Raw genomic sequence first — 57,098 nt, forward strand, 5'->3', positions numbered from 1 at the left:
CAGCTGGCAACTCGCCCCGGCCACCGCATAGCGAACAGGGGCTGCCCGGCCTATGCCCGGACAGCCCCTCACCAAGATCTTCATGAGTCTTCTAGGCCCTGTCGTCAAATTCCCGTCGTCCGCCCGCCGAGCAGGCGGGAATTTGACGACAGGGCCTAGGCATGGGACGTGCGAAGACTGCCGTGTACGCCTACTTCGCCGACGACCGGTTGTTCTGCGTCGCGGCGAACGGTTCCTCTTGCAGGCTCACCGGTGTGAGGTGCTCGACGTGTCCTACGGTCCGCGGGGAACCCGGGAGCCAATGGGCTCGGCCTGGTGGTACGGGTGCAGGAGGTCGCCGGCCACGTGGTGACCGGGGCGGTCATGGTGGGCCGGACCCGGGCCGACCGGTGCACCGACGACTGGGCTTTGGGGCGACTGGCGACCGCCTTTCCACAGGGAAGTCCGGCCCGTGCCCTGCGTGCCCGATCGAGACGGCCCCGGTGCAGCCGGGGCCGTCCGTGGGCCGTCCGAGGGCGATGAACGTCTGTCAGGCGCCGGCGACCGAGGCCAAGTAGGCGGCCGTCTTCTCCGGCTCGTAGAAGAAGTTCTCGAAGTCGGAGGGGTCGTTGAACGCGTTGGCGAAGCGGTCGGCGACCGGCTGGAGCTGGCCGGCCGCTCCGATGAGGTTCAGGATGTGCTCCGGCGGCGGCATGAGCATCGCGTTCGTCCACTTGGTGACGTGCTGTGCGGTGTTCCAGTACCGGTCGAACGTGGCCTGCATCCACTCCTCGTCGAACGGCTTCTCACCCTGCTCCAGGATGGAGGCGAGGTACGACGCCGCGCACTTGGACGCCGAGTTGGAGCCCTGGCCGGTGATCGGGTCGTTGGCCACGACCACGTCCGCCACGCCCAGGACCAGGCCGCCGCCGGGGAGGCGGCCGATCGGGTTGCGGACCGTGGGAGCGTAGCGGCCGGCCAGCGTGCCGCCCGCGTCCGTCAGTTCGACCTTCGTCGCCCGCGCGTACTCCCAGGGCGTGAACTTCTCCATGAGTTCCAGGGTCAGGGAGAGGTGCTCCGCCGGGTCCTTGACGCCGTTGAAGACGTCGAGCGGGCCGCCGGGTATGCCCTCCCAGAACAGGATGTCGGCCGGTCCGGAGGTGGTGAGCGTCGGCATGACGAACAGCTCGCCGACACCGGGCACCAGGTTGCAGCGGACGGCCAGGAAGTCCGGGTGCTCCGGGCGGGGGCCGAGACCGTGGACGTACGACACCGCGAGCGCGCGCTGCGGCTCGCTGTACGGGGAGCGGGAGGCGTCGCGGCCGAACATCTGGACCAGCTCGCCCTTGCCCGCCGAGACCAGGACGAGGTCGTACGTACGGGAGAAGTAGTCGAGGTCGCCGACCGCCGCGCCGTGGATGACCAGCTGGCCGCCGCGCTGCGCGAAGGTCTCCATCCAGCCGGCCATCTTCACCCGCTGGTCGACCGACTGCGCGTACCCGTCCAGCTTGCCCACCCAGTCGATCGCCCGCTGCGTGGGGCCCGGGTCGTGCGAGCCCGGGGCCGCGACCGAGACGCCGAGTCCTTCGATCTTCGGGGCCTGGGACTCCCAGAAGTTCAGCTGGAGATCGCGCTCGTGCTGCAGTGCCGTGTGGAACATGCACTGCGTCGACATGACCCGGCCGGTGCGGATCTCGTCCGCGGTCCGGTTCGACATCAGGGTGACCTCGTAGCCGTGCGACTGCAGGCCGAGGGCGAGCTGGAGACCGGACTGGCCGGCTCCGACGACGAGTATCTTCCGCATGCGGGTGGGGACTCCTAACGGGTACTGCTCGGGGACTACTCGGGGGTTTCGTCCAGCGCGTGGCCGACCAGGGACAGCAGTGTCTCGATGACCGAGATCCGACGCCGCGCATCCATGATCATGACAGGGATGTGCTCGGGGATCGTCAGCGCCTCCCGTACGTCGTCCGGCTCGAACAACTCACTGCCGTCGAAGTGGTTGACGGCGACGACGTACGGCAGCCCGCAGCTCTCGAAGTAGTCCAGCGCGGGGAAGCAGTCCTTCAGGCGGCGGGTGTCGGCCAGCACGACGGCGCCGATCGCACCGCGCACGAGGTCGTCCCACATGAACCAGAACCGCTGCTGGCCCGGCGTGCCGAACAGGTAGAGCACCAGGTCGTCGTCGAGCGTGATGCGGCCGAAGTCCATGGCCACGGTGGTGGTGAGCTTGCCCGGCGTGGCGGTGAGGTCGTCGGTCTCCTCGCTCGCCTCGGTCATCAGCGCCTCGGTCTGCAGGGGCGTGATCTCCGAGACGGCGGTGACCAGGGTGGTCTTGCCGACACCGAAGCCTCCCGCCACGACTATCTTCGTGGCGATGGGGGCCCGGGTGCGGTCCGTCTGCCAGGACTTCAGGTCCTCGTCGGGCTCGGTGAATCCGGCGACGAGGGGAGCGCCTCCGGCGGCGGAGGCGGCGGCGTCAGAGACGACGGAGTCCACTCAGCACCCTTTCCAGCAGAGCGCGGTCCGGACGGCCGGTGCCGTGACCGGTCCCGGTGCCGTACACACGGATCTTTCCCTGGTCCGCGAGGTCGCTCAGGAGCACGCGGACCACGCCGAGCGGCATACTCAGCAGCGCGGCTATCTCGGCCACCGTGCGCATACGGCGGCACAGTTCGACGATGGCCTGCATCTCGGGCATCACCCGGGTGCTGAGGGAACCATTCGTCAGTTCCTTGCGCTCCTCGGGGGCTTCGAGGGCCGCCACGAACGTCTCCACGAGGAGTACGTGGCCGAAGCGGGTACGGCCGCCGGTGAGCGAGTAGGGGCGGACGCGGGCGGGTTTGCGGTCGCCGCCGCGCACGGGGAGTTTCCTCGCGGAGCCGCTCATCGGGCGCTCCCCGCCGACTCGGCCTCCAGGGACTTGCGCAGCTCGCTGCGGAGTTCCGGGGTGAGGACGTGGCCGGCGCGGCCGACGAACAGCGCCATGTGGTACGCCACCACGCTCATGTCGCACTCGGCGGAACCGTGCACGCCGAGCAGCGAGCCGTCGCTGATCGACATGACGAACAGGCTGCCTTCCTCCATCGCGATCATCGTGTGCTTGACGCCGCCGAGGTCCATCAGCTTCGCGGCGCCGACGGTGAGGCTGCCGATGCCGGAGACGATGGTGGCCAGGTCGGCGGAGGAGCCGCGGGGGCCCTTCGCCGGGCGGGTCCGGCGGGACTGCTCGGTGTGGCCGGGGTCGGACGAGAGCAGCAGCAGGCCGTCGGAGGAGACCACGGCGACCGACTCGATGCCGGGGACTTCCTCCACCAGGTTGGTCAGCAGCCAGTGCAGGTTGCGGGCTTCACTGCTCAGTCCGTAGGTACTGGGCGCGGTCAACTGCTTGCCTCCTCGGCTGTGCCCCCCGTGGCTGTTTCGGTACGTGATGTGATCTCTGCCTCTGCTTCGCGGTAGCCGGCCTGGGCGCCCTGGCGGAACCCGCCGAGTCTCCTGCGGAGGGCTTCGGCGTCCACAGAGCGGGTCCGCTGGCGCGGGGCCTGGGTCGGTACGGTGATCTTGGGTGTGCGCTTGGGGAGGCCCTTGGCGGTGACCGCCTCGGCTTCGCCTTCGGCGGATTCGTGCCCACCCGCACCACCCGTGCGGCTTTCGTCGTCGGGTGCGAGTGGCCCCTGGGGGGCGCGTCCGCCGTCGTCGGCCTGTGGGGCCGTGGGCAGTGCCTGCGGCGCGTCCGGGCGCTCGGCCGTGGGCCCCTGCGTCAAGTCCGGGAGCAGCAGCTCCATCGTCGACTCCGCGAAGGTCTCCGGCGGCGCCTTCGGGCGGGTCTCGGCGTCCTGGCCGGCCGACGCGGCCTGCTCATGGACCGCGTGTTCCGCCTGGCCGAACGCCGCTTCCTGGGCCGCCTGCCCGCTCCGAGCACGGAAGGCGTCCCGGGCCGAGTGCCCGACCGAGCCACCGAAGGCGTCCCGAGCCGCGCCACCGGCCGGCCCACCGAAGGTCTCCTGCGCCCCGTCACCGGCTGGCCTTCCGAAGGCGTCCCGCACCGAGTCACCGGCCGAGCCACCGAAAGCATCCCGCACCGCATCCCCGGCCGGCACGCCGAAGGCGTCCTGCGTCGCGTGCTCCGCCGAGCCGGTGGGGGCGAGGGCGTTCTCCGTGTCGGTCAGGTCGCCGTAGGCGGTCCTGGTCTCGGCCGTGGGTGCCGTTGGCTCTGCTGGAGGGGCGGGCTCGGCGGGGTCGGACTTCGTCTTGGCGTCGGAGGCGTGTGCCACCGCTCGTTCCGCCAGGGCGACCAGGGGGTCGGTGTCCTTGGTGCGGCCGTGGAGGACATTGGAGTTGACCTCGGCGTCGGCGCCGGGGAGGGAGAAGGTGCCCGTGGTGCTCGCGGACGAGGTCTGCGGGGGCAGGGCGGTGGGCGGGGCCTCACTGAGCAGGGTGGCCGGGAGGACGACCACCGCGGCGATGCCGCCCTGCTTCTGCTCACGCAGTCGCACCCGGACACCGTGGCGGTGGGCGAGGCGGGCGACGACGTACAGGCCGAGGCCGAGGCCGGCGTCGCCCTCGTTGTCGTAGTGGGTCTCGGCGTCGAAGTCGCTCAGGCGGGCGTTGAGCAGGTCCAGGCGGTCGGCCGCCATGCCGATGCCCTCGTCCTGGACGGAGAGCATCACCTCGCCGCTCTCCAGCAGCCAGCCGGAGAGCTCGACGGGCACGTCCGGCGGGGAGAACGACGTGGCGTTCTCCATCAGCTCGGCCAGCAGGTGGGACAGGTCGTCCGCCGCGAAGCCCGCCACATGCGCGTGCGGGGGAAGCGCCGCGATCCGGACCCGCTCGTAGCGCTCGATCTCGCTGACGCCCGCGCGGACCACGTCGACCAGCGGCACCGGGCCGTGGTGCTGCTGGACGTGCTCGGCGCCGGCCAGGACCAGGAGGTTCTCGCTGTGGCGGCGCATGACCGTGGCGAAGTGGTCCAGCTTGAAGAGCGTGGCGAGGCGGTCGGGGTCCTGTTCGCGTTCCTCCAGTCCCTCGATGACCGCGAGCTGGCGTTCGACCAGGCCGAGGGTGCGCAGGGCCAGGTTGACGAACGTGCCGCCGATGCTGGTGCGCAGCCGCTCCAGCTGTGCGGCGGACTCGGCGAGTTCGGCGCGGAGTTCCTCGCGGGCGTCGGCCATCTTCTGGCGCTGGCCGACCAGGTGCTTGCGGTCCGTCTCCAGCGTGGCCACGCGCTCGTGCAGGGCCGCCGCGTGCCCGTGCAGGGCGTTGACCGAGCGGACGACCTGGGCGAACTCGTCGTTGCGGCCGGTGAAGGCGATCGGCTCCTGGGACGCCGGGTCGCCGGACTCCGCCAGGCGGGCAGAGCCGCGGCGCAGCACCGACAGGGGACGGGTCAGGGTGCGGGCCATGGCCGTGGCGAGGCCGACCGCGACCAGCATGAGCGCACCGAGCACGGCGATGCGGATCTCCAGCGCCGTGACGTCGTCGTCGCGGAGTTTCGCCAGGTCCTTGGTGCGGTGGTCGTAGAGGGCCGACTCCGCGCCGCGCATCTCGTCGACGCGGGCGGACAGGGCCGCGTCCAGCTTCTTGGTGCTGGTGGTCAGCTCGCTGTCGGCCAGCGTCGGCTGGTCGGTGAGCGTGGCGAGGTACTTCTCGGCCGAGTTGACCTCGGGGCCGGTGACCGTGGAGTCGTAGGAGTCGACGGCCGCCTTGGGCGCGGTCGCGCGGAAGTCGGCGAGGGCGGCGTCGGCGCGCAGCCGGGCCTGCTGGGCGGCGGCGGTCAGTCGGTCGCGCTGTTTCCGGTCGGCCTCGGAGGTGGTGGAGGTCGTGGTGGGCAGCCCGGTGACGGGGCTGATCACCGTCCGGGTGGTGGACGGCACGTTCAGCGCGGCGAGCAGCAGGCCGCGGGCGGCGGCGGACTGCTGGACGGCGGTGTCCAGCTCGGCGAGCGCATGGGCGCCGGAGCCGGCCCGCGGGGGTGTCCGATCGGCCAGCTGCTCGGCGAGGCGGTGCAGCTCGGTGATGGCGGCCGAGTACGCCTGGTGGGCCTGGAGGGCCGTGGTCTTGCCGGTGAGGGCGGCCCGGCGGACGGCGGCGATGCCGTCGAGGTCGCCGCGCAGGCTCGCCGGGGTGTCGTCCTCGGCGCGCAGGTCCTCGACCTGGCGGTCGACACGGGCGCTGCGGTCCTCGGAGGGGGCCTTGGACTCGGGGCGGCCGGCCGCGATGTAGGAGGTGACCTCGTCGCGCTCGTCGGCGAGGGAGTTCGCGAGGGCGAGGGCGTCCTGGGTGCGGCCGGCCAGCGTCACCAGGTCCTGGGAGTCGCTGACGTCCTGGGAGGCGGTGAGCAGGGAGGGCACGCCGGCTCCCGCGACGGCGGCGGCCACCACGGCGACGGCGACGATCAGTCGGGTGCGCACATGGGTGGGGCGGCCGGTGCCCACGGGGGTCTGCGGTTCGGTCCCCGTGGGGGCCGTCTGCCTGCCTGTGCGCCGAGGCCGCTTCATCTGCACCGGTGCTCGCATTCCTGAACTCGACTAGCCAAGGACCCGGGTGGCACTCCGTCATCTCGGTGCCAAGTGGTGCGTACACCCGGTTCGTACGGTTCCCGACCCTCCCAGCGCCGGTGGGCAGTGGTCGCGCATCACCTGACCCGCCACCCGAAGGAGTGAACATCGGAGGGGAGTTGGCGGGCAAGTTCCTCTGGCCCGTGCGGTGCCCTTGCGCGGCATGCCGGTTGGACGAGCGGGGCAGGCTTTGGCAGTATTCGCCACCACGCCTTCCCGGAGTGGCCGATTCCACCCCAAAACAGGCGGCTGACCTGCGAGGTCGTGCCAATTCTGGGGCGGTTGCCAGCCTTTGGCGCATCCTGTGAAGGCCTCGTGCAGACTGGCTGAATGCGAACTGATCTCGTTTCGGAACCCGGTGACGCGAACCGACCCAATGAGGACTTCGCCGGTGTCGGACTACCCGCTTCCGGACAGGGCGGTTGTGTGATCGTCCTGGACGGAGTGACGCCGCCACGAGGTGAGACGGGGTGTCTGCATTCCGTCGCCTGGTTCACCGCCCGGCTCGGCGGCGCACTGACCGAACTGACCGTTTCGAGCGGAGATCTGACGCTGCCGGAGATTCTGTCGCGGGCGATCGGCCGCACCGCCGAGGCCCACGCGCGAACCTGTGAGCTTTCTCACCCGCGAACCCCGCAGGCAACCGTGGTCCTGGCCCGCTGGTCCGCCGAGACCGTCGAGTACCTGGTGCTGTCCGACTCCGCGCTGCTGCTGCAGGGCACCGACGGGACGGTCACCCCGGTCCTGGACGACCGGCTGGCCCGGCTCCCGCGCTCCGCGCTCACCACGGACGCCGTGGTGGACGCCACCCTGCGCAACCAGGAGGGCGGCTTCTTCACGGCCGCCGCCGATCCCTCGGTGGCCGCCCGCGCGGTCGCCGGCACGGTGCCCCGGGGCGAGGTCCGCGCCCTGGCCGCGCTGACGGACGGCGCGGCCCGCTGGACGGAGAAGTTCCATGAGGGCGACTGGCAGGCCCTGTTCGAGACGGTCGCGAAGCAGGGCGCCCGGTCACTGGTGGACCGGGTACGGGAACTGGAGACGGCGGACCGCGACCAGCGGGCGTTCCTGGGCCGGAGCAAGACACACGACGACGCGACGGTGGTGTACACAGAGCTGTGATCCCCCCGCCTCCGCCACGCTTCCACGCGGCCTCTCCTACCTCTCCATGACCCCGTTCAACTGATGCAGGAGCCGGGCCAGTTCCGCGACCTCGCGGCGGTCCCAGTGGGCGAGTTGGCGGACGTAGCGGGCGCGGCGGGCCTCGCGGACCTTGCCGACCCGGCCGCGGCCCTCCTCGGTCAGGGTGACTAGCCAGGCGCGGCCGTCGGCGGGGTCGGGTTCGCGGGCGATCAGGCCCAGCTCCTCCAGGGCGCGCAGCTGGCGGGACATGGTGGCCTTGCCGACGCCGATGTAGCCGGCGAGCTCCGTGGCCCGCTGGCCGCCGCACTCGTCCAGCCGGATGAGCAGGCCGTACGCGGAGGACTCCAGGTCGGGATGGACCTCGCGGGCCATCTCCCCCTGGTTGGCCCGGGCCCGCCTGAGCAGTACGGTCAACTCCCGTTCCAGTGCCAGGAATTCCTGGTCTGCACCACTGGGCGTCATCTGCTGGGCGCCGCCATGTGCGCCGCCGTTTCCGTCCTCGTGCACGTCAGCACCCCTGCTCGGTTTCGCGTCCTGAAAGTTTCTGCCAAAAGTCGTCATTGCCGCAGCTCTGTAAGTATTTCGCAGGGCTAGACCAACGGCGGCGTCCGGACCCCCTTCCCCGTCGTCATCTACGTGCGTAGCTTCTTTACCAGGCAATGAATGGCATGCCCACGCCAGTGCGGCATCCGGTACACGGTCACAGCCACGTTCCCCCCACCCCACTCTCCGGAGGCACGTCATGCCCGTGCACAGACCCGGCTCCGACCACTCCGCCCGCTCTCTCCGCCCGCGCCCCCTCGCCGTCCTGGTCACGGCCCTGCTCGCGGCGCTCTCCCTGACCCTCCCGCTCACCTCCGCCCACGCCGCGAGCACGCCCAGCCGCGGCTCCGCCTACATGGGCATGGGGGTCCTCGCGCACGACGGCCGGCACGGCACCCCGACCTCCGGTGACGTCACCCAGACCGAGGGCGTGGACGTCTCCGGGTACCAGGGCAACGTCGCCTGGTCGACCCTGTGGAACAGCGGGGTGCGCTGGGCGTACACGAAGGCGACGGAAGGCACGTACTACACGAACCCGTACTTCGCCCAGCAGTACAACGGCTCGTACAACATCGGCATGATCCGCGGCGCCTACCACTTCGCGACCCCGGACACCACCAGCGGCGCCACCCAGGCGAGCTACTTCGTCGGCCACGGCGGCGGCTGGTCCCGGGACGGCAAGACCCTGCCCGGCGCGCTCGACATCGAGTGGAACCCGTACGGCGCCGAGTGCTACGGCAAGACCGCGAGCCAGATGGTCAGCTGGATCGCCGACTTCCTGAACACCTACAAGTCCCTGACCGGCCGGGACGCCGTGATCTACACGGCCACCAGCTGGTGGAGCGACTGCACCGGCAACTACGGCGGCTTCGCGGTGAACAACCCGCTGTGGATCGCCCGCTACGCCTCGGACCCGGGGACGCTGCCGGCCGGCTGGTCGTACTACACGATGTGGCAGTACACCTCCTCCGGCCCGACCGTCGGCGACCACGACAAGTTCAACGGGGCGCTGGACCGGGTGCAGGCCCTGGCCAACGGCTGAGCCCTCACAGACCCCTGATCCCTCACAGCCCCAGGGAAATCGCGATCCGCGTCAGCTCGGCCATGCTCGTGTGGCCGAGCTTGGCGCGGATGCGTCGCATGTAGGTGTCCACGGTGTGCCGGGACACGCCCATGGCGCGGGCCGTCTGGAGATAGGTGCGGCCCGCCGCGATATGTCGGAGCGTCTCCCGTTCGCGATCGGTCAGCGGCCGGGCCGTAACGCCAGTCATCGAGTCCTCCTTGTTGTCACCCCCCAGCAGGATGGGTAATGCCGGAATAAGGGCATTTGTCTCCTTCACGCCGGGCAACCCCCGACCGGTTGCGGACGGCCGCGGATTTCTTGCCGCGGCCCTGCGTTGGTGCTCCGCGCCGCCCGGGATCATGCTGGTCAGGAGAGCCTGCCGAGCAAGGGCGAGATGAGCGGCGATGGAGCGACAGTCGACGTACACGGCCACGGCCACCATCGATGAGCAGGGCATTCTCACCGCGTGGAGCGAAGGCGCCCGGCGGCTCCTCGGCTATGACGCACCGGCCGTCGTCGGACGGCCCGCCACCGCGCTCCTCGCCACCGACGGCTCGGCGGCCCGGCGGATCGTCGCCGGCCGGGACCGCTGGAACGGCACCGTCCCGCTGCGGCACCGCGACGGCCGGCTGCTGGAACTGGGCGTGCTCGCGCACCGCCGGACCTCGGAAACCGGCGTCACCGACTGGCTCGTGGTGAGCGCCGTGACGGCCCGTGCGCAGCCGCCCCGGGGCGAACCGCTGGAGGAGTGGACGTTCCTGCAGTCCCCCTTCCCGCTGGCGATCTTCGACGCCCAGCTGCGGCTCGTGCGCGCCAACCGCCGTATGGAACACGCCCTCGCCCTGCCCGAGGCCGCGATGCGTGGACTCGGGCTGCCGCACATCGTGCCCGGCTCCGCGAGCGAGGAGGCCGAACTGTCGATGCGGCTCGCGCTGGAGACCGGCCGACCGCAGGAGGCCCGGGCCCGGCTCGGCGCGGAACTGGGCCGAAGTGCCGTGCTCACCCCGCTGAAGGACGCCGGCGGCCGGGTGCGCGCCGTCTGCCTGTCCACCCAGACGCCCGCCCAGGACTCCGCCGCCGGGCAACGCCCGTCGGCCGACAGCGGCTCGCGCGTCGGCATGGCCGCCGACCAGGCCCGCGCCGCACAGGAGCTCGGTGAGGTCACCGTCCCCCGGCTCGCCGACGTCATGGCGGTCGACCTGCTCGACTCCCCCCGCGAGGCGGGCGAGGAACCCGCCCCGCGGCCCGGCCCGGTAGTCCTGCGCCGCGCCGCGCTGCGCGCCATGCCCGACGGCGTGGGTCCGGCCTACGGCAGCGGCGTCGGCGAGGCGGTCGTCTGCCCGCCGGACTCACCCCCGGCCCGGTGTCTGACGGCCGGCCGGCCCCTGCTGTACGACACGGCGGACCCGCTCGTCGCCGAGTGGGCGGCGGTGGACCCGGGTGCGGCGTGGCTGCGCGCGTCCGGGGCGCGCTCACTGCTGGCGGTGCCGCTGCTCGCCCAGGGCAGCACGCTCGGGGTGGCGCTGTTCGGCCGGCGGCCCGGCCGCGAGCCGTTCGGCCCGGAGGATCTGCGGCTGGCCCAGGAGTTCACGGACAAGGCGGCCGCCGGCATCCGGCAGGCGCGCTCCTACACCAAGTCCCGCACCACCACCATGGCCCTCCAGCAGAGCCTGCTCCCGCACACGCTGCCCGAACAGGCGGCCCTGGAGATCGCCACCCGCTATCTGCCCGCCGCGACGCGGGCCGGGGTGGGCGGCGACTGGTTCGACGTCATCCCGCTGTCCGGGGCGCGGGTGGCGCTGGTCGTGGGGGACGTGGTGGGCCACGGGATCCGCGCCTCGGCCACCATGGGCCGGCTGCGCACCGCCGTGCGCACCCTGGCCGACGTCGATCTGCCGGCCGACGAACTCCTCACCCACCTCGACGACCTGGTGCTGCGGCTCGCCGCCGACGAGGGCAGCACGGACCCGACCGCCGAGACCGCCGGCGGCATCGGCACCACCTGTCTGTACGCGGTCTACGACCCGGTCTCCCGCCGGTGCACCCTGGCCCGGGCCGGCCATCCGCCGCCTGCAGTGGTCACGCCGGACGGCACCGTGCGCTTCCTGGACGTGCCCGCGGGCCCGCCGCTCGGGCTCGGCGGGCTGCCGTTCGAGGCCACCGAGACCGAACTGCCCGAGGGCAGCCTGCTCGCCCTGTACACCGACGGGCTGTTCGAGGCCCGCGAGCACGACATCGACGAGGCGCTGGACAAGATGTTCGCCGCGCTGGTGCGGCCCGCGCGGTCACTGGACGCGGTCTGCGACCACGTGCTCACCGAGCTGCTCACCCATCGCCCCGACGACGACATCGCCCTGCTCGTCGCCCGCACCCGGGTCCTGCACGAGGACCGGGTCGCCGCCTGGGAGCTGCCGAGCGACCCCGAGGACGTCGCCCAGGCCCGCCACCTGGCCTGCGCCCAGCTGTCCGCCTGGGGCCTGGACGAGGTCTCCTTCACCACCGAGCTGATGGTCAGCGAGCTGGTCACCAACGCCATCCGCTACGGCCGCCCGCCCATCCAGCTCCGGCTGATCCACCAGGACGCGACCCTGATCTGCGAGGTGTACGACTCCAGCGGCACCACCCCGCACATGCGGCGCGCCCGCATCTTCGACGAGGGCGGCCGGGGCCTGCTGCTGGTCGCCCAGCTCGCCGAACGCTGGGGCACCCGGCACGACCGGGTCGGCAAGACGGTGTGGGCGGAGCAGTCGGTCGCCGCGGCCCCCGGCTGAGTCAGCCGTCGCCGCCGTTGCCCCCGCGGCCGCCCTGACCGCTGGTCTCGCAGCCGACGCCGAGGCAGATCCCGCCGTTCCCGCCCCGCCCGCCGGCTCCGCCGTCGCCCCCGCCCACCGCGCCGCCGCCGTTCCCGCCGGCGCCGCCGTTGACGCTGCCCGAGCAGACGCCGACGCAGATCCCGCCGTCGCCGCCCCTGCCGCCGTTCCTGCCCGGTGCGCCGGCGGTGCCGTCGCCGCCGCCTGCGCTGCCGTTGCAGAGCCCGGCGCAGATGCCGCCGTCCGCGCCCTTGGTGCCGTTGACGGTGCCGTTGCAGTTACCCGCACAGATCGAGTCGCCGATACGGACGCTGCCGTTGCCCACATGGACGCTGCTCAGGCTGCCCGGGCTGCCGCCGGATCCACCGCCGACGGGGCCGGTGTCGGCCATCGCGGCCGGGGCCATCGCGCCCCCGGCGATCACCACGGTCGAGACCGCGAGACCGACACCGAATTTCCAGGAGTGGCTGCGCATGGGATTTCCCTTTCTCTGAACTTCTTCTCGGAACTTCAGTCCGTCTGCAGAAATGCGAGCCAGTCGCCGTTCAGGAGCTGCCGCTCCCATGTACTGATCTCTTTCTCCGAGATCTTGTACTTCTTGGCCGCGTCGGCCTGGGTCACCCGGCCGGTCAGCACGGCCAGCGCGATCCGCGCCTTGTCCAGCCGCGAGAGATCCGACTTCGGCTTGTCGGGCAGGTCGTGCAGGTCGAGCGGGGAGCAGCCCGGCTTGCCCGGCTTGCCCGGCTCACCCGGCTTGCCGGGCGCGCCGCCCTTGCCGCCTTCGCCGCCCTCTCCGCAGTGCGCGGACGGATGAGCCGGCGCGGCCGCGTAGCCGCCGGCTACCGGGGCCGTGTGAGTGGCCGCCTGGGCGGCGCACGCGGTGGCGGTGACGAGAGCCACGGAGGCCGCCGCGAGGGTGAGGGGACGCCGCCAGGAGTTCATGGGCATCGGGGGTCTCCTTTTCCGATCAGGGGTGTGGTGGGGCTTTTCATGTGCGGGCGCTGTGGCCCGGTCGGGGGTGGAGGCCGGGTGGCCCCCACCCCGTCGACGGTCACAGGAGACGGTCAGAAGAGGCTGGAGCCACCGGCCCCGCCGGACCCGCCGGCGCCGCCGAACAGGCCACCGAAGCCGCCCTTGCCGCCCTTGCCGCCGCTACCGCCCTGGAAGACGCTGTCGCCGCCCTTGCCGCCGCTGCCGCCCTTGCCGCCGATGAGGGTGCCGTCGCCACCGCCACCGCCGCTGCCGCCGCCACCACCGGCCAGGACGCCGAAGCCGCCGGCGCCGCCGTCGCCGCCCTTGCCGCCGACGACGCCGTCGCCGCCGCCACCGCCGCCACCGCCGCCACCACCGGCCAGGACGCCGTCGCCGCCCTTGCCGCCCTGCCCACCGTCACCACCGGTGCCGAGGACGCTGCCGCCACCGGATCCACCGGCACCACCGCCGCCACCGACCAGGCCGCCGCCGCCGTCACCACCGGCTCCACCGGCGCCGCCACCGTGGACGAAGGCCACGGTCGAGGTGGGCATCGGGGCCGCCATCGCACTGGAGACAGGCAGAAGGACACCCCCGGTGACCAGCGCGGCGGAGGCGGCGAGGGTCGCGAAACGCAGACCTCGGCGCTTCGGACGGGCGTCGGCGTGGGTGTGAACGATACGAGTCATGAGCTTTCTCCCAATTACTGTGAGGATTTCCCGAGAGGGATTACCGGAGGATTTCCGTTTCCCTCGGACCGCCTCATTTCCGTTCCGGTGAGGCCGTGCTTCAAGTAGGCCCGAACGGGAAATCGGGGTCACGTTCCGAGGACTCGGGACTTGACGCACTCACAGGCGTCGGGTAAAGCCCGCGTAAGCGGCACAGATCAGCTGCGGCACGGATCAGCCGAGGAACCGCCGGGCCCAGGCAGGTGGCTCCGGCGGCGGGACCCGGTCCACCAGGGTCGGCGTACGGCGGCGGGGCACACAGTCGGCGACGGCCGCCCGCAGGGCCGCGACGAACTCCAGACAGGTGCCGTGACGGTCGTCCGGGGCCTTGGCCAGGGCCTTGTGCAGCACCTCGTCGGCGGCCGGCGGAATGTCCGGCCGCTCCTTGCTGAGCACGGGCGGCGGGTCGTACTGGTGCGCCCACAGCAGTTCCAGGTGGTCCTCCCGCCGGAAGGGCGGGGCGCCCGTGAGCATCTCGTGGACCACACAGGCCAGGCTGTACTGGTCGGCCCGGCCGTCCACCGGGCGCCCGGCGATCCGCTCGGGCGCCACGTAGTCGAGGGTGCCGACGAACTCGCCCGCGGTGGTGAACCCGGTGAGCGACAGCGACTTCTTGGCCAGCCCGAAGTCGGTGAGATAGACGTGCTCGGGGTGGTCGCTGTCGACGACCTTGGCGATCAGGACGTTGCCGGGTTTGACGTCCCGGTGCACCAGGTCGCGCGCGTGGGCCGCGTCCAGGGCGGAGGCCAGCTGGGCCGCGATGCGCAGCGCGACCGGCACCGCCAGCGGGCCCTCCCGGTCGATCAGGGCGCGCAGGTCCTGCCCGGAGACGTAGCACATGGCGATGTAGAGGACCCCGTCGAACTCGCCGGCCTCGAAGACGGGGACGATGTTGGGGTGGTCGATGGCGGCGGCCACCCGGGATTCCTGGGCGAAGCGGCGGCGGAAGGCGTCGTTCCTGGTGTACTCGGGGGCGAGCAGCTTGAGGGCGACCGTCCGGCCGAGGCGCAGGTCCCTGGCGCGGTAGACGACGGCCATCCCACCGCGACCGAGTTCGCGCTCCACCTTGTAGCCCGCGATCTCGGCCCCGATCAGACCGGAGGGGGTCTTGGGGGGCCAACTCACGACTGAATTCTATCGAGCTATCCCGATATGAGCGCAATGCGAAGATCCTCGTACGATCCCCCTGGGCTCCCCCCTACGCCCGCCCCTGCGAGCGCATGGCGAAGGCCCGGGCCTCCCTCACGGGACCCGGGCCTCGCCTTTCCCGCGGCGTCCGTCACGCCGCCACGGGAACCTCCGGCGTCGCGCCGTTCGTCGCGGGCGCGAGTGCCAGTTCCAGGACCTGGCGGACGTCGGTGACGGTGTGGACGTCGAGCCTGTCCAGCACCTCGGCCGGGACGTCGTCCAGGTCGGGTTCGTTGCGCTTGGGGATGATCACGGTGGTCACCCCGGCGCGGTGGGCGGCGAGCAGCTTCTGCTTGACGCCGCCGATGGGCAGCACCCGGCCGGTCAGCGAGACCTCGCCGGTCATCGCCACGTCCGTACGGACCAGCCGCCCGGACAGCAGCGACGCGAGAGCCGTCGTCATCGTGATGCCGGCGCTCGGGCCGTCCTTCGGGACCGCGCCCGCCGGGAAGTGGATGTGCACGCCCCGGTCCTTCAAGTCGCCGACGGGCAGCTCCAGTTCGGCGCCGTGGCTGCGCAGGAAGCTCAGCGCGATCTGCGCCGACTCCTTCATCACGTCACCGAGCTGACCGGTCAGGGTCAGGCCCGCCGCGCCCGTCTCCGGGTCGGCCAGGGACGCCTCCACGAAGAGCACGTCACCGCCGGCGCCGGTGACCGCGAGGCCGGTCGCCACGCCGGGGACGGCCGTACGGCGCTCGGCCGGGTCCTGGGCGGACTCGGGCACGTGGTGCGGGCGCCCGATCAGGTCGCGCAGGTCGGCGTCCGTCACGGTGAACGGCAGCTCCCGCTCGCCCAGTTCGTGCTGGGCCGCGACCTTGCGGAGCAGGCGGGCGATGGACCGCTCCAGGGTGCGCACGCCCGCCTCGCGGGTGTACTCGCCGGCCAGCTTGCGCAGGGCGCTCTCGTCCAGAGCGACCTCGTCCGTGCCGAGCCCCGCCCGCTCCAGCTGGCGCGGGAGCAGGTGGTCACGGGCGATGACGACCTTCTCGTCCTCGGTGTAGCCGTCCAGGCGGACGATCTCCATACGGTCGGCGAGCGCCTCCGGGATGGCCTCCAGGACATTGGCGGTGGCCAGGAAGACCACGTCCGACAGGTCGAGTTCGACCTCCAGGTAGTGGTCCCGGAAGGTGTGGTTCTGCGCCGGGTCCAGGACTTCGAGCAGGGCCGCGGCCGGGTCGCCGCGGAAGTCGGAGCCCACCTTGTCGATCTCGTCCAGCAGGACCACAGGGTTCATCGAGCCGGCCTCCTTGACCGCCCGCACGATCCGGCCGGGCAGCGCGCCGACATAGGTGCGGCGGTGGCCGCGGATCTCGGCCTCGTCGCGGACGCCGCCGAGGGCGACGCGGACGAACTTGCGGCCCATGGCGTGCGCGACCGACTCACCGAGGCTGGTCTTACCGACGCCGGGCGGGCCGACCAGGGCCAGTACGGCACCGCCGCGCCGGCCGCCGATGACACCGAGCCCGCGGTCGCTGCGGCGCTTGCGCACCGCGAGGTACTCGGTGATGCGCTCCTTCACGTCCTCGAGGCCGGCGTGCTCGGCGTCCAGGATCGCCTTGGCGCCCTGGATGTCGTACGCGTCCTCGGTCCGCTCGTTCCAGGGCATCTCCAGGACGGTGTCCAGCCAGGTGCGGATCCAGGAGCCCTCCGGGGACTGGTCGCTGGACCGCTCCAGCTTGTCGACCTCCTTGAGCGCGGCCTCGCGGACCTTCTCCGGCAGGTCGGCGGCCTCGACGCGGGCGCGGTAGTCGTCGGACTCCTCGCCTTCCTGATCGCCGTTCAGCTCGCGCAGTTCCTTGCGGACGGCCTCCAGCTGACGACGCAGCAGGAACTCGCGCTGCTGCTTGTCGACGCCCTCCTGGACGTCCTTGGCGATGGTCTCGGCCACGTCCTGCTCGGCGAGGTGGTCGCGGAGCTGCTGCGTGGCGAGCTTGAGCCGGGCCACCGGGTCGGCGGTCTCCAGCAGTTCGACCTTCTGTTCGGTGGTCAGGAACGGCGAGTAGCCGGAGTTGTCGGCGAGCGCGGAGACGTCGTCGATGGCCTGGACGCGGTCCACGACCTGCCAGGCGCCGCGCTTCTTCAGCCAGGTGGTGGCGAGCGCCTTGTACTCCTTGACGAGGTCGGCGACCTGCCCCGGCAGCGGGTCCGGCACGCTCTCGTCGATGCGGGCGCCCTCGACCCACAGGGCCGCGCCGGGACCGGTGGTGCCGGCTCCGATGCGCACACGGCTCCGGCCGCGGATCAGAGCCCCCGGGTCACCGTCGGCCAGCCGGCCGACCTGCTCGACCGTGCCCAGCACACCGGTCTTCGCGTATGTGCCGTCGATGCGTGGCACCAGCAGCACCCTGGGCTTGCCCGGTTCCGACCGGGCGGCGGCCTGCGCAGCCTCCACCGCGGCCCGTACCTCGGCGTCGCTCAGGTCCAGCGGAACCACCATGCCGGGCAGCACGACCTCGTCGTCGAGCGGCAGCACGGGCAGGACGAGCGTGAACGCCGTGGACTCAGTAGCCATGATCTCCCCTTCGGCAGTCAAGTTGAGCTATGTCGACTCAACTGCTGGGGATGGGCTGGTGTTCCCCTTGCTTGTTCGCTCTCAGCGATCAAGTTCGCCCAAGGAGGTGCCGTGGAAGGTGCGTTCGCGGGTGCGGGTGCGTGGGCCCCTATCGGGGCGCTTCAGCCCACCGGCGTACGAAAGGCCAGCTCGCCACACCTATCGTCAGCGCGATCAGGTGACCCCAGTTCGTCATCGGATCCTCCAGGGCGATCAGGTCGCCGATGAGCTCGGCAGCCGTCACAGTGAGGAGGGGCCAGCGGAGCCAGGGGCGCAGGAGCCCCGCCAGCGAACCGATGCTGGCCGCGACGCCGAAGCTGATGCCGTAGTCGAGGCGGTGCAGTGAGGTGGGCGGGAGGTGGCCGACCAGGACGGCCAGGCCCACGGGGATCTCGGTGGCGAGTGTGGCCAGGACGTGCCCGGCGAGGAAGACGCAGGCCGCACGCGCGCCGCCTATCCGCCGCTCCAGCGCGGTGAGCACCAGCACGAACGCCAGCGCGTACGGGGAGAGGACCCCGCCCGCGATCCACAGTGCGCTCGCCGGCAGCACCACCCCCGGCGTGCGCACCAGATGGGCCACGTCCGTGCTGGAGTCCTGGTAGAGCGCGTGCACCAGGGCGGGGTCGGCCAGGGCCGCGACCACGGAGGTGACGGCCAGGACGGCCGTGTAGGCGAAGGTGAACGGCGTGCCGGTGGGGGTGGGCAGCAGGCGCCACAGTCGCGGGAGCGGAAACGGGAGCCGCAGCGGTGCGGTCGGGCGCGGGTCGGTGAAGGCGGGTCCGGGAGCGGGGAGCGTGGCATGCCGCTGACGTGGCATGCCGTCCAGCAGGTCCGCGATCGCGGGGACCGGGACGGCGGCGGTGCCGTCCGGCTGGGGCACGCCCGGCAGGGGCGGGGACGCGGCCGTCGCAGGGCCCGTCGCGGTCCGTTCCACGCTGTGGCACTCCTTCCGTCGCGCCCAACCCTTCGGGTTCCGGGGGCCGCTGTCTATGACCGACGCCACGCGAGACCCGATTCACAGCAACCTCCTACGTTCCGGCTGCGTCCGCGCCCCGCACCGCAAGGGTGCACATCAGTGCGACATCCCTAATTCCTGTGCAGGTCAAGGTGTGTTCAAGGAATATGGGTGCATGACTGCCGCGTACGACTCCCCCGTGGTCCTCGACCGGCGCGACGGCCCCTACGGCGAGGTGGTGCTGCGCCGGCACGGCGCACTGTTGCAGATCATCGCCAACGGCTGCTTCCTGATGGACACCTCCGACGGGCGCTCGGAGCGGCTGCTGGTCGACGCCGCACACCGGGCGCTGAATGGGCGGCCGGAGCCGAAGGTGCTGATCGGCGGGCTGGGAGTGGGATTCTCACTCGCACATGCCGCGGCGGACCCCGGGTGGGGCCGGATCACCGTCGTCGAGCGGGAGCCCGCCGTCATCGACTGGCACCGGGACGGCCCGCTGGCGGAGATTTCCGCCGCGGCGCTCGGCGACCCGCGCACCGAGATCGTGCAGGACGATTTCACGGCGTTCGTCAATGAGACATCCGACACGTTCGACGCGCTCTGCCTGGACATCGACAACGGCCCCGGCTGGACCGTCACGGACGACAACCACACGCTGTACTCACCGGCCGGACTGGCCGCCTGCGCAAGGGTGTTGAGCCCCGGAGGGGTGCTCGCGGTATGGTCCGCCGAACCCTCTCCGGAATTTGAAGGAAGCTTGCGGAATGCCGGGTTCCAGCAGGTGCGTACCGAAGAGGTCCCCGTTGCCCGGGGCGTTCCGGACGCCGTGCACCTCGCCCTCCGCCCTGGATAGCGACAGGATGGTGGATCCCCGTAATGTGCTGCCCTGACGCGGATCATTCAAGCGTCAATCGCAGACATGGGATCACCCCACGGGTTCCGGAAAGCAACAAGCAGGGGCGGGCGATGGAGCAGACACATACCTCCCAGAGCGGCGCGGCGACGACCACCCCGGGCGCACAGCGCCGGGTGCTGGTCGTCGAGGACGATCCCACGATCGTCGACGCCATCGCGGCCCGGCTGCGCGCCGAGGGATTTCTCGTACAGACCGCGACGGACGGCCCGGCCGCCGTCGACACGGCCGAGGCCTGGCAGCCCGATCTGCTGATCCTCGACATCATGCTGCCGGGTTTCGACGGCCTGGAGGTCTGCCGGCGGGTGCAGGCACAGCGCCCGGTGCCGGTACTGATGCTGACCGCGCGCGACGACGAGACGGACATGCTGGTCGGTCTCGGCGTCGGCGCGGACGACTACATGACCAAGCCGTTCTCGATGCGGGAGCTGGCCGCACGGGTGCATGTGCTGCTGCGCCGGGTGGAGCGGGCGGCACTGGCCGCGGCCACCCCGCGCTCCGGCATCCTGCGGCTCGGCGAACTGGAGATCGACCACGCACAGCGCCGGGTGCGGGTGAAGTCCGAGGACGTCCACCTCACGCCCACCGAGTTCGACCTGCTGGTGTGCCTGGCGAACACCCCGCGCGCGGTGCTCTCCCGGGAGCAGCTGCTGGCCGAGGTGTGGGACTGGGCCGACGCCTCCGGCACCCGTACGGTCGACAGCCACATCAAGGCGCTGCGCCGGAAGATCGGCGCCGAGCGGATCCGTACGGTGCACGGCGTCGGCTACGCGCTGGAGACGCCGACTCCATGAGCGGTGACGGGCGGCAGGCCGCACGGAGGAGCCCCGGGGAGGATCCCTGGGGCGGCGTACGCCCGTTCTCGATCAAGACCAAGCTGGGCGCGCTGGTCGTCATCGCGGTGCTGATCACCACCGGACTGTCGATCGTCGCGGTGCACACCAAGACCGAGCTGCGCTTCATCACGGTCTTCTCGATGATCGCCACCCTGCTGATCACGCAGTTCGTGGCGCACTCGCTGACCATGCCGCTGGACGAGATGAACGCGGTGGCGCGGTCGATCTCCGAGGGCGACTACACCCGCCGGGTGAGCGAGGGCCGCCGGGACGAGCTGGGCGACCTGGCCGGGACGATCAACGTCATGGCGGACGAGCTGGAGGCTCAGGACCGCCAGCGCAAAGAACTGGTCGCGAATGTCTCCCATGAGCTGCGCACCCCCATCGCGGGCCTGCGCGCGGTGCTGGAGAACATCGTCGACGGGGTCACCGAGGCCGACCCCGAGACCATGCGGACGGCCCTGAAGCAGACCGAGCGGCTCGGCCGGCTCGTGGAGACCCTGCTGGACCTGTCCCGGCTCGACAACGGCGTCGTACCGCTGAAGATGCGGCGCTTCGAGGTGTGGCCGTACCTCTCGGGCGTGCTGAAGGAGGCCAACATGGTGGCCTCGGCGCGCGCGGGCATCGCCTCCGGCTCCGGCAGCCACACGCGCAACGACGTCCATCTGCACCTGGACGTCTCCCCGCCGGAGCTGACCGCGCACGCGGATCCCGAGCGCATCCACCAGGTCGTCGCCAACCTGATCGACAACGCGGTCAAGCACAGCCCGCCGCACGGCCGGGTGACGGTGCGGGCGCGGCGCGGGCCGCAGCCGGAGTCGCTGGAGCTGGAGGTCCTGGACGAGGGCCCCGGCATACCGCGGTCGGAGTGGCACCGGGTCTTCGAGCGGTTCAACCGGGGCGCGGTGACCCGGCCGCACGGCCCGGGCAGCGACGGCGGCACGGGGCTCGGTCTGGCGATCGCCCGCTGGGCGGTGGATCTGCACGGCGGCCGGATCGGTGTGGCCGAATCCGAGCGGGGCTGCCGGATCATCGTCACTCTCCCGGGACCGTCCTCCGTCCCAAGTTGACGTAAAGTTCGAACCGGAGGCACAAGATCCACGAGCGTCGCGCCATTGCCGTGCAGCTGGACACGTGTGATCAGGAGCAGGCCCGCGCGACCGGTCGAACGAAGGCGCGCCGGGCCGGGGCCGGTGCACCTTCTCACATGCGGAACCACGCTTGTTTCCCGCCATATCAAGCCCTGAAACAAGATTTCCGATGTGACTTACGCGACGATGACCTTGCTCGACCTGACCTTCGCGGTCTTGGAGGCGTAGCCTTTATTTCCGCTGTCCATCACCTTGTGAAGCGGAAGAGGGCGGTTGCCGCCGTGTCGCCACAGTCCCCCAGTAACCAGAGCGTCTCCACCGACGACCAAGCCGGGAAGAACCCCGCTGCCGCGTTCGGTCCGAACGAGTGGCTCGTCGACGAGATCTATCAGCAGTACCTCCAGGACCCGAATTCGGTAGACCGCGCCTGGTGGGACTTCTTCGCCGATTACAAGCCGGGAGCGCCTGCCACCCCGGCTGCGGCGGGTACTGCGGCCGCGGGGGCCGCAGACACCACCACCACGGCCCCTGTGGCCCAGGCCGCGCCCGCGCCGGCTCCCGCAGCCCCGGCGGCCCCGAAGCCCGCCGCCGCTCCGGCGCCGGCTCCCGCAGCCCCCGCGGCGAAGGCCGCGGCCCCCGCCCCGGCCAAGCCGGCGCAGCCCGCACAGGCGCCCGCTCAGCCGAAGCCGAAGGCCGCTCCCGCCGCGAAGGCCCCCGAGGCCCCCGAGGGCCCGGAGCTGATCACGCTGCGCGGCCCGGCCGCCGCCGTCGCCAAGAACATGAACGCCTCGCTGGAGCTGCCGACCGCCACCTCGGTCCGCGCGGTCCCGGTGAAGCTGCTGTTCGACAACCGGATCGTCATCAACAACCACCTCAAGCGCGCCCGGGGCGGGAAGATCTCCTTCACGCACCTGATCGGGTACGCGATGGTGCAGGCCATCAAGGCCATGCCGTCGATGAACTGGTCCTTCGGCGAGAAGGACGGCAAGCCGACCCTCGTCAAGCCGCCGCACGTCAACCTCGGCCTGGCCATCGACCTGGTGAAGCCCAACGGCGACCGCCAGCTGGTCGTCGCGGCCATCAAGAAGGCCGAGACGCTGAACTTCTTCGAGTTCTGGCAGGCCTACGAGGACATCGTCCGCCGCGCCCGTGACGGCAAGCTGACGATGGACGACTTCACCGGTGTCACGGTCTCCCTGACCAACCCCGGCGGCCTCGGCACCGTCCACTCCGTCCCGCGCCTGATGCCCGGCCAGTCCGTGATCATGGGCGTAGGCTCCATGGACTACCCGGCGGAGTTCCAGGGCACCAGCCAGGACACCCTGAACAAGCTCGGCATCTCGAAGGTCATGACGCTCACGTCGACCTACGACCACCGGGTGATCCAGGGCGCCGCCTCCGGCGAGTTCCTGCGCCAGGTCGCGAACCTGCTGCTCGGCGAGAACGGCTTCTACGACGACATCTTCGAGTCGCTGCGCATCCCCTACGAGCCGGTCCGCTGGCTGCGGGACATCGACGCCAGCCACGACGACGACGTCACCAAGGCCGCCCGCGTCTTCGAGCTGATCCACTCCTACCGGGTCCGCGGCCACGTCATGGCCGACACCGACCCGCTGGAGTACCGCCAGCGCAAGCACCCCGACCTGGACATCGTCGAGCACGGCCTCACCCTGTGGGACCTGGAGCGCGAGTTCGCCGTCGGCGGCTTCGCCGGCAAGTCGATGATGAAGCTGCGCGACATCCTCGGCGTGCTGCGCGACTCGTACTGCCGCACCACCGGCATCGAGTTCATGCACATCCAGGACCCCAAGCAGCGCAAGTGGATCCAGGACCGGGTGGAGCGCGGTCACTCCAAGCCGGAGCGCGAGGAGCAGCTGCGCATCCTGCGCCGGCTGAACGCGGCGGAGGCCTTCGAGACCTTCCTGCAGACGAAGTACGTCGGCCAGAAGCGCTTCTCCCTGGAGGGCGGCGAGTCCGTCATCCCGCTGCTCGACGCGGTCATCGACTCCGCCGCCGAGTCGCGCCTGGACGAGGTCGTCATCGGCATGGCCCACCGCGGCCGCCTGAACGTGCTGGCGAACATCGTCGGCAAGTCGTACGCGCAGATCTTCCGTGAGTTCGAGGGCAACCTCGACCCGAAGTCGATGCACGGCTCCGGCGACGTGAAGTACCACCTGGGCGCCCAGGGCACCTTCACCGGCCTGGACGGCGAGCAGATCAAGGTCTCGCTGGCCGCCAACCCGTCCCACCTGGAGACGGTCGACCCGGTGATCGAGGGCATCGCCCGCGCCAAGCAGGACATCATCAACAAGGGCGGCACGGACTTCACGGTCCTGCCGGTGGCGATCCACGGCGACGCGGCCTTCGCGGGCCAGGGCGTGGTGGCCGAGACCCTGAACATGTCGCAGCTGCGCGGCTACCGCACCGGCGGCACGGTCCATATCGTCATCAACAACCAGGTCGGCTTCACGGCCGCTCCCGAGTCCTCGCGTTCGTCGATGTACGCGACGGACGTGGCGCGGATGATCGAGGCCCCGATCTTCCACGTCAACGGCGACGACCCCGAGGCGGTCGTCCGCGTCGCCCGCCTGGCCTTCGAGTTCCGCCAGGCGTTCAACAAAGACGTGGTGATCGACCTCATCTGCTACCGCCGCCGCGGTCACAACGAGTCGGACAACCCGGCCTTCACCCAGCCGCTGATGTACGACCTGATCGACAAGAAGCGCTCGGTGCGCAAGCTCTACACCGAGTCCCTGATCGGTCGCGGCGACATCACCCTGGAAGAGGCCGAGCAGGCCCTGCAGGACTACCAGGGCCAGCTGGAGAAGGTCTTCACGGAGGTCCGCGAGGCCACCTCCCAGCCGGCCGCCGCGGACACCCAGGCGCCGCAGGACGGCTTCCCGGTCGCGGTGCCGACCGCGATCTCCTCGGAGGTCGTGAAGCGCATCGCCGAGTCCCAGGTCAACATCCCCGACCACTTCACCGTGCACCCGCGTCTGCTGCCGCAGCTGCAGCGCCGGACGACGATGGTCGAGGAGGGCACGATCGACTGGGGCATGGGCGAGACCCTGGCCATCGGCTCCCTGCTGCTGGAGGGCACCCCGGTCCGCCTGTCCGGCCAGGACTCCCAGCGGGGCACCTTCGGTCAGCGCCACGCGGTTCTCATCGACCGCCAGACGGGCGAGGAGTACACCCCGCTCCAGTACCTCGCCGAGGACCAGGCGCGCTACAACGTCTACAACTCCCTGCTGTCCGAGTACGCGGTCATGGGCTTCGAGTACGGCTACTCGCTGGCCCGCCCCGACGCGCTCGTGATGTGGGAGGCGCAGTTCGGCGACTTCGTCAACGGCGCGCAGTCGGTCGTCGACGAGTACATCTCGGCGGCGGAGCAGAAGTGGGGCCAGATGTCCGGCGTCACGCTCCTGCTCCCGCACGGCTACGAGGGCCAGGGCCCGGACCACTCCTCGGCCCGTGTCGAGCGGTTCCTCCAGCTGTGCGCCCAGAACAACATGACGGTCGCGATGCCGACCCTGCCGTCGAACTACTTCCACCTCCTGCGGTGGCAGGTGCACAACCCGCACCACAAGCCGCTGGTGGTCTTCACCCCGAAGTCGATGCTGCGCCTCAAGGCCGCCGCGTCGAAGACGGAGGAGTTCACGTCGGGCCAGTTCCGCCCCGTCATCGGCGACTCGACGGTCGACCCGGCCGCGGTCCGCAAGGTCGTCTTCTGCGCCGGCAAGGTCTACTACGACCTGGACGCCGAGCGGCAGAAGCGCGGCGTCACGGACACGGCGATCATCCGCGTCGAGCGGCTGTACCCGCTGCCGGGTGCCGAGCTGCAGGCGGAGATCAAGAAGTACCCGAACGCCGAGAAGTACCTGTGGGCCCAGGAGGAGCCGGCGAACCAGGGTGCCTGGCCGTTCATCGCGCTCAACCTGATCGACCACCTGGACCTGGCGGTCGGCGCGGACGTCCCGCACGGCGAGCGCCTGCGGCGCATCTCGCGTCCGCACTCCTCGTCCCCGGCCGTCGGCTCCGCGAAGCGGCACCAGGCCGAGCAGGAGCAGCTGGTGCGTGAGGTCTTCGAGGCATAGGCCTCCGGCGGTTCAGCCGACGCTCAGGGCCCGGTGCCGAGTTCTTGCTCGGTGCCGGGCCCTTCGCCTGCCCCCTCAGCCGAGATACGGCTCGAAGTCCCAGTACGGCCTCGTGCGTTGCCGGGCGGAGAGAGTGTGCGGGTGCTGCGCGCCCAGCGTGCGGGTGAACCCCAGCAGCCCGTCCTCCTCCAGCTTTCCGGCCTCCTCGTGCTCGCGCGCGGCCCGCAGATCGGCGGCGAGCGCGATCACGCAGGACAGGGTCAGCGGATGCTCGTCGCCGAGGCTGTGCCGGGCCCGCCTCAGGGTGTCGCGGCTCAGCTCCACGGCGTCGCCGATACGGCCGTTGAAGTTGCGGGCGCTGGCCGCGTTGAGGGCGCAGCCGAGGACCCAGGGATGGTCGGGCCCGAGGGTGGCGCTGAGGCCCGCGAAGGACGCCTCGAACATGGACAGGGCCTCGGCCCGCTCACCGGACGCCTGCATCACCAGGCCCGTGTTGGCGAGCATGCCGGTGGCCACGGGATGGGCGGGTCCGAGGAGGGCCCGGTAGCCGGACTCGGCCTCTTCGACCAGTTCCCGGGCCCGGCTCAGTTCCCCGTGTTCCCTGAGGTAGTTGCCGTAGTTGGCGAGGAACGCCAGCGTCCGGTAGTGCTCCCGGCCGTGCAGCTGTACCAGCTGCTCCAGGAGGGCGGCCATCGACGGCCCGACGTCCGGGGCGAACCCGCCCTCGCGCTGCCGGCACATGGCGAGCTGGGCACGCGCCTCCAGGGTCTGCGGGTGCTGCGGGCCGAGCACCTGGACGTGCGACCGGACCACGGGCTCCTGGCGGGCCACGGCGTCCCGGTAGCGGCCCAGCAGGCGCAGGCAGTTGGTGACGGCGTTGCCCGAGTTGAGGGTGTTGATGTGCCGGGCGCGCAGGACGTTCTCCCGCCGGGCGAGCGTCTCCAGGTCGAGTTCGTACGACTCCGCGTACCGGCCCAGCAGTCTGAGGCCGACGCCGAGGTTGTGCCGGGCCGCCAGCGTCATGACCTCGTCGGGGCCGAGGAGCTGAGTGGTGCCTTCGAGCACCTCCTGCTGGAGGGTGTGCGCGTCGTCGTACCGCCCGAGGTGGCGCAGGCCGTTGGCCATGGCGCTCTTGGTGGTCAGTTCGGCGAGTTCGTTGCGCCGGGGAGCGGTCCGGAGGCGCTCCAGGACGCCCCGGTCCAGTTCGTAGGCGTCGCGGAACCTGCCGCTGGCCCGCAGGATGTAGCTCTCCTGGTTGGCGAGGTCGAGCATGGGCTGGGCCAGCGGGTCCATGGTGCGCGACCAGTGGTCCCGGATCTGCTGGGCGAGCTTGAGACCGCCGCTGTACTCGCCGCTGCGGAAGCAGTACCGCAGACAGTTCAGCACGGTCTCCTGCACCCGGGGCTGGTCACTGCCGAGCGCGCCGGAGAGTTCCAGGTGGGGCAGCAGCTCGGCGTACCGGGGCCAGTTCCTGGAGTCCACCGGGTTGCCCGGGTCGGCCTCCGCGAGCAGCGTGTGCACGGCCCTGCGGTGCACGGCGCGGCTGTCGTCGCTGGTCAGCTTGGAGACGATGTCATGGACGAGCCGGTGCATGTGGACCGACTCCTGGTGCGGGCCCATGTCGGCGCCGACGGGACCGCGGGTCTCGCGGGTCAGCACCGAGTAGTTGACCAAGGTGTCCAGGGCCCGGGTCCAGGCGGGCAGGTCGGTGGCCATCCAGCGCAGTTCCTCGGGCAGGTCGGCCTGCGGGTAGGCGCGGATCAGGCCGAGCGGGATGCGTCCCGGCGCGAAGGACGTGCACAGGCCGAGGATGTCGATGGCCTGCGGCTGGGCGCGGCGGAGCCGGTTGAGCAGTATCGACCAGGAGGTCATGGACGACTGCGGGAAGCCGTCCCCGGTGACCGGCTCGTCGACGGTGGAGAGCCTGCGCTCGCGCACCATCCGCAGGTACTCGGGCACCTCCATGCGGGACTCGCCGAGCCAGGAGGCGGCCTGGACGATGGGCAGCGGGACGTCACCGAACTCGGCGGCGACCTCGTCCGCCTCGGCCGCCGTGATGTGCGGGGCCCGGCGCATCAGATAGCCGGTGGACTCCGGCCGCAGGAAGGCGGTGACCTCGAGGATGTCGGTGTGCTCGCTCCAGCCGCGGTTGCGGGAGGTGATCAGCACGTGTCCGGGGCCCTGTGGAAGGAGCGTGTTGATGCCCTCGGTGTCGTCCCAGCCGTCGAAGATCAGCAGCCAGTTGGCGTGCGGCTCGCCCCGGCGCAGCGCGTCACGCACGGCACGGATGCGCTCGCCGGGCTCGCTGCCGATCCCGAGCCCCAGTTCCACGGCGAGTTCGCCGAACCGGTCGCGCTGGATGTTGCGGTCGTCGGAGTTGACCCACCACACCACGTCGTAGTCGGGGCTGAACCGGTGGGCGTACTCGGCGGCCAGCTGGGTCTTGCCGATGCCGGACATGCCGAGCAGGGTGCAGGCGGCGGCGCCGCGCTCGGCGTCGGCGAGCCGCTGGTGCAGATCGGCCAGCAGGTCGTCGCGGCCGGTGAAGCGCGGGTTGCGGCGCGGGACCTCGCCCCAGATCTCGCAGCGGGTGTCGGGGTAGCGGATTCGCGTGGTCGGGGCCCTGGGGGTGCGGCGGCGTTCCAGGCCCAGCCGGCCCAGCAGCCGTTCCTCGGCGCCTTCCTCGCCCATTCCCCACAGGCTGGCCGGTTCCAGGACCGCGGTGGCGGGCAGCAGGGGCCGGTTGGTGAGGTTGACCGCGGTGAAGCGGTCGGCGTGGGCGGCGACGAAGCCGCGCAGGGCGTCGTTCCACTCCCCGGCGGGGCGCGGGCCGAGTTCGAAGAACCAGTCGTCCAGGACGAGCAGTACCCGTCCGGAGGACAGCAGCAGGTCACCGAGCGAGTCCTCGAGCGGCACCTCGCGGGGCGGGTCCCAGCGCTGGAGGGTGACCCGGTGGCCGTGGCGCTCCAGGATCTGCGCGATCCAGGCCGCCCATGAGCGGTGATAGCCCGGGAAGACCACGAGGAAGTGCTCGGTCGCCCCCGTATCGCCCCCACCCGTCCTGCGCTGTTCCGCCATGCGCCAACTCCCTGTTCCACGTCCGCCGCCGCCGTACCTCGTCCGCGGCCCTTCCACCGGCCACTCACCAGGTGTGACCGATCACGCACACAGTGTCACTCATGCCCCCGGCTCGCCACGCCGAGCCGGGCGTGGGATCTGGCCATCGCCCGGACGAACTGCCCACCCGCAAAAGTCAGTTCATCGGATTCAAGGAGAATCGACAAGGCTTGGCCGACGTGTGCGCGGTGTTGGTCGAACTGCTCGGCGGCGCGCCGCCGCCAGGCCCGTCCGGCCGTCGCCCCGCTTCTCGCCCGCCACCACAGGTCGCTCAGCGCCAGATGGGCGTATGCCCCGTGCAGGACGCCTGCCACGGGCCGCGGATCGGCGCGCCAGCCCACCCGGTGCACGGCTGCTCCACCCGGGCGGCACAGCGGAACCAGTTCGTGCAGGGCCGCCAGCTTGGTGTGGTGCGCCTCGTGGACCAGGGACTCCGCCAGGTCCGCCCCGCTCGCCGGGAGCTGGGAGAGCACGGCGCCCGGCGCGGTCTGCAGGGTGGCGCTCATGGCGGGGCCGCCGCGCCGGGGCGAGGCCAGGGGCACCACGGCCCGCAGCACCGCACCGATCTCGGCGACACGCTCGGGATCCGTCGTCCGGAGCAGCGCGTGGGCCTCCCGCCACCGCCGGGCCCACGCCCGGTGGGCGGAGCGCGGCCGCTCCGCCGGGGGCAGCGCCCCGGGGCCGATGCCCCCGGGCGGCACCCGCTGGGGGTGCAGATCGTCGAATACGACGGCCCCGCCCGGGAGCGTGCCGAGGGCCGACCAGCCGCGCCGGGCCGGCCGCCGCGGCCCGGCCCACCGCACCGCGGGAGCGTACAGGGGTACGACGTGCTCGCGGCCGGGGCCGTCCGGGATCCGGACGCTGCCGCTGCGGCCGTCCAGGTGTGCGCGGCCCGCCGCCGGGTCGAGGACGCCGAGTCCGGGCAGCACGAGGAAGCCGGCGGCGGGCGGGACCGTCACCGCGATCCGGTGGCCCGCGCGGACGGCCGCGGCGGCGGCCAGGCCCCGGAACTGCGCGAGCTGTCCGTGGAAGGCGGGGCCGTCGGGCGCGCCGAGCGTCTCGGCCAGCCAGGCGCCGGTCATCGGGTAGTCGACGACCTCACGGACCGCTCGGGCGTCGGTGCGCTCGGCCTCTTCCAGCAGGGCCCAGTCCGCCTCGAAGTCCCGGCGGGCCGGACCGCCGCCGCGCTCCACCCGGACGGCGAGCGATTTGAGCAGGAGCAGGCGTCGGGCGTGCAGCCCTTCTGCGAGAGCGGCCAGGGCGGCCGGGCGGGGCCGGGTCCCGGCGAGTTCCGCGAACGCGTCGCGCGGCACGGACACCAGGGTCATCCCGGCCGTTCCTCACCCCGTACCAGCTCCGTACGGGTGGCTGGAAACGACCGGCCGGGGGGTCCAGGGTCGACGGGGCTGTAGTCCCCACCGGTGTACCAGACCTCGCCACACCGCTGGGCCGACGCCAGGACCTCGTCGACCAGCGCCGTGAGCCCTGGATCGTCCATGGCGCGCAGAGTGCGCAGGTCCACGCCGGTCAGGTCGGGCAGAAACACGGACCGACCGGCTTCCTCGCCCGGGCCGACCTCCTCCTTCGTCTGCTCCGCCACGCTCGGCTCCTCCCTGCCCACGTCCGCCCCGCACGGCCGTCATGGCTGCCCAGTTCTTCCCGACAGGCCGGAGGCAGAAACCCTGGACGGCTCAAGTCCGGTCAGCATCGGCCGGGTTGGCCCACTCCTGGGTCCAGGGCCACCAGGGCGGAGCCATCCGGTGCCACCGCTCCTCCGGCGTCCACCGCGCCTCGTCGAGTCCCGTCAGCTGCTCCTGCGCCGTGCGGGTCAGCTCGACGTCGGCCCAGTCGACCTCCCGCAGCGCGCCGACGAGCCGCTGCCACTGGTCCCGGGCCGCCCGGAACGCGCTGCGCGCCGCTCCCGGGCGTCCCATCAGGGCGAGCACCGCTCCGCTGCCGTGCCGGGCGCGGGCCGCCGTCGGCGAGCCCGGATCGCCACCGTGGGCCGCGTGCGCCTCCCGCTCGGCGTTCTCGTACGCCTGGAGCGCGTCCATCAGCACGGGCGCCCCGGCGTGATGCCAGCCCTCCAGCCGTACCCGCCCCAACTGGAGCCACACCTCGGCGCGTACGGCCGCGTCGGCTGCCGCGCGCACCGCCTGGCCGAGCAGATGCCGGCTCTCGAACAGGTCGGGCAGGAAGCCGAGGTGCCGGAACCGCTGGGCGAGCGCGCTGCCGACCAGGCCCTGGAGGCGGCCCCGTTGCGCGGAGCGCACCGGCAGGGCCTGCAGCGCCTCGCGCAGCACATACTCGGCCCGGTCGACGATGCCGGCGCCGTCCCGTGCCGAGGCCCGCCGGAGCAGCGACTCGCCCCAGGCGGTGAGAAGTTCGCAGCGCCGGGTGCTGTCGGCCGGGGCGAGCAGCGCGGCCCGCTCGTAGGCCGCGTCGGCCTCCCGGGCCTCCCCCGCCTCGTCGTGGAACGCGGCCAGGGCGGCGAGGCAGGGGAGCAGCAGCGCGGGATCCTCACCGGCCGCCCGCTCGGCCCGCTCCAGCACCCGGCGCGTCTCCGCGTCGTCGGCCCCGGTGGCCCGCAGCGCCCGAGCGAGGTCGAGCAGCGCCGGGGCCCGTACGGCGTCAGCGGCCTCTTCGAGGTCCAACAGCGCACAGCCTTCCCTGAGTTCGGGCACGGCGGCACCGGCGCGCCGCAACGTGAGCAGCAGCCGGCCGCGCAGCAGCAGCCGGGCCCGGTGCGCACCGACGGCCCAGGGGACGTCCTCGGTGTCGACGTCATCCTCACCCGTGCCGTCGGCCCCGTCCTGTCGCAGACGCACCCAGGCGCGCGCCGCCTCCGTCGGCCCCGGCCACGGCGCACGGTCCGGGTCGAGCACCTCCAGCGCGGCCACCAGCAGTTCGTCCTGCGCCGTCAGCTGCCACAACTCCCGGCGCGAGGAGGCCAGTTCGAGGGCCGTCTCGGCGCGCTCGCGGCTGTCGGCGGCGGCCGTCCCGTACGCGGTGGCGAGCTCGGCGACCGCCTCGCGGAGCAGTTCCTCGCGGCGGCCCGCGGCGCGTGCGGCCGCCGTGCCCGCCTCCGCGCGCAGCACGCGGCCGAGCAGCAGCCGGGCCCGTGCGGCGGTGCCCGGCAGGGGCGCCGCGCCGGTCACCGCCGTACGGGCGAGGTCGCGGGCCTGCCGCAGCGTCTCCGGATCGCCGCGGCGCCGCCACTCCTCGAACAGCCGGCCGCCCTCGGTGAGCGGATCGCGGGCGGGGTGCTCGGGCTGGTAGAAGCGCAGTACCCGGGCGGGCACCCGGGCGAACAGCTCGGCCTCGACGCTGCCGCCCTCGTCCCGCGCCCCGGTCTCCTCGGGCAGCGGCCCGGCGCCGCCGTCCGGGTCGTGGTCGGTGAGCCGCGCGGCCGCGAGCGCGGCGAAGTTACGCGTGCCCCGGCCGAAGTGCCGCTCCACATAGGCCGAGCAGTGTTTGAGGACGAGTCCGGCGGTGTCCTGGTCCAGGGAGGACAGCAGCAGGTCCTGGACCCGGGGCGGGTAGGCGAAGCAGGGCTGGTCGGCGGTGCCCGGGAGCTGGGTCAGCAGTCCACCGAGGAGCACCTCGGCCAGCTCCATGGGCCCGGTGTCGGGCAGCATGGCCCGCTGCACGAGCTGCATCACGGGCAGGGTGAGCGGGGCCGCGGCGAGGTAGACCGCGAGGCGCAGCGCACCGGGCGAGGCCCCCGCGCGGAAGGCCCGCAGCAGGTCGTCGTCGCTCGGCGGGCCGGCGCCGACGGGCGGGGGCGGCGGGACCGTACCGGGGCCGGTGAGCGCGGCCCAGGCGCGCTCGCGGGTGGGCCCGGTGCCCGCGAGCAGCCGGGCGAAGGCGCCGAAGGCGTCCGGGGTGGGCGTGAGAACCGGCACCGGCCGGGCGTCGGCGGCCGGTTCCTCCCAGGGTTCGTCGTCGGGGAGGAAGGCCAGGCGTCCGCCGGTCTCGCCGCCGCGCACCAGCAGTCCGGGTTCGGCGGGCAGCGCGGTACGGCCCCACAGGCGCGGCGGCAGCGGCTGGACGACGGCGAGCGGGGCGCTGCGCGGCCACTGGTGCAGCAGCCGCTGGGCGCTGCCGTTCTGCCAGAGCGGGCCCACGCAGTCGCTGATGACGAACGTGACCCGGCGGCCGGTGGGGTCGTGCAGCTCGTCGGCGGGGCGTAACCGGGTGCGCCGGCCGGGGCCGGCGGTCGTACCGACGAGGGGGACACCCGCATCCCCCAGGTACAGCTGATGGACCCGCACGGAGGCGAACGCTCCGGACTGCTGGCAGGCCTGGCGCAGCTCCTCGACCATCCGGCCCCACACGGCCATCGCGGGGCCGGTGTCCATGAGGAGCTGGACGTCGCAGCGCCGGCGGCGGCCGGGCCGGGTGACGGGCAGCAGGATGCCGCCGGCGGCGGCCCGGTCGGCGGTGGCCTCCTCGTCGATCCGCTCGTCCTCGGGGCGGGCGGAGGCGGTCCGGTAGCGGCCGAGGGCGCGCAGCGCCTGCTCCAGGCCGAGCAGTCCGGGCAGCGCGCCGGCGGCGGGGGCGCGGACGGGGAACGCGGCCGGGGCACCCTCGGACTGCGCCCGTGCGGGACCGGAGCCCGGCGTGCGCATATGCAGCGGCACGGGGGCGGTGGAGTGCTCCGGGCGGGACGGACGCGGGCCGGTGCCGGGCTCCGGTGGAGCGTCCGGGGTGTCCTGCGTGGCCGGTGCCGGCGTGCCCTCCCGGAGGGGTGGGCCGGGCTCGGCCGGGGACGGCCCGGGGCCGTGGCGCGCCGGGCCCGTGCCGAGCCGCCCGGCCAGCCAGAGCGCGTCCGCCACGTCCTCGGCGGTCGGGTCGAGCCCGCCCTGGCGCAGCTTGCCGATCAGCTCGTCCAGACCCATGCCGGGCATCCGGCCATCACCTCGTACGGTCGAGCGGCTGCATGAGCATCTCGGCGATGCGCTCCCGGGTGAGGCTCTGTGCGCGCGGGTCGTGCCGGGTGAGGAAGAGGGCGTTGAGCAACTGGTCCGCGGCGAGCACCTCGCCCGGCTCGCGCTCCAGGAACCGCCGGATCAGCTCGCCGCCCGCGGCGACGCCCTCCGGACCCAGATGTGCCTCGACCATGGCGGTCAGCTGCTCCTCGCCGGGCGCCTCCAGCTCCAGCTGGACGCAGCGGCGCAGCAACGGGGCGGGAAAGTCGCGTTCGCCGTTGGAGGTCAGGACGATCACCGGGAAGGCGGTGCAGGCGACGCGTCCGCCGTGCACGGCCACCCGGTCGCCGTCGTGGTCGAGCACCTCGACCACGGGCTCGCGGTCGGCCAGCCGCTCCAGCTCCGGGATCGCGAACTCCCCCTCCTCCAGGGTGTTCAAAAGGTCGTTGGGCAGGTCGAGGTCGCTCTTGTCGAGTTCGTCGATGAGCAGCACGCGCGGCTCGTCGGCGGGCAGCAGCGCGGTGCCGAGCGGCCCGAGCCGGATGTACGACCCGATCCCGGACGGGCTCGCCGCGTCCTGGCCGCCGCCCCGGGCCCGCTCCAGCTGGACGTCCTGCAGGCGGCCTATCGCGTCGTAGCGGTACAGGCCGTCCTGGAGGGACGTACGGCTGACGATCGGCCAGCGCAGCACTCTGCCGAGGCCCAGTTCGTGCGCGATCGCGTAGGCCAGGGTGGACTTGCCGGTGCCCGGGTTGCCGGTCACCAGCAGGGGCCGGCGCAGATACAGGGCCGCGTTGACGGCGTCGACCTCGGCGGGCCGGGGTGCGTAGCTCTCCACCAGCCGGCGGCGGACCCCGAGCCGGCGGGCGCTGCTCGGGTCCTCCGGGCCCGCCGCCCCGTTCTCCCGGGACGCCGCGAAGTCGCGCCAGGGCGGCGGCGCCGGCAACCGCCGTACGCCGTCGTGCGGCTGACCCACTCCGCGGTAGATCCGCCAGTCGTTCACCTTGGGCTCCTCCCGGCTCTGGTGATCATGAAGCGGGTCCCGGTCGTCCGGCCTATGAGGCTACCGCCAGCGGGCCGTGGCTGCCGAGGTTCGGGGCGCCCGGTGTTCACTTCCGGCCGGACGAACGCCCTTGCGGATCAAGTGGGTTGACGGCGTGTCCACGGGCCGGCGGCGGGTCCGCGCGCGACCGGGTCAGCCGTCGGGCGCGGCCTGCGGCGGCGGCCGCATCGCCTCGGCGCCGAACGGCGGCCGGTCCGGCGGGTCGAAGAGTACGGCGATCTTCCCGCACAGCCCGTGCCCGCGGGCGGTGTCCGCGTCGGCGAGCCGGATGCGCAGATCACGCATCGGACCGTGCAACCCGCCCGCGTGCCGGGCCGCCTTCAGCAGGTCGGCGGCCTGCCGGTGGAAGGCCCCGCACTCCTCGTGGTCGTGCCGGTCCCGGCGCCACAGCACCACCGGGTGCCCGGCCCGCAGCGCGTCGTTCATCGCGGCCAGCCCCTCTCCGCTGCCGACGGGCCCGCAGTACACCGGTACGCACCCGTCGGCCATCCCGGTCAGGGCGCCGTAGTACGCGAAGCGGCCGCCGGGGCGGGCACCGGGCGGATGCCCCTCGGCCGCCGGCCGTCCGTGCAGCGTCTCGCCCGTGAGCGGCCCCTTCCGCACGCCGTTCCAGCGCCGGCGCCACTCCGGGGAGGGCGCCAGGGCGGTGCGGCGCACGTCCCGGACGACGACGGTCCGCCGCATCCCGAGCGGCATGGCCCGCTCGTCCACGAACTCGTCCTCGGCGTCCTCGTCGCCCACGGGCCCCTCCCCGCCGGGCGGTTCGGGCAGCAGCTGCCACTCGTCCACCGGCAGGTCGAACAGCCTGCGGGGCAGGAACACCTCGATGGCGGCCAGATGCTCGCCGTGATCACCCTGGCTCAGCGCCCGGGCCAGCGGCTCGCGCAGCGCCCGCACCAGCTCGTCGGCGGGCACGCCCCGGTCGTCGGCGGCGACCGGGGTGACGTCCTGGCCGTCGTAGATCAGCTGCACGCTCCACGGATACCGGCCGTCGTACATGGGCGCGCCGACCTTGACCAGGACGTCGGTCCGGGCGTCGGGCGGTACGGCGGACCACTCGCCGGCCTCGCTGCCCGTGCTCTCTTCCTCGCCGACACAGGGCGCAGCCGATGGGCCCCGAGGGCTGTCGATGCCCTCCAGCAGGGCGCGGATGGCCTCGCCGACCGCCCAGTGCCGGTGCCCGGCGGCCTGACCGGCGATCCAGGAGGTGAAGGCGCCGAGGCGGGCGGGGTCCACCTCGTCGGCGCGCTCCCACGCCGTTCTGCGGGCGACCTTCGCCGCGTAGAGCAGCACGGCGTCCAGATCGACCAGGGTGCCGCCGCCGCCCGGCTGGAGGGTGCGCAGCCCGGACAGCAGCCCGGCGCCCTCGCGCCAGGTCCGCGCATTGCGCAGCACCAGCGAGAGCAGGCGCTCGCCGCGTACCTGCTCCTTCACGTCCTCCACGAGGTGGACCACCTCGCCCGCGCCGGCCGGCGGCGGCAGGTGCGCGAGGTGGCCGTACAGCCGGGTGCGCAGTTCGGCGCCGATCCCGGTGACGGAAGGCGCGTGCCCGGGCAGTTCGGCCTGGAAGGAGGTCCAGTCGGGGTACGCCGGGAAGGGTGAGGAGAGGGAAGTGTCTTCGAGGCGGCGCAGATGGTGCAGGTCGTGCGCGCGCAGCACCTCGCGCACCGTGCGGCCGCCGTCCCTCAGGTCGAGCAGTTCGGACAGCGCGGTGACCGGGACGGCGACGCCGTCCTCCGTCCGCCGTCCCTTGATCACGCCGATGACCGAGCCGTGCCGCAGGTCGAGCACCGGGCCGCCGGACAGCCCGCCGACCGGCAGGCTCCCGGTGAGCAGCAGGGCACGCGCGTCGGCGCCGGCGAGTTCTCCGTCGCCGTGCCGGATGCCCAGCTCGCCGGTCTGCACGGACCAGCCGTAGAGGCCGACGGGGGTGCGGGGGCCGGCCTCCCGGTCGGCCAGCCACAGACAGGGCACGTCGTCGGCCCCGCTCACCTGGACGAGCGCGAGGTCGGGGAACGACCAGCGGTCACGCACCGCCTGCGCGGCCTCGGGACGGGGGGCGAGGAGCCGGGCGGTGCCGGTGCCGGTGCGTTCCGTCCAGCCGTCGGCAAAGGTGCGCTCCAGCCAGGTCACGCTCATGGCGCTCTCCCCTCGGCACACCTCGGCTCCCCCCTTCCCCACGACATGGGCGCAGGTCAACAGCCAGCCCGGGGCTATGAAGAAGCCCGATCCCCAGTACGGGTCACGGTCCGTTGCATACCCGTCACCCGGTGCGCCGATGCGTGCGAGGGAGGGGCGCACCATCTCGGCGAAGGCGCTCATACGGCGCCGGAGGCCGGGGACCGCGGCGGTACGACCGTGCCGCCGGGCTGTGCGGGATCCGCGCCGTCGGCCGCGGTGGCCGGTTCGGTCCAGGTCAGGGACACGGTCAGGGACGACTTGCCGCCGCCCTCCGCGATGGCGCTCACGATCTTGCCCGCCTGCGCCGTCAGTTCGATGCCGAAGCTGACGGAGACCTCGACGGGGGCCGGTGCGTCCAGACCGGCGCGCAGGGAGCGCACGACTCCGCCGACCGTGCCGGCGAGACCTCCCGCCATGTCGATGACGCGATCTCCGAGCGAGGTGTCCCGGTACCCCTCGCCGTAACCGCCCTCGTCTCCGTCCCCGTCCCCGATCCTGGCCCAGACGACGGTCCCGTCGTCCAGCCGTATCCGCTCGACTCCGCCAGCCATGACGCCCCCGTTCGCCGATGGGAGAAGAAGGCTAACTCCCGGGAAAGGGGAGGGGGGAGGGGGAGGACCTGCTCGTACGCCACGGGCTCCAGGGGGCTACTCGTCGTCCTCGTCGTCGAGCCGGGCGAGCCAGGTGGCCAGCCGCTCTACGGGCACCTCGAAGTCGGGGTTGAGATCCACGAACGTGCGCAGCTGCTCGGCCAGCCACTCAAAGGTGACCTCTTCCTCGCCGCGCCGCTTCTCCAACTCCTCGATACCGCGGTCGGTGAAGTACATGGGGTGCGTCTCCTGCGTGAACATCAATGCCGGTGGTGGCTACAGAGACAGCGTATGCAACGTTTGGGGGTGGGCGGCGCGGGGTTCGGGGGCGGCGCCGCGGCAACCTGTCCCAGCCGCGGGCAGACGCGCCGCCGGGGCCGCGCCCTCCCGCCACCGTCACTCAAGACCGTACGCAGCTGCGGACCATCCCACTGACTGCCCGCACGGTCCCGCACACCCCCGCCACAGCCGCCGGCACGCGCGCCGCCAGGGCCGCGCCCACCCGCCACGCCACTCAAGACCATACGCGGCTGCGAACCACCCCATTGACTGCCCGCACACTCCCCTGCATCCCAGCCGTAGCTGCGGGCAGTCGTGCCGCTGGGGCGGCACGGGGGCGCAGCGGGACCCGGCGGTGCCGGCCAGCGACCCGACCCCCGGACCGCCGCGGCACCGGGTGTCCCACGAACCCCGCCCAGCCACAGCACACGGCGCCGTACGCCGACGCACGCAGTCATCCGCGCACGCCCTCGTCCGTCATCCCCAGCGCCTGTGCGCCGGCAGCAGCACCCTGCCACCCCCTAAAGGGTGCCTTGACTTCCAAGCGCCACGATATATCGTGTTTCCTAGAGAACGCGATATGGCGTGTCGCCCTGTGTCCGGCCTAGGAGGTCTCCCATGTCCGAGTGGTCCGTCAACGAGCCCCAGAAGCTGACCTTCGACACTCGCGTGAGCGACCTCCAGGTCCGCATCGTCAACGGAACGGTGAACGTGGTGGGCACGGACGAGGGTTCCGCCCGCCTCGAGATCTCGCAGATCGAAGGCCCACCCCTGGTGGTCACCCAGCAGGGCGACACCCTCACGGTGGCCTACGAGGACCTGCCCTGGAAGGGCTTCCTCAAGTGGCTCGACCGCAAGGGCTGGCGGCGCAGCGCGGTCGTCTCGCTGGCGGTCCCCGCCGACACCCGCGTGGAGGTGGGCGTGGTCGGCGCCGGCGCGGTCGTCTCCGGCATCCGCGGCCCGGCGGTGGTCAAGGGAGTGACCGGCGAGACGACCCTGGTCGGCGTCTCGGGCCCGGTCCGCGCGGACACCGTGTCGGGGAACCTGGAAGCCCAGGCGGTCACCGGCGACCTCCGGTTCAAATCGGTCTCGGGAGACCTGACGGTGGTCTCGGGCTCCGGCCGCTCCGTCCGTGCCGACTCGGTCAGCGGCTCCATGATCGTCGACCTGGACCCGGACGGCCCGACGGAGGTCAACCTCACCACCGTCTCCGGCGAGATCGCCATCCGCCTGCCCCACCCGGCGGACGCCGAGGTGGAGGCCAACACCGCGAGCGGCACGATCTCCAACGCCTTCGACGGACTGCGGGTGCACGGCCAGTGGGGCGCCCACAAGATCACCGGCCGCCTCGGCGCGGGCACGGGCAGGCTGCGGGCCACCACGGTCTCCGGCTCGATCGCCCTGCTGCGCCGCCCGCCGCACGAGGAGGACGAGACGGACACCGCGTGGGAGGCTGCCCGGCCCGCAGAACCCTCCGGCCCCTCCGGCTCCTACGCGGCCCCACGGGACTCCGGCACCGCCCCCGCCGCAGGCGGCCCGGCCACCGCGGGGGACAATTCCGTCTCCGGCCGGGGCGCCGACGCCTCCGATGGCACCGACACCCCGGCCGACGGCACGACCGACAAGAAGGTGCTCTGACATGCCCCCCGTCTTCGCCCACGGGCGCCTCCGCCTGTATCTGCTCAAGCTGCTCGACGAGGCCCCGCGCCACGGCTATGAGGTGATCAGACTCCTCGAGGAGCGCTTCCAGGGTCTGTACGCCCCTTCGGCGGGCACGGTCTACCCCCGGCTGGCCAAGCTGGAGGCCGAGGGCCTGGTCAGGCACACCACCGAGGGCGGCCGCAAGGTGTACGCCATCACGGACGCGGGCCGCGCCGAACTGGCTGACCGCAGCGGCGAGTTGGCCGATCTGGAGCTGGAGATCCGCGAGTCGGTCGCCGAACTGGCCGCCGAGATACAGGCCGACGTGCGCGGCGCGGCCGGCGATCTGCGCCGCGAGATGCGCGCCGCCGCCTCCGAGGCCCGCCGGGGCGCGAAGGCGGGCGCCGGCGCGGGCCCCTTCGGGGAGTACGGCGACCTGGGCGACAAGGAGGCGTGGAAGGCCGCCAAGGAGGAGATGCGCCGGGCCAAGCAGGAGTGGAAGGAGCAGGCGCGCCGGGCCAAGGACGAGAGCCGCCGGGCCCGTGAGGAGGCCCAGCGGGCCCGCCACCAGGCGCAGGAGGCGCAGGCGCGGGCGCGCGCCCAGGCGCAGGAGGAGGTGCAGCGCATCGCCCGCCGGGTCCAGGACCGCGTCCAGGACCACTTCGCCCAGGGCGACTGGCCGACGGGCGTCCGCGAGGGCCTGTCCGAACTGACCAGGGAGCTGGGCGACTTCGGCAAGTACTGGGGCTCCCCCCGCACCGCCGGGGAACCGGCGCCGAAGCCCACCCCCACACCGGCGGACGCGCACCACGTCTCTCCGGAGGAGGACTTCCCGGCCGAGTACGAACCCACCTGGGCCCACGAGGACTCCACCGGCGAACCGGCCCGCGACCTGGACCGACTCCTGGACCGCTTCCGCGACGACATCCGCGACGCGGCCCGCGACCACGGAGTCACCCCCACCCAGCTCCGGGAGGCCCGCCGCCATCTGTCCACGGCGGCGGCCCACATCGGCGCGCTCCTGCGGACACCGAAGGCCTGACGGGGCCGGGAGCGGGTCGGCACCCGGCCACTGTCTCTCAGCGGCCGGCACCTCTCCCGGCCGGCGCCTCAGCGCGGCGGCGCTGCAGCAGGCCGGCCCCTCAGCAGGCCGGTGCCTCAGCCGGCCTGCGCCTCGCCCGCGCCGTACAGCACACGAGTCACGGACGCGTGCGTCACCCCGTGGTCCGCCAGCACCTCGCCCACCACTCCGGGCAGGACGGTCAGGGCGAGCAGCAGGTGCTCGTCCCCGATGTGCCGGTCGCGGTGTCCTACGGCGACCCGCAGCGACCTCTCCAGGACGGTCCTGGCGCCCCGGCCGAAGCCCGGCCGCCGCCCGGGCCGGCGGCGGTCCTCCTGGTCACCGGACATCGCCCCGACACCGTGCACCTCCTCGACCCGGGCGACGATCTCCGACACATCGATCCCGAGCCCCGCCAGCGCGTCCGAGTCGGCCCGGGACAGCCCGCCGCGCCGCCGCGCCTCGTCCAGCGCCTGCCGTACGGACGCCTTGCGCTTTTCGAGCCCCAGTGCGGCCAGCGCGAAGGAGGCCCGGCTGCCGTCCCGGTCGAGAAGGGCGAGCAGCAGATGCTCGGCACCGACGGTCTCTTCACCCGAGCGTTCGCAGTGGACGAACGCTCCCTTCACGACCTCACGGGCGTCCTTGGTGAAGCGTTCGAACATCACTGCCTCCCGTACTTCTTGTGCACGGCCTGCCTGCTGACTCCGAGCTCCGCCGCGATCTCCTGCCACGACCAGCCCTGATTGCGCGCACTGCGCACCTGTACCGCCTCCAGCTGCTCCAGCAGCCTGCGCAGCGCGGCCACGGCCCGCAGTCCGACCCGCGGATCACGGTCGCCGGCACGCTCGGCGAGATCGGTTGCCTCGGTCATGATGTCAACCTACATTGACAAGCGCCCCACGTCAACCCAAGTTGACATGCGCGGCACGGGAAAGGGCGGGCCCGGACACCCGGACCCGCCCGACGACCACCCTCCCGAAGGACCTCAGGAGTTGGTGAGCACGATCTTCCCGAAGTGCTCCCCCGACGCGAGCCGCTCGAAGCCCTCGCGGGCGCGGTCCAACGGCAGTTCCTCGTCGATGACCGGCCGCACCCCGGTCGCGGCGCAGAAGGAGAGCAGGTCCTCCAGTTCCTCCTTGGTGCCCATGGTGGAGCCGACGACCTTCAGCTCCAGGAAGAAGATCCGGGTCAGCTCGGCGTGCGAGGGCCGGTCCCCGCTGGTGGCACCGGAGATGACGATCGTGCCGCCGGGCCGCAGCGACTTCACCGAGTGGGACCAGGTGGCGGCGCCCACGGTCTCGATCACGGCGTCCACCCGCTGCGGCAGCCGGGCCCCCGGCTCCACCGCCTCCACGGCCCCCAGCTCCACCGCCCGCTTCCGCTTGGCCTCGTCCCGGCTGGTCGCGAAGACGCGCAGCCCCGCCGCCCTGCCGAGCACGATCGCGGCCGTGGCGACACCGCCGCCCGCGCCCTGCACGAGGACCGAGTCGCCGGGCCGTACTCCGGCGTTGGTGAACAGCATCCGGTACGCCGTCAGCCAGGCCGTCGGCAGACAGGCCGCCTCGGCGAAGGACAGCTCCTTGGGCTTGGGCAGCACGTTCCAGGTCGGCACGGCGACCTGCTCGGCGAAGGTGCCCTGGTAGCGCTCGGTGAGGATGGAGCGCGGCTCGTCGGGGCCGACGCCGTAACCCGTCTGGCCGATGACGGAGTGCAGGACGACCTCGTTGCCGTCCTCGTCGACACCGGCGGCGTCACAGCCGAGGATCATCGGCAGCCGGTCCTCCGGGAGGCCGACGCCCCGCAGGGACCAGAGGTCGTGGTGGTTGAGGGAGGCGGCACGCACCGTGACGGTGCTCCAGCCGGGCCGGGCCTCGGGAGCCGGACGCTCCCCCAACTCCAGGCCGGTGAGCGGCTGGTCGCGGTCGATTCGGGCGGCGTAGACAGCGAACATGCAGCCGACGATAGGTGCGTTGATCAGCCGACGGAACAGTGCGGACCTGTGACACATGCCCTCTTGCGCAGGGCCACCCATGCGGCGCAGGCCGGCGCCACCGCGGGGCACCTCTTCAGCACCGAGTCCCCCTCGGCACCCTTGCACCACCCGAGTCGGGCGGGCGGGTGGAAAAAATGGCCCCGCCCGGACGGGCGGGGCCATTCAGCGCGACGTCAACGACGAGCAACGCCCTCGGCCCGCGCGGCAGCCGCAACCGCCGCCGTGACCGCAGGAGCGACCCGCTCGTCGAACGGCGAGGGGATCACATAGTCAGCGGCGAGATCGTCGCCGACCACCGCGGCGAGCGCCTCCGCCGCGGCGATCTTCATCCCCTCGGTGATCCGAGTGGCCCGCACCTGCAGCGCGCCCGCGAAGATGCCCGGGAACGCCAGCACGTTGTTGATCTGGTTCGGGAAGTCGGACCGCCCGGTCGCCACCACGGCCGCGTACTTGTGCGCGACCTCCGGGTGCACCTCGGGGTTCGGGTTGGCCATCGCGAACACGAAGGCGCCCTTGGCCATGGAGGCCACGGCCTCCTCCGGGACCGTACCGCCGGAGACGCCGATGAAGACGTCCGCGCCCGCGAGGGCGTCCTCCAGCGAGCCCGAGATGCCGGCCTTGTTGGTGAAGCCCGCGAGCTCCCGCTTGACCGGGGTCAGGTCCTCCCGGTCGGCCGACACGACGCCCTTGCGGTCCGCCACGGCCACGTCCCCGATGCCGGCCTCGACCAGCATCTTGGCGATGGCCACACCGGCCGCGCCGGCGCCCGAGATGACGGCCCGCAGCTGCCCGATCTCCCGCCCGCTGAGCCGCGCCGCGTTCCGCAGCGCCGCGAGCGTCACGACGGCCGTACCGTGCTGGTCGTCGTGGAAGACCGGGATGTCCAGGCGCTCCTGGAGCCGGCGCTCGATCTCGAAGCACCGGGGCGCCGAGATGTCCTCCAGGTTCACTCCGCCGAAGGACGGGGCGAGCCGGACGACGGTCTCGACGATGTCGTCCACGTCGGTGCAGTCGAGCGCGATCGGCACCGCGTCGACGCCGCCGAACTGCTTGAACAGGATCGCCTTGCCCTCCATCACGGGGAGGGAGGCCTCGGGACCGATGTCCCCGAGTCCGAGCACGGCCGTACCGTCGGTGACGACGGCGACCACGGAGGACTTCCATGTGTAGTCGTTGACCAGCTCCGGCTGTTCCGCGATCGCGGTGCACACGCGAGCGACGCCGGGCGTGTACGCGAGGGAAAGGTCGTCCTTGTCACGGACTGGCACGGTGGCCTGCACGGCCATCTTGCCGCCGCGGTGCAGCGCGAACACCGGATCGAAGGAATCGAGGGGCTCGGCCCCGCCGTCCTGGTCCGTATTGCTGTCGCTGCGAGGATTGACGATCTCCGCTGCCACTTCGTTTTACCCCTTAGGTATGCATGGTTTGAGGGTCGACCACTCCTGGTGAGGGGTGGGCGGGCACCGCGCACCGCCCGATTGCTGATACGTACGGGCCATACGCGACGGGCGCGCCGCACACGCGCCCTGAGCCCCGGATGAGGGGTGTAAAGAACCTTCTTACCGGACGGACGGTGCCCACGACGAGTCCATTAGGTGCAAGGTCACATCTCGGAACCAGAAAGCCACACCTGAATGACGCGCGGCTGACAACCGCGCGGGGCGTGCGAAGACGCTGGTGGACCGGCGCCCGCGGCGACCACATCGTGAGACGCGCCGAAGATTTTCCGGCCGGAATGCTGGATTCCCGCAGATGGTTCGGTGGTGAACTACCAAGGATGTACCGACCTGATGCGGTTCGGGGGTGACCCGTTATCCGATTTTGACATGGCCGCACCCCTGAACGGCGTAGTCCGAATGGCAAGATGCCGTAAACCCACGAGGTCGCGACACCCGAAGGTGTGTGTTCTCGCTGACCCATCGGCACCTTTCCCACCCGCCGGAGGTACCACGATGACCGCAAGCTCCACCCGTCGTACGACCGCCGCACGCTCCCGTCTGGCAGCGGCCGGTGCGATCGCGGTCGCGGGCGCCCTGCTGCTCACCGGCTGCGGTGACCAGACCAAGGACAAGAGCAAGGACTCCGGCGCTTCCGTCAGCAGCGCCCCGCTGGCCGACAAGCTCCCCAAGGAGATCCGGGACAAGGGCAAGATCGAGGTCGGTTCGGACATCGCGTACGCCCCGGTGGAGTTCAAGGACTCCTCCGGCAAGGCCGTCGGCCTGGACCCGGACCTCGCGGCGGCCATGGGCAAGCAGCTCGGCGTGACGCTGGACTTTCAGAACGGCACGTTCGACGCCCTGCTCACCGGTCTGCGCTCGGGCCGCTACGACATAGCCATGTCGGCCATGACCGACAACAAGAACCGCCAGGAGGGCGTCGACCCGGACACGGGCAAGAAGGTCGGCGAGGGCGTCGACTTCGTCGACTACCTGACCGCCGGCGTCTCCATCTACACCCGCAAGGGCGACACCCAGGGCATCAACGGCTGGTCGGACCTGTGCGGCAAGAAGATCGCCGTGGAGCGCGGCACCGTCTCGGAGGACCTGGCCAAGCAGGAGGCCAAGAAGTGTCCGAGCGGCAAGAAGCTCACCATCGAGCCGTTCGACGACGACCAGCAGTCCCAGACCCGGCTGCGCTCGGGCGGTGTGGACGCGGCCTCCTCCGACTTCCCGGTCGCCGCGTACGCGGTGAAGACCTCCGGCGGCGGCAAGGACTTCCAGATCGTCGGCCAGCAGGTCGAGGCGGCCCCGTACGGCATCGCCGTGGCCAAGAAGGACACCCAGCTGCGCGACGCGCTGCAGGCCGCGATGAACGCGATCATCAAGAACGGCGAGTACGCGAAGATCCTCCAGAAGTGGGGCGCCCAGGACGGCGCCGTCAAGGAGTCCGTGATCAACGGCGGCAAGTGACCCGCGGAAGCAGCAGAAGCAGAAGCGGCCACTGAGAGGCAACACCCGTGACTGACATCGAGAAGACGGCCGGAGAGGGCGCCGGGGAGGACGCGCCCGCTCTCCCGGCCGACGGCCCGGAGGCCATCAGGGCCATCCCGGTCCGGCACTACGGGCGGTACATATCCGCCCTCGTCGCCATCGGCATCCTCGTGGCGATCATCTACGCCTTCAGCCAGGGCAAGATCAACTGGCATGCGGTGCCGGAGTACTTCTTCGACCACCGGATCATGACCGGTGTCGGCAAGACCCTGCTGCTCACGGTCCTGTCGATGCTGATCGGCATCGTCCTCGGCATCGTCCTCGCGGTGATGCGGCTGTCGAAGAACCCGGTGACCTCGTCGATCGCCTGGTTCTACATCTGGTTCTTCCGCGGCACGCCGGTCCTGGTCCAGCTGTTCCTGTGGTTCAACCTGGGCCTGGTCTTCGAGTACATCAACCTGATGCCGTTCTACAAGGACTACTGGTCGAACTTCATGACGCCGCTGCTGACGGCGCTGCTCGGCCTGGGTCTGAACGAGGCGGCGTACATGGCCGAGATCTGCCGGGCGGGCCTGCTCGCGGTGGACGAGGGCCAGACCGAGGCGGCCCACGCGCTGGGCATGAGCCACAGCAAGACCCTGCGCCGGGTGATCATCCCGCAGGCGATGCGGGTGATCGTGCCGCCGACCGGCAACGAGGTCATCAACATGCTGAAGACGACCTCGCTCGTGGCGGCCGTCCAGTATCCCGAGCTGTTCCGCTACGCCCAGGACATCGGCCAGAACTCTGGCGCCCCGGTGGAGATGTACTTCCTCGCCGCGGCCTGGTACCTGATCATGACCTCGGTGCTGAGCGTCGGCCAGTACTACATCGAGCGCTACTACGCCCGCGGTTCCAGCCGCAGTCTCCCGCCGACCCCGTGGCAGAAGGTCAAGGGACATCTGACGACCTTCTCCAGCAGGAAGGTGACGGCATGACCGACAAGCTCAGCAAGACGCCGGACACCCCGGCCGAGGCCACGGTCCCGATGGTCAGGGCGCAGGGCGTGCACAAGTCCTTCGGCCATGTCGAGGTGCTCAAGGGCATCGACCTGGAGGTGAGGCCGGGTGAGGTGTTCTGCCTGATCGGCCCCTCCGGCTCCGGCAAGTCGACGTTCCTGCGCTGCATCAACCACCTGGAGAAGATCAACGCCGGCCGGCTGTACGTCGACGGCGAGCTGGTCGGCTACCGCCAGAAGGGCGACAAGCTGTACGAGCTGAAGGACAGCGAGGTCGCGCGCAAGCGCCGGGACATCGGCATGGTCTTCCAGCGCTTCAACCTGTTCCCGCACATGACGGCGCTGGAGAACGTCATCGAGGCGCCGGTGCAGGTCAAGGGCGTGAGCAAGGCGCAGGCCCGGGAGCGGGCCATGCAGCTGCTGGAGCGGGTCGGCCTGGCCGACCGGGCCGGGCACTACCCCTCGCAGCTCTCCGGCGGCCAGCAGCAGCGGGTGGCGATCGCCCGGGCCCTCGCGATGGACCCGAAGCTGATGCTGTTCGACGAGCCGACCTCGGCCCTGGACCCGGAGCTGGTCGGCGACGTCCTGGACGTCATGCGGGACCTCGCCCAGTCCGGTATGACCATGGTCGTCGTCACCCACGAGATGGGCTTCGCCCGCGAGGTGGGCGACAGTCTGGTGTTCATGGACGAGGGCGTGGTGGTCGAATCGGGCCATCCCCGCGAGGTCCTGACGAACCCTCAGCACGAGCGGACGCAGTCGTTCCTGTCCAAGGTGCTGTAACGGCACGCGCGGCAAGGGGCGGTACGACATCCTCGTACCGCCCCTTTCGCGTGCCCCGCTACAACAGCCGCCCGGCTACGGCAGCAGCCGCGGCTTCAGCGCCAGTTCGCGCAGCTGTGCCCGGGTCAGCGGGAAGGTCGACGGCCGGGTGAGCTTCTGCTCGGGCGTGAGCCAGATGGACAGCAGGCCGCCGGGCACCTTCGCTGCGTCGGCCCTCGACAAGGCGTGCGGAGTCGCCGGCCGCTACTTGAGGGCGAGCAGCAGCGTGTCCGACGGCGAGCACCACACCGGCCGGGCCTCGGCGAAGCCCTGCGCCAGCAGGGTGCGGGCGTGCCAGGCGGCCGAGGGCGTGTCCCCGTCCGCGTGCTCGCCGTAGATCTCGAAGCGGCGGGCGGTGGGCTCGGCGAGGACCGGGTCCTCGGCCGCGAGCTGCCACCATTCGGCCCAGTCCAGGACACCGTCCCGCTTGGCCTGATCCATACGGGCGTGGCGCCGGGCGCGCTCGGCGGCGTTGATCCGGGGCGTGCTGTCGTCGATCATGTGGTCCGCGTTCATGAAGACACCGCCGTCGCGGACCAGCTCCGCGACCTGACCGTAGAGGGCCGCGAGGGGTTCGCTGTGCAGCCAGTGCAGGGCCGTCGCGGTCAGGACGGCGTCGTAGGAGCCGTACGGCAGTTCCGCCCGCCAGTCGGGGTCCTTGAGGTCGGCGGTGACGAAGGTGACCCGCTCGTCCCCCTCGAAGGTGCCGCGGGCGATGGCCAGCAGCGCCGGGTCGAGGTCGACGCCGGTGCTGGTGGCGTCCGGGAAGCGCTGCAGCAGCCGGGCGGTGATGCTGCCGGTGCCACACGCGAGGTCAAGGACCCTCGGGGCCGTACCGACCAGCGCCTCGACCATGTCGAGCATGATCCGGAAGCGTTCCTCGCGGTCCGGCATGTACCACTCCTGCTGCCGGTCCCAGCTCGCCTGCCACGCGGCCCAGTCGGTGCCCGTGCTCGTCGTCATGAAGCCTGTCCCCCTCATCTGCGTAATACCCTGGAAGCACGACCGGCTGTTACCCGACCGCAGACACGACCATAGAGCGCCCCCGTAAGGACTACAAGTGGAACTGGCCTATTACTCGGATTACGCCGTCCGTCTCGTCAACAGCGAGGAACCGGCCCGGGGCAAGGACTCGCTGACCTCGGTCGAGGCCGTCCGCGACCTCTTCGGCGTCAACGCGTCGGCGGCCCGCCGCGCCACCGACGCCGATGTCACGCGCTTCCGCTCGGTGCGGGCGCGACTTCGCGCGGTCTTCGAGGCGGCTGACAAGGGCGACGAGACGCTGGCCGTGGACCTGCTGAACTCCCTGCTGCTGGAGTTCCCGGTGTCGCCGCAGATCTCCGGCCACGACCACCGCGACGAGGACGGCCGCCCGCTGTGGCACATGCACCTGGCCGACCACCCGTCGAACGCCACGGCGGGCTACGCGGCGATCGCAGCCATGGGCCTGGCCTTCCACCTGACGGAGTACGGCGTGGACCGCCTGGGCCTGTGCGAGGCGGCCCCCTGCCGCAACGCCTACCTGGACACCTCCACCAACCGCTCGCGGCGCTACTGCTCCGACCGCTGCGCGACCCGCGCGAACGTGGCCGCCTACCGGGCCCGCAAGCGCCTGGAGGCCGACCGGTCGGGCAGCAGCGGCCTCGCCGCCGAGAGCGCCCAGCGCACCAGCGTCAGCGGCGAGCGCTGACCGGCGGGCAGCGGCCGGTACCGGACGCGGGCGCGGCCGAGGATCAGCTCATCGGGTACAACCCCGTAGTCCGTGCTGTCCCCGCCCGCGTAGGGGTTGTCCCCGAGCACCCACCAGCCGCCGTCGCGCCGCTCCACGGCACGCTTGACGACGAGCAGGTCCTGCTGGAACGGATGCCGCAGGACGACGACGTCCCCCGCCCGGACCGACGCGCCGTACCGCACCAGCAGCCGGTCCCCGTGAAGGAGCGTGGGCACCATGGACGGCCCGGTCACTTCCGCCACTCCGAAGGGCGCCACGGCCCTCCCCCGCTCGGTCTCCTGCGACAGCTCCGGCATCCCCGGCACCTCCCCGGTCCGTTCCTCCACCAGTCTCAGTCTGACCCTGGACTTTTGTCCTAAGCCCTAGGGGGCACCCGAGAAATCGCCTTCCTCAGGGAGTAATGTCGCACCTGAGAAGACGATCACGAGGAAGGAATGCTCCATGCTTTCCCGCCTGTTTGCCCCCAAGGTCAAGGTCAGCGCCCACTGCGACCTGCCCTGCGGCGTGTACGACCCGGCCCAGGCCCGCATCGAGGCGGAGTCGGTGAAGGCCATCCAGGACAAGATGGCCGGCAACGACGACCCCCACTACCAGGCGCGTGCCACCGTCATCAAGGAGCAGCGCGCGGAGCTCGCGAAGCACCACGTCTCCGTGCTCTGGAGCGACTACTTCAAGGCCCCGCACTTCGAGAAGTACCCGGAGCTGCACCAGCTGGTCAACGACACCCTGAAGGCCCTCTCGGCCGCCAAGGCGTCCACCGACCCGGCGACGGGCCAGAAGGCGCTGGACTACATCGCCCAGATCGACAAGATCTTCTGGGAGACCAAGAAGGCCTGATCTTCACTCAGACCTTCTGACCTGCGGTTTCTTTCATCGCAGTATCTCCCTGCCCGCACCCGGTCCCCAGGCCGCCGAGCACGGCGCCCCTGACGGCCCGGGTGCGGTCTTTTTCACCCGGCCACAGGCGGGCCCGGCTCCGCGGCGTGACGACGGCGAACGCACGGCCGAGAACCGGCTCGACCTGCTTGACGCTGCACTTGGCCCGCGCCGCCGCCAAGTGGCACGAGCAGCGCGGCCACGCACAGCCGCAGCGGCCGAGGAGGCGTTCTGCCACTTGCAGGCGGGCACCGGCAGGCCGCCAGCCCGGTCTTGGCGGACCTTGCCCGCCGTGCTCCAGGCGCCACAACCGCCAGCCGTTCCGCGCAGGCCCCGCACCGAGAAAACCCATTGCGAGTGACCCGCATCGGATGTCTGATTGATCGCCCACCGATCAGGGGAGGGAACATGAGGACGTCGCTGCCCACCCCCTCGTTGCACACCGCTCGCCTTCGACTGCGTGCCTTCGATGACGCGGATGCGAACGACCTCTTCGCACTGCACAGCAGCGCCTACGTGCTGCGCTACTGGGACGCGCCACCGTGGAGCGAACGCGTGCGCGCCGAGAAGTTCATCACGGCTTGCCGGCAGATGGCACAGGAGGGCACGGGGGCGCGGCTGGCCGTAGATCGTGTCTCCGACGGGGCGTTCATCGGCTGGTGCAGCCTGAACAGCTGGAATCCGGACTACCGCAGCGCTTCGCTTGGCTACTGCTTCGACGATGCAGCGTGGGGCCACGGCTACGCGACCGAGGCCGCGCGCGCTCTGCTGCGGTGGGCATTCGACACGCTGGACCTGAATCGCGTCCAAGCTGAGACCGATACGCGCAACGTGGCTTCTGCCCGCGTGCTGGAGAAGCTCGGCTTCGTGCGTGAGGGGACGTTGCGGGAAGACTGCGTCGTCAACGGCGAGGTCTCCGACTCGTGGGTCTACGGGCTGATCAGGCGGGAGTGGCAGCCGTCGTCCGAGCCGGTTCCCGCCCACTGAGCTCCGTCGCTCGGCACCCGGTATCGGCTGCCCCCAAGCAGCTGGTCACTGCGCCGACCGCTCCACGCGGACCGGCGGGCGTCTAATGATCTGCGTGCTGGCCGTGCGAGGTCTCGGGCTGCCGTATCCACGCGGCCAGTAGCCGAAGCGCCTCTTCGGAGCTGGAGCCTGCCTCGGCGGTGTAGACACTCAGTCGCTGGTCCGGGTCGGCGGGCAGGGTGAGGGACTCGTAGTTGAGGGTGAGCGGGCCGACGATCGGGTGGTGGAAGTGTTTGCTGCCATGCGTGTGCCGAAACACGTTCTGGTCGGCCCACCAGCGGCGGAAGTCCTCATCCGTGATCGAGAGTTCGCCGACGAGTTCGGCCAGCAGCGGATCGTGGGGATGGCGTCCGGCGTCGCGCCGGAGTGAGGCGACGATGTCCTGGGCGTGGGTGTCCCAGTGGGTGTACAGCGAGCGGGCGGTCTCGTCGCAGAACATGAACCGCACCAGGTTCCGCTCGCGGTGCGGCAGCGTGTCGAAGTCGGTGAGCAGCGCACGTGCCATCCGGTTGGACGCAAGTACGTCCAGTCGCCGCCCCAGCACAAGGGCGGGGGTGTGCTCGAGGATCCGGAGCAGGTCGCGCAGCCCCGGGCGGACCGGCTGCGGACGCGTCGCCGTGCGGCGGGGCCTGCCTGCGGCGGGCTTGGCGAGCTGGAACAGATGGGCGCGTTCGACGGGATCGAGGCGTAGCGCGCGGGAGATGGCGTCCAGCACGGTCTCGGAGACGTTCAGTCGGCGTCCGCGTTCCAGGCGTACGTAGTAGTCGACGCTCACGCCCGCCAGTTGCGCGATCTCTTCGCGGCGCAGTCCTGGCACTCGCCGGGAGCCGCCGTCGTCGGACAAGCCCGCCTGGCGCGGGGTGATCCGTGCCCGCCGAGAGCGGAGGAACTCACCGAGAGCTGTGTTGCGGTCCATGCCGTTCACGATAGGGCCCAAGAGCGCCTGAACGGCCCGCGAAAGGGGGACTGGCAGTCCCTCGGTCCGGCTGTCCCCGGGGCGAAGCGGACCCCCCGGAAGTCGATCAGCAGCCGATTCCGGTGCTGAAGTGGAACGTGTCGAGACCGACCGGGGCCGGGCCGCCCCGGTCGGCCCCTGTTCGCATCGCACGAAGGGAACTCCAGTGTCGGACACCAAGACATTCCTGATCACCGGCGTCAGCACCGGCCTTGGCCGCGCACTCGCGCGCGCGGCGCTGGCCGCGGGCCACCGGGTGGTGGGCACGGTGCGCACGCCCACCGACGCACGGGCCTTTGAGGCGCTCGCCGGCGACGCTCACGCCCGCATCCTGGACGTGACCGACCATGTCGCGGTGGGGACGGTCGTGGACGAGACCGAGCGCGATCTGGGCCCGGTCGACGTACTCGTCGCCAACGCCGGGTACGGCCATGATGGCCTCTTCGAGGAGTCGTCGATGGATGACCTTCGCCGTCAGTTCGAGGTGAACGTCTACGGAACCGTGGCGGTGATCAAGGCCGTGCTGCCGCACATGCGAAAGCGCCGTTCGGGCCACATCATCGCCGTCACCTCGATGGGCGGGCTGATCACCATGCCGGGCCTCAGCTTCTACCACGGCAGCAAGTTCGCGGTGGAGGGCATCCTCGAAACGCTCGGCAAGGAGGTCGCCGATTTCGGCATCCATGTCACCGCCGTCGAGCCGGGCAGTTTCCGGACCGACTGGGCCGGCCGCTCGATGGTCCGCGCACCCCGTGTGATCGCCGACTACGACGAGCTGTTCGAGCCGCTGCGCGCCCGGCGCATCCACGGCAGTGGGCGCCAGCCGGGCGACCCGGACAAGGCCGCGGCCGCGGTGCTGCGCATCGTGGCGGCCGACCAGCCGCCGACGCGCCTGCTGCTCGGCACCGACGCGCTTCGCCTCGTCCGGGCCGGACGCGACGCCTTCGAGCGCGACATGCTGGCATGGGCCGAGCTGTCGGCCTCCACCGACTTCGACGACGTCAGCCGGTCCGCCTGACGTCACTCGCTGTCGGGCCCCCAGCGCGGGGCCTCGACCGGCGGCCGTCATCACCAAGCCGGCCCGCTCTTGGTCCACCACAGCCGGCCCTGCTCGTAGCCGTTCACGCCGCCCAGCACCCCTCGTAACCGGGGGAGGTCAAAACTCGAGCCAGGGCCTGTCTGACAGTGCCCAGGGCCGTATCGGCGGCGTCCATGAGGGCGGTGTGGGGCGCGGTCCAGGACACGCCGTCGCCGGCAGTCTCGCTGCGGCGCGGATCGAGGCGATCGACTGCTTGCTCGCTCCATGCCCGGATGACTGATGTCTGCTCGGGGGTCAGTGAGTCGAGGAAGTGGCGGCGAATGTTGCCGCCGTGCACGAGGACGGCACTCTGGGCGGCACGGCGCCCTCGGCGGTCAGCCTGATCCCCGACGCGAAGAGCACGGTGGAAGGTCCGGCACGCTCGGCGGCCGACCAGGCACTGGGCCGCTCCCGCGGCGGGCCGACCACCAAAGTCTCCCGGTCCCCAGGCCGCCGAGCACGGTGCCCATGGCGGACCGGGTGCGGTCTTCTTCACCCGGCCACAGGTGGGCGTGGATCCGCGCAAGGCCGACAGGGAAATCGCCTGCGCCGCCGAGCGGCGCGAGCAACGTGCGGGCGTTCAGCGACGAGCCGGTACCGAAGAGTTGCTCGAACGAGTGCCGGCAACCGCGACGCCCGGCCTCGCGCGCGGCGCGGCCGTCACTCGGTGTGCAGGACGCGGGCGATGGTCTGCCGGGCCGCCGCGCGGGCCGGCAGCATCGCGCCCAGTGCGGCGATCGCCACCCCGGCCAGCGCCAGGAGCGCCATGGAGCCGGGGTGCCACACGTCCAGCATCCGTGCCGGGAAGGCGAGATGAGCGCTGTGCTCGGTCAGGGGGATCACCACACGGTAGGCCTCGACTCCCAGCGGCAGCCCCAGGACCCCGCCGACCAGACCGAGCCCGGCCATGGACACCACCAGCATCACCGTGACCTGCCGTGGCGTCATGCCGATCGACTTCAGCATGCCGAGGTCGCGCTGGCGCTCCCGGGCGCTGAGTACGACGGTGTTGAACACGCCCATCGCGGCGACCAGTGTCAGCATCAGGGTCAGCGTGGCCGCGGAGCTGATCACCGTCACCGCCCCGGCGTTGACCGAGGGCTGCTCGGACGGGTAGAGCCCGGGATCGACGGCGCGAACCGCCTTCGTATAGGCGCCGTCCTCGGCTCCGGGGGTGAGCCGCACCCGGTACTGGTTGGCCCGCGCGTCCGGTGCCAGGGCGGTCACCGTCGCCCAGTCCGCGCGCACGAAGTCCGACGGCCCGGCCATGACCTCCCCGACCAGGGTCACGCGCTCCGTCCGGCCGCCCGCCGTGCCCAGCGTGAACGAGTCACCGACGCGCAGACCGTACTTGGCCAGGAACCTGCCGGAGGCCACCACCTCGCCGGGCCCGTGCGCCCACCGGCCCCTGGCCAGGTCGTCCTGGAGGGTGGACCGGCCCCCGCGCGCTCCCTCGATCGTCACGTCCTGGCTCTGCCCGAGCATCCGCACCTGGAAGTAGCCCACGGCGGACACGTCCGCCGCATGGGGCAGAGAGCGCAGCAGCGTCTGTGTCGCGGCGTCACCCTGGTGCGGAGCGGTCTCCCCGAACCTGGGCTGCCCGGCATAGACGACCACCTGCGTCCTGTCGGCGCCTTCGACGGCCTTGCCGTAGGAGACCATGGTGGCCGACAGGCCGGTGGCGAAGGTCACCGTCGCCACCCCGAGCAGTACGGCGGAGACCGTGAGCAGTGCCCGTCCAGGCCGGGCGAAGGGCAGGCCCAGGCCCAGCGTCACCGAGCGCGGCAGCCGCACCCCGCTCAGCCACCGCTGCACCGCCGGCCGCCGGCCGCCACCGGGGGCGCTGCCCGCGCTGATCGCCCGTGCCGCGGAGAGCCGGTGCGCGCGCAGCGCCGGGATCAGCGCGGCCAGCAGCACGACCGCGGGCATGCCCAGCGCCGTGGTCATGTACACCCAGGAGCCGACCGTCGGCCTGACGTTCACCGTGCCGAAGTCGGCGCCGTAGAAGACCTGGTGCAACAGCGGCCGGGCAACCACCGCGCCCAGGGCCGTGCCGATCGCCGCGCCCGCCGTCGCCGGGACACAGACCATCACCAGGTAGACCGCGACCACCTGGGCCGGTGTGAATCCCACGGACTTGAGCACCCCGATGTGCCGGAAGCCGGACACGACGGCACCGCTCACCACATTGGCCACGATCAGGACCGCCACCAGCAGGCCGAGGATGCCGAAGGCCATGAGGAACGGCACGAAGGCGTTGGGCTCGGCCGCGAGCTGCGCCTTCAGCGTCAGATACGACTGGTGGGCGACCAGCGATCCGGGCGGCAGGCCGGCGCTCACCGTCGCGGTGTCCGCCGTGATCTGCCGGGCCGTCGCGGCCCGGTCGAACCGGTACAGCATCTGGTACGTCGTCGGGTGCAGGGCCCGGATCTGCCGTGGGGAGACCCATGCCTGCGCGGTCCCGCTGACGCCGGAGGCGAGGCCGACGACGGTCAGCGGCGCCAGCCCGGGCAGCCGGATCCGCTTCCCGATCGGAGAGTGCGGCCCGTCGCCCAGCCCGGGCGCGTCCGGAAGCTCCAGGACGAGCTGGCCGGGGCCGGTGGCCCAGTGCCCGGCGAACAGGTCCAGCCGGTCGACCGGGCCGCCGGGGCCCGCCCGGCCCACCACGGTCAGCGGGCCGGGCCCCATCCCGGGCAGCTCGGCGACCGCGCTCCGCGGCAGGTCGACCACCGCTTCCGGGAACGGCCCGGCCGAGGCCCGTACGCCTGGACGGTGCGCGGTCCGCGCCAGCTCCGCGCCGGAGACCTTCGTCGCGTCGAACGTGGCGACGACGTGCGCGCCGTGCGCCTGGCCGAAGATCCGGTCGAACGGCCCGGACGCGGCGTCCAGCAGCCCGAGGGCGACCACGAGGGCCGTGCTGGAGACGAGGACGACCACCGCGATCACGGTGGTCTGCAGCCGGCGGCGGCGCACGGCCGCGCGGGATGCCCGCCACACCGCGCTCATGCCGACCGCTCCAGAGTCCGCTCGCCGGTGATCCGGCCGTCCGCCATCATCACCAGACGGCCGGCGCAGCGGGTGGCCAGCGTCTGGTCGTGCGTCACCAGCAGCAGGGTCTGGCCCAGTTCGTTGAGGTCGATGAGCAGGTCCATCACCTGCTCGCCCGCGTGGCTGTCCAGCGCGCCGGTGGGTTCGTCCGCCAGCAGCAGCGCGGGGCGGTTCATCAGCGCGCGGGCCACCGCCGCCCGCTGGCGCTCGCCGCCGCTGAGCGCGGCCGGGTAGACGTTCCTGCGGTCGGCGATGCCGAGTTCGTCCAGCAGCTCCAGTGCCCGGCGCCGGGCCTGACGGGTGGGCGTTCCGGTGAGCTGGGCGGCCAGGGCGACGTTGTCGATCGTGGGCAGGTCGTCGATGAGGTTGAAGAACTGGAAGATCATGCCGATCCGGCGGCGCCGGAAGAGCGCCAGCCCGGTCTCGTTCATCGCGCCCAGGTCCTCGCCGTGCACGCGCACCTGGCCGGCGCTCGGCCGGTCAAGGCCGGCGATCAGGTTGAGCAGGGTGGACTTGCCGCAGCCGGACGGCCCCATCACCGCGACCGCCTCACCGGCGCCGATCTCCAGCGACACTCCGTTCAGGGCGACGGTGTCGCCGTACTCCTTGCGCAGGCCGCTCACCCGGACGACTTCCTGCTCGCGGACGGCGGCCGGACCGGCCCCCGCAGTCGTGCCGCTGATGTCTTCGGTGGTCATGGCTGGGACGGTAGGCGGCGTGGGCAGCCCCGGGCGTCGGCCCCCGGAGGTATCCCGCGTCGGCGGTCATCCTGGCGATGTACGGGCTGGGTCGTAAGAGGGACGCCCGCTCGTCGGCTGCCTGGCACGATGGGCGGCGTGTGGAGATCGGAGACGGGGCCGCTGCTCATCGCCCTCGCGACGGTGAGCCTGGTGTCGGCCGGGGGCACCGCCCTGCTGCTGGCGCGCGCTCACCGCCGCCACCGCAAGCTCCTGGAGGACCGGCGCTGGCTGCTGGAGCGCGAGCGGGAGGCTGCCGCCCGCACGGCGGTGGCGGCCGAACGTGCGCGTATCGCCCGGGAGTTGCACGACATCGTCAGCCACAAGGTCAGCCTGATGGTCGTACAGGCGACCGCCGCCCGCGAGGTGCTCGCCGCCCTGCCGGACGCGGCGGAGACCGCGCTGCAGGCCGTGGAGGGCGCCGGACGCGACGCGATGACCGAACTGCGGCATCTGCTGGGCCTGTTGGCACCGTCGCCGGACGGCGACGACGACCGGACCGAACGCGACGGCGAAGGAGACCTCTCCGGACTCGCCCCGCAGCCCAGCCTGCGTCAACTGGGCACCCTCGTCGACCGGATCGCCTTCGCCGGCCTCCCGGTCGAGGTGCGCATCTCCGGGG

Annotated in this window: 48 protein-coding genes and 1 pseudogene (1 of these 49 running past the window's edge); 18 read left to right on the forward strand and 31 right to left on the reverse strand. The window is 72.0% G+C overall.

Translation table 11 applies throughout. From position 1 onward, the window contains the following. Positions 1 to 529: 529 nt before the first annotated feature. From ACWCQS_RS00005 to ACWCQS_RS00025, 5 genes are read right to left on the reverse strand one after another with little or no spacing between them, the layout of a single operon-like run. On the reverse strand, positions 530 to 1,783 hold the full coding sequence (locus ACWCQS_RS00005; RefSeq protein WP_451002363.1) for a styrene monooxygenase/indole monooxygenase family protein: 1,254 nt from the start codon (positions 1,781 to 1,783) through the stop codon (positions 530 to 532). Between the two features lie 35 nt (positions 1,784 to 1,818). Continuing rightward, positions 1,819 to 2,478, reverse strand: a complete 660-nt coding sequence (locus ACWCQS_RS00010; RefSeq protein ID WP_451002364.1) for a GTP-binding protein — start codon at positions 2,476 to 2,478, stop codon at positions 1,819 to 1,821. Further along, positions 2,459 to 2,869: a DUF742 domain-containing protein gene (locus ACWCQS_RS00015; RefSeq protein WP_451002365.1), complete on the reverse strand. Its 411-nt coding sequence runs from the start codon at positions 2,867 to 2,869 to the stop codon at positions 2,459 to 2,461. The genes ACWCQS_RS00010 and ACWCQS_RS00015 overlap by 20 nt, the downstream gene beginning before the upstream one ends. Then, a complete protein-coding gene (locus ACWCQS_RS00020; RefSeq protein ID WP_451002366.1) occupies positions 2,866 to 3,363 on the reverse strand; it encodes a roadblock/LC7 domain-containing protein in 498 nt (165 codons plus the stop codon). The genes ACWCQS_RS00015 and ACWCQS_RS00020 overlap by 4 nt, the downstream gene beginning before the upstream one ends. Further along, on the reverse strand, positions 3,360 to 6,482 hold the full coding sequence (locus ACWCQS_RS00025) for a nitrate- and nitrite sensing domain-containing protein (RefSeq protein WP_451002367.1): 3,123 nt from the start codon (positions 6,480 to 6,482) through the stop codon (positions 3,360 to 3,362). Before ACWCQS_RS00025 ends, ACWCQS_RS00020 begins: the two co-directional genes overlap by 4 nt. Before the next feature lie 384 nt (positions 6,483 to 6,866). On the opposite strand from ACWCQS_RS00025, the gene ACWCQS_RS00030 reads away from it, so the two are divergent. After that, the gene (locus tag ACWCQS_RS00030) at positions 6,867 to 7,655 is read left to right on the forward strand and encodes a protein phosphatase 2C domain-containing protein (protein ID WP_451002368.1); all 789 of its coding nucleotides are present in this window, start codon (positions 6,867 to 6,869) and stop codon (positions 7,653 to 7,655) included. Positions 7,656 to 7,691: 36 nt separating this feature from the next. Here the strand turns inward: ACWCQS_RS00030 and ACWCQS_RS00035 are convergent, their stop codons facing one another. Beyond that, complete coding sequence (locus tag ACWCQS_RS00035) at positions 7,692 to 8,183, reverse strand: MarR family winged helix-turn-helix transcriptional regulator (protein WP_451002369.1); 492 nt, start codon at positions 8,181 to 8,183, stop codon at positions 7,692 to 7,694. 235 nt (positions 8,184 to 8,418) lie between these two features. Between ACWCQS_RS00035 and ACWCQS_RS00040 the strand changes: the two genes are divergently transcribed. Further along, a complete protein-coding gene (locus ACWCQS_RS00040) occupies positions 8,419 to 9,261 on the forward strand; it encodes a lysozyme (RefSeq protein WP_451002370.1) in 843 nt (280 codons plus the stop codon). A gap of 22 nt (positions 9,262 to 9,283) precedes the next feature. Here ACWCQS_RS00040 and ACWCQS_RS00045 read toward each other — a convergent pair whose 3' ends face one another. Beyond that, complete coding sequence (locus ACWCQS_RS00045) at positions 9,284 to 9,490, reverse strand: response regulator transcription factor (RefSeq protein WP_450981211.1); 207 nt, start codon at positions 9,488 to 9,490, stop codon at positions 9,284 to 9,286. Positions 9,491 to 9,686: 196 nt separating this feature from the next. On the opposite strand from ACWCQS_RS00045, the gene ACWCQS_RS00050 reads away from it, so the two are divergent. After that, on the forward strand, positions 9,687 to 12,053 hold the full coding sequence (locus ACWCQS_RS00050) for a SpoIIE family protein phosphatase (protein WP_451002371.1): 2,367 nt from the start codon (positions 9,687 to 9,689) through the stop codon (positions 12,051 to 12,053). A 1-nt stretch (position 12,054) separates the two neighbouring features. Here ACWCQS_RS00050 and ACWCQS_RS00055 read toward each other — a convergent pair whose 3' ends face one another. The 6 genes from ACWCQS_RS00055 to ACWCQS_RS00080 form a co-directional block, all read right to left on the reverse strand. Beyond that, positions 12,055 to 12,567, reverse strand: coding sequence for a hypothetical protein (locus ACWCQS_RS00055; protein ID WP_451002372.1), 513 nt, complete (start codon positions 12,565 to 12,567; stop codon positions 12,055 to 12,057). A gap of 35 nt (positions 12,568 to 12,602) precedes the next feature. Continuing rightward, entirely contained in the window at positions 12,603 to 13,040 is a 438-nt protein-coding gene (locus ACWCQS_RS00060; RefSeq protein ID WP_451002373.1) for a DUF1153 domain-containing protein, read from the reverse strand. A 116-nt stretch (positions 13,041 to 13,156) separates the two neighbouring features. Continuing rightward, entirely contained in the window at positions 13,157 to 13,753 is a 597-nt protein-coding gene (locus ACWCQS_RS00065; protein WP_451002374.1) for a hypothetical protein, read from the reverse strand. Between the two features lie 213 nt (positions 13,754 to 13,966). Next, positions 13,967 to 14,917, reverse strand: a complete 951-nt coding sequence (locus ACWCQS_RS00070; RefSeq protein WP_451002375.1) for a serine/threonine-protein kinase — start codon at positions 14,915 to 14,917, stop codon at positions 13,967 to 13,969. A gap of 154 nt (positions 14,918 to 15,071) precedes the next feature. Continuing rightward, positions 15,072 to 17,492 (reverse strand): endopeptidase La, encoded by a 2,421-nt coding sequence (gene lon / locus ACWCQS_RS00075; RefSeq protein WP_451002376.1) that lies wholly within the window; start codon positions 17,490 to 17,492, stop codon positions 15,072 to 15,074. Positions 17,493 to 17,640: 148 nt separating this feature from the next. Further along, entirely contained in the window at positions 17,641 to 18,465 is an 825-nt protein-coding gene (locus ACWCQS_RS00080) for a rhomboid-like protein (protein WP_451002377.1), read from the reverse strand. Positions 18,466 to 18,661: 196 nt separating this feature from the next. Here ACWCQS_RS00080 and ACWCQS_RS00085 point away from each other — a divergent pair, with 196 nt between their 5' ends. The 4 genes from ACWCQS_RS00085 to ACWCQS_RS00100 all read left to right on the forward strand — a co-directional run bounded on the left by ACWCQS_RS00085 (position 18,662) and on the right by ACWCQS_RS00100 (position 25,420). After that, complete coding sequence (locus tag ACWCQS_RS00085) at positions 18,662 to 19,339, forward strand: spermine/spermidine synthase domain-containing protein (protein ID WP_451002378.1); 678 nt, start codon at positions 18,662 to 18,664, stop codon at positions 19,337 to 19,339. Between the two features lie 113 nt (positions 19,340 to 19,452). Beyond that, a complete protein-coding gene (locus tag ACWCQS_RS00090; protein WP_351623052.1) occupies positions 19,453 to 20,193 on the forward strand; it encodes a response regulator transcription factor in 741 nt (246 codons plus the stop codon). Next, the gene (locus ACWCQS_RS00095) at positions 20,190 to 21,305 is read left to right on the forward strand and encodes a HAMP domain-containing sensor histidine kinase (RefSeq protein ID WP_451002379.1); all 1,116 of its coding nucleotides are present in this window, start codon (positions 20,190 to 20,192) and stop codon (positions 21,303 to 21,305) included. The genes ACWCQS_RS00090 and ACWCQS_RS00095 overlap by 4 nt, the downstream gene beginning before the upstream one ends. A 302-nt stretch (positions 21,306 to 21,607) precedes the next feature. Further along, the gene (locus ACWCQS_RS00100) at positions 21,608 to 25,420 is read left to right on the forward strand and encodes a multifunctional oxoglutarate decarboxylase/oxoglutarate dehydrogenase thiamine pyrophosphate-binding subunit/dihydrolipoyllysine-residue succinyltransferase subunit (protein ID WP_451002380.1); all 3,813 of its coding nucleotides are present in this window, start codon (positions 21,608 to 21,610) and stop codon (positions 25,418 to 25,420) included. A 75-nt stretch (positions 25,421 to 25,495) separates the two neighbouring features. Here the strand turns inward: ACWCQS_RS00100 and fxsT are convergent, their stop codons facing one another. The 8 genes from fxsT to ACWCQS_RS00140 form a co-directional block, all read right to left on the reverse strand. Next, entirely contained in the window at positions 25,496 to 28,498 is a 3,003-nt protein-coding gene (gene fxsT, locus ACWCQS_RS00105; RefSeq protein ID WP_451002381.1) for an FxSxx-COOH system tetratricopeptide repeat protein, read from the reverse strand. Between the two features lie 95 nt (positions 28,499 to 28,593). After that, positions 28,594 to 29,865: an aKG-HExxH-type peptide beta-hydroxylase gene (locus ACWCQS_RS00110; RefSeq protein WP_451002382.1), complete on the reverse strand. Its 1,272-nt coding sequence runs from the start codon at positions 29,863 to 29,865 to the stop codon at positions 28,594 to 28,596. Then, positions 29,862 to 30,137 carry a hypothetical protein gene (locus ACWCQS_RS00115; RefSeq protein WP_451002383.1) on the reverse strand — a complete coding sequence of 92 codons (276 nt, stop codon included), beginning with the start codon at positions 30,135 to 30,137 and terminating at the stop codon, positions 29,862 to 29,864. Before ACWCQS_RS00115 ends, ACWCQS_RS00110 begins: the two co-directional genes overlap by 4 nt. A gap of 91 nt (positions 30,138 to 30,228) precedes the next feature. Further along, the gene (locus ACWCQS_RS00120) at positions 30,229 to 33,447 is read right to left on the reverse strand and encodes an SAV_2336 N-terminal domain-related protein (protein WP_451002384.1); all 3,219 of its coding nucleotides are present in this window, start codon (positions 33,445 to 33,447) and stop codon (positions 30,229 to 30,231) included. A 7-nt stretch (positions 33,448 to 33,454) separates the two neighbouring features. Beyond that, the gene (locus tag ACWCQS_RS00125; protein WP_451002385.1) at positions 33,455 to 34,471 is read right to left on the reverse strand and encodes an AAA family ATPase; all 1,017 of its coding nucleotides are present in this window, start codon (positions 34,469 to 34,471) and stop codon (positions 33,455 to 33,457) included. Positions 34,472 to 34,663: 192 nt separating this feature from the next. After that, complete coding sequence (locus ACWCQS_RS00130) at positions 34,664 to 36,853, reverse strand: VMAP-C domain-containing protein (protein WP_451002386.1); 2,190 nt, start codon at positions 36,851 to 36,853, stop codon at positions 34,664 to 34,666. After that, entirely contained in the window at positions 36,850 to 37,263 is a 414-nt protein-coding gene (locus ACWCQS_RS00135; protein WP_451002387.1) for a CU044_2847 family protein, read from the reverse strand. The genes ACWCQS_RS00130 and ACWCQS_RS00135 overlap by 4 nt, the downstream gene beginning before the upstream one ends. Before the next feature lie 96 nt (positions 37,264 to 37,359). After that, positions 37,360 to 37,539, reverse strand: a complete 180-nt coding sequence (locus ACWCQS_RS00140; RefSeq protein WP_003992906.1) for a DUF6104 family protein — start codon at positions 37,537 to 37,539, stop codon at positions 37,360 to 37,362. A gap of 660 nt (positions 37,540 to 38,199) precedes the next feature. Between ACWCQS_RS00140 and ACWCQS_RS00145 the strand changes: the two genes are divergently transcribed. Beyond that, complete coding sequence (locus ACWCQS_RS00145; protein ID WP_451002388.1) at positions 38,200 to 39,219, forward strand: DUF4097 family beta strand repeat-containing protein; 1,020 nt, start codon at positions 38,200 to 38,202, stop codon at positions 39,217 to 39,219. Between the two features lies 1 nt (position 39,220). Then, a complete protein-coding gene (locus tag ACWCQS_RS00150) occupies positions 39,221 to 40,264 on the forward strand; it encodes a PadR family transcriptional regulator (RefSeq protein ID WP_451002389.1) in 1,044 nt (347 codons plus the stop codon). A 116-nt stretch (positions 40,265 to 40,380) separates the two neighbouring features. Here the strand turns inward: ACWCQS_RS00150 and ACWCQS_RS00155 are convergent, their stop codons facing one another. The 4 genes from ACWCQS_RS00155 to ACWCQS_RS00170 form a co-directional block, all read right to left on the reverse strand. Continuing rightward, positions 40,381 to 40,944: a Clp protease N-terminal domain-containing protein gene (locus ACWCQS_RS00155; RefSeq protein ID WP_451002390.1), complete on the reverse strand. Its 564-nt coding sequence runs from the start codon at positions 40,942 to 40,944 to the stop codon at positions 40,381 to 40,383. Further along, positions 40,944 to 41,153, reverse strand: a complete 210-nt coding sequence (locus ACWCQS_RS00160; RefSeq protein WP_018571396.1) for a helix-turn-helix domain-containing protein — start codon at positions 41,151 to 41,153, stop codon at positions 40,944 to 40,946. The genes ACWCQS_RS00155 and ACWCQS_RS00160 overlap by 1 nt, the downstream gene beginning before the upstream one ends. 114 nt (positions 41,154 to 41,267) lie before the next feature. Next, on the reverse strand, positions 41,268 to 42,233 hold the full coding sequence (locus ACWCQS_RS00165; RefSeq protein WP_451002391.1) for a zinc-binding dehydrogenase: 966 nt from the start codon (positions 42,231 to 42,233) through the stop codon (positions 41,268 to 41,270). Positions 42,234 to 42,448: 215 nt separating this feature from the next. Further along, positions 42,449 to 43,672, reverse strand: coding sequence for an NAD(P)-dependent malic enzyme (locus ACWCQS_RS00170; protein WP_451002392.1), 1,224 nt, complete (start codon positions 43,670 to 43,672; stop codon positions 42,449 to 42,451). Between the two features lie 555 nt (positions 43,673 to 44,227). Here ACWCQS_RS00170 and ACWCQS_RS00175 point away from each other — a divergent pair. From ACWCQS_RS00175 to ACWCQS_RS00185, 3 genes are read left to right on the forward strand one after another with little or no spacing between them, the layout of a single operon-like run. Beyond that, on the forward strand, positions 44,228 to 45,184 hold the full coding sequence (locus tag ACWCQS_RS00175; RefSeq protein WP_450981190.1) for an ABC transporter substrate-binding protein: 957 nt from the start codon (positions 44,228 to 44,230) through the stop codon (positions 45,182 to 45,184). A gap of 47 nt (positions 45,185 to 45,231) precedes the next feature. Further along, the gene (locus ACWCQS_RS00180; protein WP_388620763.1) at positions 45,232 to 46,182 is read left to right on the forward strand and encodes an amino acid ABC transporter permease; all 951 of its coding nucleotides are present in this window, start codon (positions 45,232 to 45,234) and stop codon (positions 46,180 to 46,182) included. Next, complete coding sequence (locus tag ACWCQS_RS00185) at positions 46,179 to 46,985, forward strand: amino acid ABC transporter ATP-binding protein (RefSeq protein WP_451002393.1); 807 nt, start codon at positions 46,179 to 46,181, stop codon at positions 46,983 to 46,985. The genes ACWCQS_RS00180 and ACWCQS_RS00185 overlap by 4 nt, the downstream gene beginning before the upstream one ends. 75 nt (positions 46,986 to 47,060) lie before the next feature. Here the strand turns inward: ACWCQS_RS00185 and ACWCQS_RS00190 are convergent, their stop codons facing one another. Then, positions 47,061 to 47,207, reverse strand: coding sequence for a hypothetical protein (locus ACWCQS_RS00190; protein WP_451002394.1), 147 nt, complete (start codon positions 47,205 to 47,207; stop codon positions 47,061 to 47,063). 21 nt (positions 47,208 to 47,228) lie between these two features. Continuing rightward, on the reverse strand, positions 47,229 to 47,987 hold the full coding sequence (locus ACWCQS_RS00195; RefSeq protein ID WP_451002395.1) for a class I SAM-dependent methyltransferase: 759 nt from the start codon (positions 47,985 to 47,987) through the stop codon (positions 47,229 to 47,231). A gap of 97 nt (positions 47,988 to 48,084) precedes the next feature. Between ACWCQS_RS00195 and ACWCQS_RS00200 the strand changes: the two genes are divergently transcribed. Continuing rightward, positions 48,085 to 48,714, forward strand: coding sequence for a CGNR zinc finger domain-containing protein (locus tag ACWCQS_RS00200; RefSeq protein ID WP_451002396.1), 630 nt, complete (start codon positions 48,085 to 48,087; stop codon positions 48,712 to 48,714). Here the strand turns inward: ACWCQS_RS00200 and sodX are convergent. After that, positions 48,618 to 49,052 (reverse strand): nickel-type superoxide dismutase maturation protease, encoded by a 435-nt coding sequence (gene sodX, locus ACWCQS_RS00205; RefSeq protein ID WP_451002991.1) that lies wholly within the window; start codon positions 49,050 to 49,052, stop codon positions 48,618 to 48,620. The genes ACWCQS_RS00200 and sodX overlap by 97 nt on opposite strands. Positions 49,053 to 49,197: 145 nt before the next feature. Here sodX and sodN point away from each other — a divergent pair, with 145 nt between their 5' ends. The 3 genes and pseudogenes from sodN to ACWCQS_RS00220 all read left to right on the forward strand — a co-directional run bounded on the left by sodN (position 49,198) and on the right by ACWCQS_RS00220 (position 50,619). After that, entirely contained in the window at positions 49,198 to 49,593 is a 396-nt protein-coding gene (gene sodN, locus ACWCQS_RS00210; protein WP_351613554.1) for a superoxide dismutase, Ni, read from the forward strand. Between the two features lie 191 nt (positions 49,594 to 49,784). Beyond that, positions 49,785 to 50,001: pseudogene (locus ACWCQS_RS00215) on the forward strand (relaxase/mobilization nuclease domain-containing protein); the annotation flags it as partial. 39 nt (positions 50,002 to 50,040) lie between these two features. Continuing rightward, entirely contained in the window at positions 50,041 to 50,619 is a 579-nt protein-coding gene (locus ACWCQS_RS00220) for a GNAT family N-acetyltransferase (RefSeq protein ID WP_451002992.1), read from the forward strand. 82 nt (positions 50,620 to 50,701) lie between these two features. Here the strand turns inward: ACWCQS_RS00220 and ACWCQS_RS00225 are convergent, their stop codons facing one another. Then, positions 50,702 to 51,574 (reverse strand): helix-turn-helix transcriptional regulator, encoded by an 873-nt coding sequence (locus tag ACWCQS_RS00225; RefSeq protein ID WP_451002397.1) that lies wholly within the window; start codon positions 51,572 to 51,574, stop codon positions 50,702 to 50,704. A 205-nt stretch (positions 51,575 to 51,779) separates the two neighbouring features. Here ACWCQS_RS00225 and ACWCQS_RS00230 point away from each other — a divergent pair, with 205 nt between their 5' ends. Further along, complete coding sequence (locus ACWCQS_RS00230; protein WP_451002398.1) at positions 51,780 to 52,631, forward strand: oxidoreductase; 852 nt, start codon at positions 51,780 to 51,782, stop codon at positions 52,629 to 52,631. Positions 52,632 to 53,351: 720 nt separating this feature from the next. Here the strand turns inward: ACWCQS_RS00230 and ACWCQS_RS00235 are convergent. Together ACWCQS_RS00235 and ACWCQS_RS00240 are read right to left on the reverse strand one after the other, a co-directional pair. After that, positions 53,352 to 55,697, reverse strand: a complete 2,346-nt coding sequence (locus ACWCQS_RS00235; protein ID WP_451002399.1) for an FtsX-like permease family protein — start codon at positions 55,695 to 55,697, stop codon at positions 53,352 to 53,354. Beyond that, the gene (locus ACWCQS_RS00240; protein ID WP_451002400.1) at positions 55,694 to 56,437 is read right to left on the reverse strand and encodes an ABC transporter ATP-binding protein; all 744 of its coding nucleotides are present in this window, start codon (positions 56,435 to 56,437) and stop codon (positions 55,694 to 55,696) included. The genes ACWCQS_RS00235 and ACWCQS_RS00240 overlap by 4 nt, the downstream gene beginning before the upstream one ends. 129 nt (positions 56,438 to 56,566) lie before the next feature. On the opposite strand from ACWCQS_RS00240, the gene ACWCQS_RS00245 reads away from it, so the two are divergent. Next, positions 56,567 to 57,098: the 5' portion of a sensor histidine kinase gene (locus tag ACWCQS_RS00245; RefSeq protein ID WP_451002401.1), read on the forward strand. The gene runs 350 nt beyond the window's last position; 532 of the gene's 882 nt are visible here — the first part of the coding sequence; the start codon lies at positions 56,567 to 56,569; the stop codon falls past the right edge of the window.

The organism is Streptomyces sp. NPDC002076 (assembly GCF_053593835.1).

Coding starts and splice junctions, on each gene's coding strand:
- ACWCQS_RS00005 (WP_451002363.1), bottom strand. CDS start 1,783: ATGCGGAAGATACTCGTCGTCGGAGCCGGCCAGTCCGGTCTCCAGCTC.
- ACWCQS_RS00015 (WP_451002365.1), bottom strand. CDS start 2,869: ATGAGCGGCTCCGCGAGGAAACTCCCCGTGCGCGGCGGCGACCGCAAA.
- ACWCQS_RS00030 (WP_451002368.1), top strand. CDS start 6,867: ATGCGAACTGATCTCGTTTCGGAACCCGGTGACGCGAACCGACCCAAT.
- ACWCQS_RS00040 (WP_451002370.1), top strand. CDS start 8,419: ATGCCCGTGCACAGACCCGGCTCCGACCACTCCGCCCGCTCTCTCCGC.
- ACWCQS_RS00045 (WP_450981211.1), bottom strand. CDS start 9,490: ATGACTGGCGTTACGGCCCGGCCGCTGACCGATCGCGAACGGGAGACG.
- ACWCQS_RS00050 (WP_451002371.1), top strand. CDS start 9,687: ATGGAGCGACAGTCGACGTACACGGCCACGGCCACCATCGATGAGCAG.
- ACWCQS_RS00055 (WP_451002372.1), bottom strand. CDS start 12,567: ATGCGCAGCCACTCCTGGAAATTCGGTGTCGGTCTCGCGGTCTCGACC.
- ACWCQS_RS00060 (WP_451002373.1), bottom strand. CDS start 13,040: ATGCCCATGAACTCCTGGCGGCGTCCCCTCACCCTCGCGGCGGCCTCC.
- ACWCQS_RS00065 (WP_451002374.1), bottom strand. CDS start 13,753: ATGACTCGTATCGTTCACACCCACGCCGACGCCCGTCCGAAGCGCCGA.
- lon (WP_451002376.1), bottom strand. CDS start 17,492: ATGGCTACTGAGTCCACGGCGTTCACGCTCGTCCTGCCCGTGCTGCCG.
- ACWCQS_RS00085 (WP_451002378.1), top strand. CDS start 18,662: ATGACTGCCGCGTACGACTCCCCCGTGGTCCTCGACCGGCGCGACGGC.
- ACWCQS_RS00090 (WP_351623052.1), top strand. CDS start 19,453: ATGGAGCAGACACATACCTCCCAGAGCGGCGCGGCGACGACCACCCCG.
- ACWCQS_RS00095 (WP_451002379.1), top strand. CDS start 20,190: ATGAGCGGTGACGGGCGGCAGGCCGCACGGAGGAGCCCCGGGGAGGAT.
- fxsT (WP_451002381.1), bottom strand. CDS start 28,498: ATGGCGGAACAGCGCAGGACGGGTGGGGGCGATACGGGGGCGACCGAG.
- ACWCQS_RS00110 (WP_451002382.1), bottom strand. CDS start 29,865: ATGACCCTGGTGTCCGTGCCGCGCGACGCGTTCGCGGAACTCGCCGGG.
- ACWCQS_RS00120 (WP_451002384.1), bottom strand. CDS start 33,447: ATGCCCGGCATGGGTCTGGACGAGCTGATCGGCAAGCTGCGCCAGGGC.
- ACWCQS_RS00130 (WP_451002386.1), bottom strand. CDS start 36,853: ATGAGCGCCTTCGCCGAGATGGTGCGCCCCTCCCTCGCACGCATCGGC.
- ACWCQS_RS00135 (WP_451002387.1), bottom strand. CDS start 37,263: ATGGCTGGCGGAGTCGAGCGGATACGGCTGGACGACGGGACCGTCGTC.
- ACWCQS_RS00140 (WP_003992906.1), bottom strand. CDS start 37,539: ATGTACTTCACCGACCGCGGTATCGAGGAGTTGGAGAAGCGGCGCGGC.
- ACWCQS_RS00145 (WP_451002388.1), top strand. CDS start 38,200: ATGTCCGAGTGGTCCGTCAACGAGCCCCAGAAGCTGACCTTCGACACT.
- ACWCQS_RS00150 (WP_451002389.1), top strand. CDS start 39,221: ATGCCCCCCGTCTTCGCCCACGGGCGCCTCCGCCTGTATCTGCTCAAG.
- ACWCQS_RS00155 (WP_451002390.1), bottom strand. CDS start 40,944: ATGTTCGAACGCTTCACCAAGGACGCCCGTGAGGTCGTGAAGGGAGCG.
- ACWCQS_RS00160 (WP_018571396.1), bottom strand. CDS start 41,153: ATGACCGAGGCAACCGATCTCGCCGAGCGTGCCGGCGACCGTGATCCG.
- ACWCQS_RS00165 (WP_451002391.1), bottom strand. CDS start 42,233: ATGTTCGCTGTCTACGCCGCCCGAATCGACCGCGACCAGCCGCTCACC.
- ACWCQS_RS00175 (WP_450981190.1), top strand. CDS start 44,228: ATGACCGCAAGCTCCACCCGTCGTACGACCGCCGCACGCTCCCGTCTG.
- ACWCQS_RS00185 (WP_451002393.1), top strand. CDS start 46,179: ATGACCGACAAGCTCAGCAAGACGCCGGACACCCCGGCCGAGGCCACG.
- ACWCQS_RS00195 (WP_451002395.1), bottom strand. CDS start 47,987: ATGACGACGAGCACGGGCACCGACTGGGCCGCGTGGCAGGCGAGCTGG.
- sodX (WP_451002991.1), bottom strand. CDS start 49,052: ATGCCGGAGCTGTCGCAGGAGACCGAGCGGGGGAGGGCCGTGGCGCCC.
- sodN (WP_351613554.1), top strand. CDS start 49,198: ATGCTTTCCCGCCTGTTTGCCCCCAAGGTCAAGGTCAGCGCCCACTGC.
- ACWCQS_RS00220 (WP_451002992.1), top strand. CDS start 50,041: ATGAGGACGTCGCTGCCCACCCCCTCGTTGCACACCGCTCGCCTTCGA.
- ACWCQS_RS00225 (WP_451002397.1), bottom strand. CDS start 51,574: ATGGACCGCAACACAGCTCTCGGTGAGTTCCTCCGCTCTCGGCGGGCA.
- ACWCQS_RS00235 (WP_451002399.1), bottom strand. CDS start 55,697: ATGAGCGCGGTGTGGCGGGCATCCCGCGCGGCCGTGCGCCGCCGCCGG.
- ACWCQS_RS00240 (WP_451002400.1), bottom strand. CDS start 56,437: ATGACCACCGAAGACATCAGCGGCACGACTGCGGGGGCCGGTCCGGCC.